The sequence below is a fragment of the Pseudomonas sp. NPDC088885 genome, assembly GCF_044750025.1.
GTDB classification, from domain to species: Bacteria; Pseudomonadota; Gammaproteobacteria; order Pseudomonadales; family Pseudomonadaceae; genus Aquipseudomonas; species Aquipseudomonas rustica.
Window position 1 is genome coordinate 511,441 of the sequence record NZ_JBIVJB010000001.1, and the last position, 44,824, is coordinate 556,264.

Below are 44,824 nucleotides of genomic sequence, written 5' to 3' on the forward strand. Positions count from 1 at the left end.
CGCGAAGCTGACATACAAGTGCCGACCGTTGCCCGCCTCAAACGCATCCGTCAGGTTCGATGCTTCTTCGTCAAAGGCTTGGTCAATCCAGTGATGACACAGGCGTTCGCGCCCGGAGCATTCGCCCAGCCATTGCTCGGACAAGCGGTTTTCCAGCACCACGGTGCCGTCGACACGGCGCAGTACGCAGAGCGCAACCGGCGCGGTCTGGATCACGGCACGGCAAAAAGCCTCGCTTTCGATCAATGCATCGATACGTTGTGTGGCAGGCGTAATGAGACGACGCTCGATGCGGTGCACCAGTTTATAAACCAGCAGCGCTGTGAGAAAAACCAGAACGAGAGAGATACAAAGAGGCCACCAGAGCACCTTCAACAACGAATACAGTTCGAGGGTGTAGGAAAGTTTCCAGTCCGAGTAACCGAGCTTTTTTTCCATCACCAACTGATCCGGCACAGCCCCGACACCGAATAAACCGAAGTCCTCGCCGATCTTCAACATCGGTGAACCGGGCGCGGATTGATCGCTGGGCGCACTGCTCATCATCACGTCGCCATGGGGGGTGAGCATCATGAATTGCCCGGCGCGGTCATCATGCAGGCTGCTGGAGACATCCGCAGCGTCCATTTCCAGACCGATCCAGCCTGATTCCGCCTGTGCCGAATCCACTCGGCCGAACAGGTACAAGCGCGGCGGAAATGCACTTTGATCACTGAGCCAGAGTTCGCGCGCAGCACCCGGCGCCTGATCATCGAGGGCGCGCAACTTCCTCAGCACATCCAGCGAAATCGGGGTAATAAACGGCAGGGCTTTACTCAGGTATTCACCGCCCTTGTCTTTCTCTTCAGGGACGTAAAGCAGGTTCAGGCGATTGTCTTTGAAATAGTCATTCATCGGCCCGGTCAGGCGCACGCCCCAACCGCTGGCGTGGTCAGCAGCTTCATGGCCTGCCGGGGCTTGCGGATCATTCACCGCAGACAGCACCAGCCATTTGAGCAGTGATTCACGCTGGGTAAAAAACACCCGTGCATTGGCAATAGCGTCGCTCATAAAACCCTGGCGACGGGAAATTTCGCTATTGAATATCGAGGTGATTGAAATGACCGCGCCGACGATTGTCCCCAGCACCAGCAGTTGCGCGAACAGTCGCAACAACCTTCTGGCGGCCTTGGGCGTCGAAAAGTAAGAGTCGGCGGGTTGCAGAAATTGCTTGAGTTTCATCGCGCCAGATTAGGCGCAGCAGGTGTTCGGCGAACATCAGCTAAACCTTAAAAATACCGGGACGATTCTCACTAAGCCTGCTGTTACTGGATCGAACCTTTATTAGCCCGCGCTTGCCGTAGTTTGCTCATGCCACCGTCGGGGCCGAGAAAGCGTTTCATCGAATGTTGATGCTCAACTTGCATGTAAGCGGTGAAATGCGCGATCAGATCCAGCACTTCCATGCCCACTTCGTCACCGCAATACAACATCGCGGCGAAACGCCCCATGATCTCCGCATTGACGTTTGCGCGCTCACGCATGACATAAGCGGGCGTGTCCTTATCGACGCCTTTGAAGATCACAGGAACAATCGCCAGGCCAATAGCGTCAATCAGCTCGACCATTTCCACTTCAGATATTTTCAAGGCTGCACCCACTGTCAAATCGATGCCGGTTTAAGTTGAAGAAAACGTTAATGCATCATCATCGTGGTGATACCGGCGCCGATCGCCGCGCCGGCAATGGCGGACAGACCGATGGCGATAGTGACTTTGACAATGACGCCGTGGAGCGCACTGCGCGTCTGTTTTTCAAGTTGCTGCATGGCTGAGCGCTGCTTGATTTCAGCCACACTCATGACACTGCAAAGCTGGCGGTACGCCTTGGAAAAGTCTTCATTGGCCGAGTAGACACTGACGCCAAAGTTGGCTGCCGCGTCGACAACCGATTCGCGAACGGCGGCAACCGAGGCGGTGGCCTGCCTGATTTCAGCGACGATGCTGTGCGCCCCCTCCACCAGCGCCGCGTCTACCGAGTTTTGTTTCAAGTGCACTTTTTCAGCAGCGGGAATGTCCATCGCTCTAACCCCAACAATACCGTCCGGTATTTAATTAAACATGCGACTGCGAATGCAGTAGCCAATCAATTCCTGATCACTGACGACACTCAGCTTTTTCATGGCTGACAACTTGTACGCACTGACCGTTTTAACGCTGAGTCGCTGATCCTTGCCAATGCTGCGAAAACTCAGGCCCGCCATATACAAACGCAGCACATCGAGTTCCCGCGCACTTAACCGTTGCTGTGCCACATCGGCAGCACTTGCAGCTGTCACCATCGACGGACAGTGATCCGCGCTTTGCTCACGAGATACAGGGCTCGCCAATCTGTCGAGTGTCGATTGCACGTTCATCAGCATGTGTTTCTTTTGTATAACGCTGGCACCCAGCTTGCGCAGTCGCGCGAACACTTCCAGGTTGGCAATCATGGTCATCACCACGATGTCGATGTGCGGAAAATGTCGGGCCAGATAACCGACAAGTTTCAGTCCATCGCCGTAAACCGAGGCTTCCGGCATGTGGTAATCAGTGATGACCACGTCCGGCGCGTGCTCGTTTATTGCCGCGACCAATTGCGTCGAGCTTGTGGCTTGTCCCACCACTGCAAATCGCGCATCTCGCGCAATCAGCTCGATGAGCCCCAACAGCACAACGGGATGGTCGTCGGCCAGAACGACTTTGATCTTTGTCTCAAGCATCTATTAACGACACTCCCGGCGTGATCATTTTTGAAATGGCCTCCGCGAGGAGGATCGTGCGGCTTCGGGGGGATTGTCTGGCAGAGGGGCGCGGCAAACCATCAGGAAAACCTGAAAAAACCGACTTTTAGTGGTGAAGGGATAGCGTTGTGAACAACGTGAGCGCGGCTGATTATTTCGCCAACAGCTCGCGTACCCGACCACCCAGCGCATCGACGGCAAACGGCTTGGTCAGCACGTGCATGCCGTCCTCAAGCTGACCGCCGCCAAACACTGCGCTCTCGGCATAACCGGTGATAAACAGGGTCTTCAGCTGCGGGCGCAATTGCAGCCCCGCTTCGGCCAGTTGCCGGCCGTTCATGCCGCCCGGCAGGCCGACGTCGGTGACCAGCAAATCGATGTGCACATCGGAGCGCAACAGCTTCAGCCCGGCGACGCTGTCGGCGGCTTCGATCACCGTGTAACCGAGTTCGCCCAGCACGTCCGCCAACAGCATGCGCACGGTCGGCTCGTCGTCGACCAGCAACACGGTCTCGCCCAGTTGCGAGGCCGCGACGGACTCATCGGTAGCGTCATGTTCGTCCTGGCTGGCCTCGACATGATGGCGCGGCAGGTAAATCGACACCTGCGTGCCCTCACCCACCGTCGATTGAATCTGCACCTGCCCGCCGGATTGCTGGGCAAACCCGTAGATCATCGACAGCCCGAGGCCTGTGCCCTGACCGATCGGTTTGGTGGTGAAAAACGGTTCGAACACATGCGCCATAACGTCCGGCGACATGCCGGTACCGGTGTCACGAACGCTGACACAGAGGTAATCGCCTTCGGGCAGATCGATGCCACGCGCGGCCTCGCGATTCATCCACTGATTGGTGGTTTCCAGGGTGATGCGACCACCATCGGGCATGGCATCGCGGGCGTTCAGGCAGAGGTTGAGCAGCGCGTTTTCCAGCTGACTCTTGTCGACAAACGCCGGCCACAGCTCCGAGCTGCCGAGCGTCTCGACGACAATGCCCGGCCCGGCGGTACGCTGGATCAGCTCGGCCATGCCGTACATCAGCGTGTTGACGTTGGTGGCGTGCGGTTCGAGGGTTTGCCGGCGCGAGAACGCCAGCAGGCGATGGGTCAGCGATGCCGCACGTTTCGCCGCGCTTTGGGCGGCGACCATGTACCTGTCGACTTCGCTCAGGCGCCCTTGGCCGATGCGCCGGCTCATCAGCTCAAGCGCACCGGAAATACTGGTCAGCAGGTTGTTGAAATCGTGGGCGAGGCCCCCGGTCAGTTGCCCCACCGCTTCCATTTTCTGCGACTGGCGCAGTTTCTCTTCGGCCTGCATCAATTCGGCGGTGCGCTCGGCGACACGCTGTTCGAGGGTCTCGTTGAGTTCGCGCAAACGCGCAGCGGTCTGCCGTTGCTGCTCTTCGACTTCGCGCAACGCCTCTTCGGCGATGGTGCGTTCGAGCAAATCAGCGGCCTGGCGCGCGAGAATGTCCAGCAGGCGCAAATCGCGCTCGGAGGGATGGTGCGGTTTGTTCCAGTGCGTCGAGATCATGCCGAGCAGATGGCCATCGCGCGACATCAACGGCGTGGTCTGCGCCGAGCGGATACCGGTGCGGCGGAACGCAAGCAGGTCTTCGGTGCCGGCAATGTCGGCCCATTGTTCGAAATCGGGAATGATCGCGCGCTGGCCGAGTTTCAGCGCCAAGGTGCAACTGCTATAGGCCGCCGGGCTGACGTAATGCCAAAAACCGACCGCCTCGGCCGGCAGGCCATGGGCGTACAACAATTGCAGCTCGCCACCATGGCCGGCGCCGTGTTCCGGCGTACAGAGCAATTGCATTGTGCCGAACTGTGAACCGGTGATGAACACCGCCGCATCGACGATTTTGCCGTAGAGCGCTTCGCGATCCTGCTCGCCGATCAGGCTGACGCTGATGCTGTGCAGCAGCTCGATGTCGGAGAGCGCGGTTTGCGCCGCCGAAACATTGCCAGGAGCCAGGTCTGGAGGAAAAGCGGCGTAAAGGCCAGTCATGAGAGGCTCCCGAGAGCTGCAGATAATCGGGCGGCAGGTTACCAGCTAACGTCGGATTAAGGGATGCGACGTGCTGGCGCGCCGCCATCATCCGACGAGCAGCGCTTCATGCACCTCAATCGACGGGATCGCCACCTCGGCGCGGCGACTGTCGAGCCAGCCTCGGGTTTTGCCGACATCGAAGATTTGCCCCTGCTCAATCAGGGTCAGCAAGAGTTCGTCGGCCACGCGATAGCGCCCGCAGTCCGGACAATCGCGTTCTTCCCATGGGCCTTGGCAATGAATGCGCTCAGCGCCCCCCGCACAAATCAGACAACTCATGACAGACACCTTTTTATAGTTTTCAACCGACCCGTCGTATGGCCGGTTTTGTGGTTGTCTGGTCGACTCGATGGAGGGGATGAAAGTTCTCGGGGCTGACGTTTTCAGAACAGACAGGTCGTATCTGCCAGTATCTGGCCAGCCAATACGCTCTCAAGAAGACTTGATCGGCCGGACTTTGCCGCTGAAGACTTTGAAGCCAAAGGTGTTGTAAACCAGGGTCACGGGGATCAGCACGGCGAAACCGATCAACATGAACAGTTGGCTTTTCGGGCTGGACGTGGCGGCTTTCAAGGTCAGATCCGGCGGTACAATCAGCGGAAACAACGCAACCAGCATCAGCGCGAATGCCAGCACAAACACGCCCAGCGCGGCGAACAGCGGAACGCCATCGAAGCGGCTGCGAAACCCCGACCAGAACACCGCTGAAAGAATGGCGAGCACCATCAGCGTCGGCGCCCAGACGCGAATATCGGTCAGACTTTGCATGTATTGGGGCTGCAACGTTGCCGTCCATATCACCAACACGATCAACAGCATCACAGTGATCAGCGCCAACACCCGCGCCTGGCGTGCGCAGCGCCGCTGCAAGTCGTCGACGGTTCGCCAATACAGCCAGCAAGCGCCGAGCCACGTGTAGCCGAGTACCAAGACCACGCCGCAGAACAGCGGAAACGCCCCCAGCCATTCCACACCGCTGCCGGTGTATTGGCTGCCCTGATGCGGCACGCCTTGCACCAGTGTTCCCAGCGCCACGCCCTGAATCGCGCCCGCCAGCAAAGAACCGCATAACAGCGCGCCATCGACCCAACGCTTGATCGCTTCGTTGGGCGAGTGGTCGCGAAATTCCAGCGCCACCGCGCGCAGAATCAGCGCGAGGAACATCAGGATAAAAGGCAGATAAAGCGCCGGCAGCAAAATCGCGTAGGCCAGCGGAAACAGCGCGAGCAGCCCGCCGCCGCCCAGCACCAGCCAGGTTTCATTGGCATCCCAGATCGGCAGAATGGTTACCGCCATGGCGCGGCGGTGCTGGCTGTTTTCGGTCAAGCCGAGCAGCACACCGACGCCCAGATCCGTGCCGTCGAGCAGCACGTAATTCATCACCGAGAAGGCCAGAGCGCCCGCGCACAGCAGCGTGATCCAGTCGGTGTCCATCAGGAATGCCCCGTTTCATCGGCCAGCGTCGGTTGCGGCCCGGACTCGTCCTGCTTTGGCGGCTCGCGCAATAAACGCAGCAACACCCACAGGCCGATGCCAAAAACCAGCAGATAAAACAGCAGAATCAGCCAGGTCGAAGCCAGCACTTGCGCGCGGGACACCGAGGACAGGCTGTCGGCCGTACGCATCAGGCCGTAGACGGTAAACGGCTGCCGGCCCACCTCGGTGACAACCCAGCCGCTGAGCATCGCGACAAAACCCGCCGGCGCCATGCACACGCTGGCCCATAACCAGCCGCGCGATGTGTACAGGCGCTGACGACGACGGAAAAACAGGCTGACCACGCCCTGCCCCAGCATCAAAACGCCCAGTCCGACCATCAGCCGAAATGCAAAGAACACCGGCGCCACGGGCGGAATGTCCTGCGCGGGAAATTCATCGAGGGCGGCGATGGTTCCGCTGAGATCATGGGTCAGGTACAACGAAGCCACTCGCGGAATCGCCACTTCCCAGTGATTGTGCCGTTGCGCCATGTCGGGCCACGCGAACAGCCGCAACGGTTCGCCCGCGCCCTCGGCTGGACGCGTCCACGAACCTTCAATGGCGGCGACTTTCTGCGGCTGCACTTTCAAGCTGTGCCGGCATGCAGATCGCCGACCACGGTCTGCACCGGCATCAGCACGACGAGCAGCCACAGCGCCATGGAAAACCCCAGCCGCGCCCGTGGATTGTCCGCGCGTTTGAGCAACTGCCAGGCACTGATGCCGGCCACCAGCGTCGCGGTGCCGAGCAACGCTGCCAGCGTCATATGCACCAGCCGATAGGGAAACGATGGATTGAAAATGATCGCCCACCAGTCTTCGGCGATAAAACGGCCGTCGGCGGCAATCGAATACCCCGCCGGCGTGTGCATCCAGGAATTCGCCGAGAGAATCCAGAACGCGCTGATCAGCGAGCCCACCGCCACCGCGCAGGTGGCGAAAAAATGCAGGCGCGGGCCGACCTTCTTCATGCCGAACAGCATGATGCCGAGGAAACCCGCTTCGAGAAAAAACGCCGCCAACACTTCGTAAAACATCAGCGGGCCGAGAATATCGCCCGCCTGAACCGCCAGTCGCGACCAATTGAGACCGAACTGATACTCCAGAATCAGCCCAGAAGCCGTGCCCACCGCGACATTCAGGGCAAATACTTTCAGCCAATAGCGGTAAACATCGAGATAAATCTGCCGTCCGCTCTTTAACCAAAGCGCCTCGAGCACCAGCAGAAAATTGGCCAGGCCGATGGTGAACGCGGCCAGCACGATGTGAAAACTGATAGTGATCGCAAACTGGCTGCGCGCCGCCATCAGCGCTGAGTCGAGCGAGTCCATGGCATCACTCAACCGTTGCCGGTTTTATCTGCGCGCTTGATCGGGATGCGTGAACACGCTGCCCGCATCGCGCACCAACTGACGCCATTCGGCGCTGGTTATCAGCCCTTGCTCCTCCATGTCATCGGCGGCTTTTAGTAGTTCGTCATATTGTTCTTCCGGATCCAGGCGCATTTGCGATTGCGTCGCCAGTTTGCGCCATGCCGCCAGTGATTCTTTCTTCCGCTGATCGAACATAGGGGACTTCTCATCGAGGGCTTGATCGATAGAGATAAGTCCTTCCTGCGTCGTTCAGCGCGGGCGACGGATGGAGAGTGTTTATGCCGGTTGCGGATTCTCCTGAAAGAATCGCTTGGGCAACACTGCCGGGCACAGATGGATGATCGACATGCGCACCACGTGATTGAGCATCACAAACGCCGGGTCGAGTTTGAGCAGCAACGCCGCTGCCGTCATCACCTCGACGCCGCCCGGTACCCACGACATGAACAATGCCAAAAACGGCTTGCCGGTGAACTGGCTGAACGGGAAGGCAATCGCCAGCGTCGAGCAGAACGTCAGCGCGGTGACCACCAGCCCGGCGCGAATGTAGCGGACGAAATCCTTGAGGGTGATGTCTTTGAGACGGATACCGATCAGGCCGCCGAGCAGGATCAGCGCGACAATCGCCAGTGGCTCGGGCACCTGCAAATCGGCGTGAAACCCGACGTTGGCCGCCGCTGTGCAGAGCAAACCGGTGAGCATGTAAGGCGCGGGGACGTCGAAGCGTTCCAGTAGATACCCGGCGATTACTGCCGCCAGCGCGGGCGGGATCACTCGCAGGTAATCGTCCAGCGCGCCCAGAGTCGGTGCCGTGTTGTCTGCATGACCGCCCGCGATGAGCGTCACCACCAGCAACAACGCGAGCAACCGCACGATGTGCACAAAGGCGATCCGCCCCGAGGCCGGGCCCTCCGCGCTGGTGACCGTCATCACCGCCGCCATCGCGCCTGGTATCGAACCGAGCAGACTTTCCACATGGCCCCAGCGTTCCATGCGCCGCAGCCAGTTGTAGCCGACGACGATTTGCGCGGTCATGCAGATCAGCAGGCCGAGCAGAATGCTGAAATCGCTCAGCTCGCCGAGCATTGAAGCGGTGACAATCGAGCCTACGCTGACGCCGAGCAATAACTGCACGGCGGCCACGAACGGGTAAGGCATACGCATGCGCACGCCGATTTTGCTTAACGCGGTGACCAGGCAGATCGCGCCGATCAGCTCTCCCAGCGGCAGGCCGGTGAGGTAACCAAGCCATGCGCCGAGCGCGGCTACGGGGATCGGGATGAGGCTTTCGAGCAGAGTCTTCATTGAATATCCATGTTGTTCTGAAGGCGATATTGAGAAGCCGCAGGAATTTTCGGAAATATTTTTAAACATTTTTATAAGATGAACGCTGCACGGATCCAATACCGATTTCCGACCGATTGATACCCAAGGATGAACATGCTCGATCTGCGCCGCCTGCGTTACTTCCTGATCGTCAGCGACGAATTGCACTTCGGCCGCGCCGCCGCACGTCTGCACATCGCCCAGCCACCGCTGACCCGGCAGATTTCGGCACTGGAAAAGGAACTGGGGTTTCAGCTGTTTGATCGCAGTAGCCGCAATGTCACGCTCACTGCAGAGGGGCGGCATTTTTTACCGCATGCGCGGGCGCTGCTGGAGCAGGTGGAAATGACGGAAGGCATTACGCGCAAGCTGGCGACGGGCTCTGCCGGGCATTTGGCGGTGGGGTATGCGAGCTCGATTGCGTTGTCGGATGTGTTTAGCGAGACGCTTAAGCGGTTTTGTTTGTTGTATCCGGATGTTCAGGTAACGGTGGATGAAGGGGCTTCGAATCATCAGTGTGCGCAGTTGATTGAGGGACGGCTGGATATTGGCTTGAGTCGTTTGTTGCCGGTTGGGGAGGATGCGCGGGTTCAGGCGATTTGTTTGGGCAATGAGCCGTTGGTGGCGGCGGTTGCCAGTGATAGCGCGCTGGCCTCGCGGGATCGGGTGACGTTGGCGGAGCTGAGCGCTTATCCGTTGATTGCGTTCCCGCAGGATTACGGTTCGGGGTTGAATGACATCGTTGAGGCGCTTTTTCGCCTGCATGGGCTGACGCCAATCGCTGGCCCGACGGGCAAACAGATCACCTCGATTATTGCGTTGGTCGCGGCTGGCCTAGGGGTTGCGGTGGTGCCTGAATGTGCGCGCGCACTGGTTAAGCGTGGCGTGGTTTATCGGCCGCTTGCCGAGCCAGGTGCCGTAGCGCCGCTGTTGCTGCTGACACGCAAGCACGAACGCAGTGCGCGGGTGCAGGCGTTTGTCGAAGTAATCAAACAGACAACACCAAATTGTAGGAGCTGAGCTTGCTCGCGAAGGCGGTGGATTTGTACCGGAGATGGTGACTGACCCACCGCCTTCGCGAGCAAGCTCAGCTCCTACAAAGATTTGTGGGGTGATCGGGGATCTGTGTACGGCCAAGAACCCTGTAGGAGTGAGCCTGCTCGCGAAAGCGGCGGATCTGTACCGGAGATGGTGACTGACCCACCGCTTTCGCGAGCAAGCTCAGCTCCTACAAAGATTTGTGGGGTGTTCGGGGATTTGTGTACGGCCAAGAACCCTGTAGGAGTGAGCCTGCTCGCGAAAGCGGAGTGTCTGTACCGAAGATGTTGCCTGACCCAAAGCAATCGCCAGCAGGCTAGCTCCCACAGGGATTTGTGGGGTGTTCGGGATCTTCGGTACGACCGAGCCCCCTGTAGGAACTGAGCTTGCTCGCGATGGCGGTGGATCTGTACCGGAGATGGTGACTGACCCAAAGCAATCGCCAGCAGGCTAGCTCCCACAGGGTTTTGTGGGGTGTTCGGGATCTTCGGTACGACCGAGAACCCTGTAGGAGCTGAGCTTGCTCGCGATGGCGGTGGGTCTGTGCCGACGATGTTGGCTGACCCAATGCCTTCGCGAGCAAGCTCAGCTCCTACAAAGATTTGTGGGGTGTTCGGGGATTTGTGTACGACCGAGACCCCTGTGGGAGCCGGGCTTGCCCGCGAAGGCGGCGGTGGGTTCAACATCGCACCCGGCTGCGTATCAGAATTTTTCGGCCACACGCCGATACGGATAATTCGGATCCTTGTACTTGCCCGCCTTCTGCCGCTTCGGCAGTTCGACCTTCTCGCGCTTCACATCCTCATAAGGAATGCGACTCAGCACATCAGTGATGATGTTCAGCCGAGCCCGACGCTTGTCATTCGAATCTGCCACCAGCCACGGCGCATGCTCGGTATCGGAATGTTTGAACATCTCATCCCGCGCCCGCGAGTAGTCGTACCAGCGGCTGTAGGATTTCAGATCCATCGGCGTCAGTTTCCAGATCTTGCGACCGTCATTGATCCGCGCTTCCAGCCGCCGCGTCTGCTCTTCCGGGCTCACTTCCAGCCAATACTTCAGCAAAATCACCCCGGACTGCACGATCGCATGCTCAACCCACGGGATCGACTTGAGAAACTTGTCCGCCTGCTCATCCGTGCAAAAACCCATCACCCGCTCGACACCGGCGCGGTTGTACCAACTGCGGTCGAAGATCACCACTTCCCCCGCCGCCGGCAGATAAGGCAAATAACGCTGCACATGCATCTGGCTCTTCTCGCGATCGGTCGGCGCCGGCAGCGCCACCACGCGGAAAACCCGCGGGCTCACACGCTCAGTCAGCGCCTTGATCGTACCGCCCTTCCCCGCGCCATCACGCCCTTCAAAAACAATACAAACCTTGACGCCCTCGGCGATCACCCATTCCTGCAACTTGACCAGCTCAACGTGCAGTTTGCGCAGTTGCTCCAGGTAATCCTTGTTTTTCAGCTTCGGACTATCAGGCGCCTTGGCGTCCTTCTTTTTGTCTTTTGCCATGACCCGGCCCTCTCGAATGAATGCAGAAACAGAATGTTTATTGACGACACACACCAGACACGTGAGGTTAGTTCATGACCTGCTGTTTGCCATCGCCGGGTAAAAAGCAAAATTGCCATGTGTTTCCTTCGTTCTTTCCTGCGTCGCACTGTTCATTCATTGCCCGCCCTTGCCTGTCTGGAGTTTTTCGATGCCGTCGCCAAAATCCCTGCCCACTGCCCTGCTGGGCCTGGCCCTTGCCTGCCCGGCGATGGCCGAGACTCAAGGTCTGGAACTGGGGCAAGTGCTGATTTCGGCCGATGAGCAGCGCGGTTCGGATGCGTCGGTTGAAGAAGCCAAAGAGCGCCTCGAGCAAGTGCCCGGCGGCACCAACGTGGTCGATATGCGCCAACCGTTGCAGGGCCGCGTCTCGAGTAATCAGGATGTGCTGGCCTATCAACCGGGCGTTTACGCGCAGTCGGCGGGCAACGAAGGCGTGAAGATTTCCGTGCGTGGTTCGGGCATCAATCGCGCGCCGGGCGCCCACGCCTCGGGCCTTTACACCATGCTCGACGGCCTGCCGCTGACCGGCCCCGGCGGTACGCCTTACGAATTGCTCGAACCGCTGTGGGTCGACCACGTTGAAGTGCTGCGCGGCGCCAACGGTTTCGACCGTGGCTCACTGGCCCTCGGCGGCGCCATCGATTACGTCAGCCACACCGGCTACAACGCGCCGAAACTGCAAGTGCGCTACGCCACCGGCAGCCACGGCTATCAGCAGCGTCAGGTCAGTTCCGGGCAAGTGCTCGGCGACTTCGACTACTACGTGTCGCTGACCGATTCCAACGCCGACGGCTATCAGGATCACACCGCCAGCGAAAGCAAAGGCGTGATCGCCAACTTCGGTTATCGCTTCAACCCGAACCTGGAAACGCGCTTCTACATCCGCTACCGCGAAACCGACAACGACCTCGCCGGCCGCGTGACCAAGCACTCCATCGAACACGATCCACGCGCGGCCAACCCGTCTTACGTGGCGCGCGATGACAGCCGCAAGCAACCGGGCAGCACCTTCATCGGCAACAAAACCACCTTCTACATCGACGACGATTCGAGCATCCAGACCGGCCTCGTCTACCACGATTACCCGATGGATCTGCGCGAAGGCCCGAACCGTCTGAAAGTCGCCTACACCGACGTCAGCGGCACCTTCGACTACAAACGTCGCGACACGATCTTCGGCATGGAAAGCCGCAGCAACGTCGGCCTGCGCGTGACCAAACACCTGCCCAATGATGGCGCCAGCGAATTCGTGCGCATCCCCACCGGCAACACCGCCGGTTATGCGCCGGGCACAAAAATGCGCGATTTCACCTATCAGGGTTCGGACACCGTACTGCACTTCGGCAACGACCTGGAAATCGCCAACGATCTTTGGCTGACCACCGGCCTCGCCGCCATCTACACCCGCCGCGAAAGCGACGTGACCTATCCGCAAAGCGGTGGCAAAACCAGCATGAACGACTGGGACTACGCGCCGCGCCTCGGTCTGCGCTACCAGATCAACCCGGATCTGCAAGTGTTCGGCAACCTCAGCCGCTCCGTCGAAGCGCCGCACCCGTGGTCGCTGATCTACAGCTCCAACGTGCGCTTCCCTGCCGGTAACGGCGCCGCGACGGGTACGCAAAAAGACCCGATCAAGCTGCAAAACCAGACCGCGACCACGCTGGAGCTCGGCGGGCGTGGCAACAGCGCCATCGGCGATTGGAGCCTGGCGTGGTACTACGCGCAGGTGCGGCATGAACTGCTTTCAGTGCTGCCGGATGCCAATGCCGTCACGCCGTATGAGTTGAACGCCAGCCCGACCGTGCATCAAGGCGTCGAAGCGAGCCTCAACAGCAAACTCTGGTCGGCTGCCGATGGCCGCCAGTTGAGCCTGCGTCAGGCATACACCTTCAGCGATTTCCACTATCGCGACGACGACCGCTTCGGCGACAACCGCTTGCCGGGCCTGCCGATGCATTACTACCAAGGCGAACTGCGCTACGACTGGCCGCAGGGGTTCTTCGCAGCGGTGAACACGCAACTGGTGTCGAAAGTTGCCGTGGATTACGCGGACAGTTACTACGCCGATCCGTACGCACTGTTCGGCGCAACGCTCGGCTACAACGCGCCGAAGGGTGACTGGCAGGGTTGGGTCGACATGCACAATCTGACCAACAAACACTACGCCGCGACGGTCACGCCGGGGTATGACGACAAAGGTCAGGATGCCGCGCGGTCGACGCCGGGGGAAGGTATGGGGGTTTACGTCGGGGTTTCGTGGAGTTTGCTCTAACCCCACACCTTTGTAGAAGCAGAGCTTGCTCGCGAAGACGGCGGCACATCCCACACCTTCTTGGCTGACCCACCGCTTTCGCGAGCAAGCCCGCTCCCACAGGGGATTTTCGTTCTGACTCAGATATTGCGTACGACAGAAAATCTGTAGGAGCTGAGCTTGCTCGCGAAAGCGGCGGCACATCCAACATCTTCTTGGCTGACACACCGCTTTCGCGAGCAAGCCCACTCCCACAGGGGATTTGCGTTCTGACTCAGATTTTGTGTACGACAGAAAATCTGTAGGAGCTGAGCCTGCTCGCGAAAGCGGCGGCACATCCAACATTTTCTTGGCTGACACACCGCTTTCGCGAGCAAGCCCGCTCCCACAGGGGATTTGTGTTCTGACTCAGATTTTGCGTACGACAGAAAATCTGTAGGAGCTGAGCTTGCTCGCGAAAGCGGCGGCACATCCAACATTTTCTTGGCTGACACACCGCTTTCGCGAGCAGGCTCACTCCTACAGGGGATTTGTGGTGTGTGGCGGATTTTGTGTATGGCCGAGAAACCTGTGGGAGCGGGCTTGCTCGCGAAGGCGGCGGCACATTCAGCATTTCTTTGACTGACCCACCGCTTTCGCGAGCAACCCCGCTCCCACACTGACTGGTGTCGATCAGCCTATCTGCGCCAAATCGGCGTGGTCAACCATCCGAATACTGGCAAACGTCGACTCATTCCGTGCCTGCTCCAGCACCGTCAGCGGTTGCGTCGACACCGCCTTCAGCGCCGGTTTTCGGCTCATCTCCGACCCACCGCGCTCGTCGCTCGGCGGTACGCCAAAGTGTTCGCGATAGCATTTGGAAAAATGCGGCGTCGAAACAAAGCCGCAAACATGCGTCAACTCAACGATCGACAACGACGTTTGCTTGAGCAGTTGCCGCGCGCGAATCAGGCGCAGTTTCAAGTAATAACGCGACGGCGAACAGTTGAGGTATTTCTGGAACAACCGCTCCAGCTGTCGACGCGACAAATCAACGTACGCCGCCAGGTGATCGAGCTCAATCGGTTCCTCAAGATTGGCCTCCATCAGCGCCACAATTTCTTGCAGCTTCGGCTGATGCGTGCCGAGCACGTGCTTGAGCGGTACGCGCTGATGATCCTGCTGGTTGCGGACGCGCTCGTAGACAAACATCTCAGAGATGGCAGCGGACAAATCGCGGCCATGATCGCGACTGATCAGGTGCAGCATCATGTCCAGCGGCGCGGTACCGCCGGAGCTGGTGACGCGATTGCGATCGAGGGAAAACAGACTGGTGCTGACGCTGACACGCGGAAACGCTTCCTGCATCGCCGCGAGAAATTCCCAATGCACGCTGCATTCATAACCGTCGAGCAGCCCGGCTTTCGCCAGCGCCCAACTGCCGGTGCACACGCCGCCCAAACGCTTCGATTGACGCGCCAAGGCCTGCAGCCAAGTGATGTGCTCCCGCGAAATCACGCTCTGAATGCCGACGCCGCCGCAGACAATCACCGTGTCCACGCAGGGATTGCTCCACGATCCATCCGGTGTAATCGGCACGCCGTCGCTGGCCCAGACCGGCGCGCCGCCAACGCTGAACGTCTGCCAGCGATACAGCTCACGCCCGGACAATTGATTGGCCATGCGCAACGGTTCGACGGCGGACGCCAGCGACATCAGGGTGAATTTGTCCAACAGCAGAAAGCCAACGGATTGAGTCGCACCGTCGGGTGCGGCAGCGTTCGATGACATCGGATTCGTGTCCTTACAAAAGCGTTTGTGGTTCGGCGTTAACCCGCTGACGTCACCCGGGCCGCCTGCGCAGGATCACGCGAGGTCACCAGGCCGAGGAAGGAAATCAGCAACGCGAGGCCAATGGTCGTGCTCACTTCGGTGCGGTGTTGCGGGGTGATCATCATCACCGTCAACGCCGCGCAAATGAACACGATCACCAGCCAGGTCAGCCACGGGAACAGCCACATGCGAAAGGTCAGCTCGACGTTGCGCTGGCGCAAGATCCGCCGCATGCGCAACTGCGACACAGCGATGGTCAGGTACACCAACAAGGCAATCGCACCAGAACTGGCGAGCAGGAATTCAAACAACCCGGCAGGCATGAAATAGCTCCACACGGTGATCGCCGCGCCCAACACGGTGCTGGCGAAAACAGCCGCCCGTGGCACGCCGGCGGCCGATGTCACCTTCAACGCCTTCGGCGCATCGCCACGGCGTCCCAGCGAAAACAACATGCGCGAGGCAATGTAGATCGACGAGTTCATGCAACTGGCGACGGCGATCAACACGACGACGTCGACCATGAACTTGGCGTGAGGAATATTCATGATTTCCAGCGCCCGCTGATACGAGCCGACCGAGGCCAACAGCGGATCATTCCAGGGCACCACGGAAATCACCACGAAGATCGACAGCAGGTAAAACACGCCGATGCGCCAGATCACTGAGCGCGTGGCTTTGGCGATGTTCTGCGCCGGGTTGTTGGATTCGGCGGCGGCGATGGTCACCGCTTCGGTGCCGATAAAACTGAACATGATAGTGATGAAGGCGCCAACCACTGCGGACATGCCGTTGGGCGCAAAACCGCCGTGCGTGGCCATCAAACCGCTCAGGCCACTGACTTCGCGATCCGGCACCCAGCCCATCAACACGGCAAAACCGACGCCGATAAACCCGATGATCGCCACGACCTTGGCCATGGCGAACCAGAACTCGAATTCACCGTATTTGGACACGCTGAACAGGTTGGTCACGGCCAGCGCAATGATCGACACCAACGCGAACAGCCAGGCATCGATCTGCGGAAACCATTGATGGAGCACATGGCCGGCCGCCAATGCCTCAATGGGAATCACCAGCACCCAGAACCACCAATAAAGCCAACCGATGGTAAACCCCGCCCAGCGCCCGATGGCCTGATCGGCGTAGGTGGAAAACGAGCCGGTGTCCGGATTGGCCACCGCCATTTCACCGAGCATGCGCATGACCAGCACAACGAGCAAACCCGAGAACAAATACGCCAACAACACCGCCGGCCCCGCCGCCGCAATGGCATGCCCCGAGCCCACGAACAAACCGGCGCCGATGATCCCGGCGATAGACAGCATTGTTACGTGACGAGGCTTGAAGCCCTGCACCAATTGGCCATTCGAATCCTTGGACGGGCTAATCATTGGTTTTTTTATTCTCTGCTGATCGACATTCAAGCGACTGGACAGGGGCAACGGATCACCGTTGTTGCCGTACAAGAAACCCCATCCAACCGCCGCAGTTCTTATCAAACCGATGTGGTTTTTTAATGAAAAGACACTTCACCTTATCTGGCTTGGTGGAGGGCTCAGTAGCCTGATGGCGTCATGGTTTGGTCTGAAATCGACACGGGGGAACCTTACAGTCTCGATCAAAACCCACCAGTCGAAAACCCAAAGCAAAACCCGTGGGAGCGAGCCTGCTCGCGAAGGCGGCGGCACATTCAACACCAATGTGCCTGACACACCGCTTTCGCGAGCAGGCTCGCTCCTACAGGGGATTTGTGGTGTGTACCGGATTTTGTGTACACCAATGAAACCTGTGGGAGCGAGCCTGCTCGCGAAGACGTCGGCACGTTCAACACCAATGTGCCTGACCCACCGCTTTCGCGAGCAGGCTCGCTCCCACAGGGGATTGGTGTTCGAACTCAAATTTTGTGTACGGCAGGGAAACCTGTAGGAGCGAGCCTGCTCGCGATGGCGGCGGCACATTCAACACCAATGTGGCTGACCCACCGCTTTCGCGAGCAAGCCCGCTCCCACAGGGGATTTGTGTTCTGACTCAGATTTTGTGTACGACAGAAAATCTGTAGGAGCTGAGCTTGCTCGCGAAGACGGCGGCAGATCCGGCATCACTGTGGCTGACAAACCGCTTTCGCGAGCAAGCTCGGCTCCTACAGGGGATTTGTGGTGTGTACCGGGTTTTGTGTACGACAGGGAAACCTGTAGGAGTGAGCCTGCTCGCGAAGACGGCAGCCCGATCAACACTAACCCCCCTAAATCACCACCCCTTCACCCCACTCATATCCGGCAACTTATGCGCGATGCCCTTGTGGCAATCAATGCATGTCGCCTCGCCATTCGCCAGTGCTGTCGAATGCATCGCCGCCGCGCGTTTGCCCTGGCGGGTAAAGTCCATGAACTCGAAGTTATGGCAGTTCCGGCACTCCCGTGAATCATTGGCCTTAAGCCTCGCCCACTCATGCTCCGCCAGTTCACGACGCAGTGTGAGGAACTTGTCGCGGGTATCAATGGTGCCAAACAACTTGCCCCACACTTCTTTCGACGCCTGCATCTTGCGCGCGATTTTGTGTGTCCACTCATGCGGCACGTGGCAATCCGGGCAACTGGCGCGCACGCCGGAACGGTTGGTGTAGTGGATGGTGTCCTGCAACTCGACGTACACGTTGTCGCGCATCTCGTGGCACGAAATGCAGAACTTCTCGGTGTTGGTCATCTCCAGCGCCGTATTGAAACCGCCCCAGAAAATGATCCCGGCAACAAATCCGCCCAACGTCAAAAAACCCAGGCTGTAATAAACGCTCGGCCGACAGAGGATGCCCCAGTAATCCTTAAGCAGGGCGAACAGTGCTTTCATGGCGCCTCCTCAAGGTTTCTGCGCAGCATTGGCGTCGTCTTGCAGGATCTTGTCGATGGTTTCAAAGCTGTTGCCCACCAACGGCTGCACCTCTTTTTGCGGCACGTGGCACTGGTTGCAGAAGTAGCGACGCGGTGACACCGCCGCCAATGCCTGGCCATCGCGATCCATGTAATGCGTGATGCTGATCGCGGTCGCCTGACTGCGCGCACTGTTTGCACGGCTGTGACACGACAGGCATTTGTTGCCGTTCTTGTCGATCTGATAACCGCGAATGCTGTGCGGAATCGTCGGTGGTTGATCCGGGTAATTGCGCTCGCGCTTGAGATCCTTGTTCTCGTCGTTGGCAATCGGCGGCGCGGGCGAGTTCTGGGTGATGGTGCCGCCCAGACGTCGGCCGTCGGGGGCCGGCGCATCCAGCGGGTAATCGACTTCAGCGGCAATCGTCACGCCGATCACGGCGAGCAATACCCACGGCAGGATTCGAAAAGGCATCACGGTTCTCCTCAAGCCGCGCTGATCAACTCGATGCGGATGGCGCATTTCTTGTAGTCGGTCTGCTTGGAGATCGGGTCGGTGGCGTCGAGCGTGACTTTGTTGATCAACTTGTTGGCGTCGAAAAACGGCACGAAGACCAATCCGCGCGGCGGTTTATTGCGTCCGCGCGTTTCAATGCGCGCACGTATTTCCCCGCGTCGGCTGATCAGCTTCACCTCGCTGCCACGCCGTGCCTTCAAGGCTTTCGCGTCCTCGGGGTGCATGTAAACCAGCGCATCCGGCACCGCTTTATAGAGCTCCTCGACCCGTTGCGTCATGGTGCCCGTGTGCCAATGTTCAAGCACCCGACCGGTGCTCAACCAGAACGGGAAATCTGCGTCCGGGGCTTCCGCCGGCGGCTCGTAAGGCAAGGCGAAGATGATCGCCTTCTTGTCCGGATACCCGTAAAACTGCACCTCGCTGCCGGCCTCGACATACGGATCAAGTCCCTCGCGATAGCGCCAACGGGTTTCCTTGCCATCGACCACCGGCCAGCGCAGCCCACGTTCGTCGTGATAACGATCGAAGGCCGCGAGGTCATGACCGTGGCCGCGACCGAATTGCGCGTACTCCTCGAACAGACCTTTCTGCACGTAAAAACCGAAGGCCTTGGCCTCGTCATTTTTGAAGCCGGCCACAATCTGCTCGACCGGGAACTGATCGACCTGACCGTTCTTGAACAGCACCTCGAACAGGCTTTTGCCCTTGTACTCCGGTGCACTCGCCAGCAACTCGGCAGGCCAGACTTCATCGGTGGTGAAGCGCTTGGAAAACTCCATCAACTGCCACAGATCCGACTTCGCATCACCCGGCGCGCTGACCAACTGATGCCAGAATTGCGTACGCCGCTCCGCGTTGCCAAACGCGCCCTCCTTCTCCACCCACATTGCGCTGGGCAGAATCAGATCAGCAGCCTGGGCCGACACCGTCGGGTAAACATCCGACACGATCACGAAGTTGTCGGGCTTGCGCCAACCGGGCAACACCTCCTGCATGATGTTCGGCCCGGCGTGCATGTTATTGCTGGCCTGCGTCCAGTAAACATTGAGCACGCCGTCCTTGAGCATGCGGCTCTGCTGCACCGCGTGGAAGCCGACTTTCTCCTGAATCGTGCCGGCCGGCAGCTTCCAGATCTTCTCCGCCGTGGCCCGATGTTTGGGATTGGTCACCACCAGATCAGCCGGCAAACGATGGGTAAACGTACCCACTTCACGCGCAGTGCCGCACGCCGAAGGCTGGCCCGTCAGCGAGAATGGACTGTTGCCCGGCTCGCTGATCTTGCCGGTGAGCAAATGAATGTTGTAGATCAGGTTGTTCGCCCAAACCCCGCGCGTGTGCTGGTTGAACCCCATCGTCCAGAACGACACGACCTTGCGTTTAGGGTCGGCATACAACTCGGCAAGGCTCTTGAGCCGCTCAGCGGAAACACCGGTTTCTTTCGCCGTGCGCTCCAGCGTGTAGGGTTTGACGAACGCGGCGTATTGCTCGAACGACATGTCCGTCCACGTGTTGGCCTTGTCGGCATTTTTCGCCTGTTTCTCCCGTGGATCGTCCGGGCGCAAGCCGTAACCGATGTCATCGGCACCTTTAGCGAAGCGCGTGTGTTTGCTGATGAAATCCTGATTCACCGCGCCGGTTTCGATGATGTGATTGGCGATGTAATTGAGGATCAGCAGATCGGTTTGCGGCTTGAACACCATCGGGATATCGGCCAGTTCGAAACTGCGATGCTCGAAGGTCGACAGCACCGCGACCTTCACATTCGGCTGGCTCAAGCGCCGATCGGTCACGCGACTCCAGAGAATCGGGTGCATCTCGGCCATGTTCGAACCCCAGAGCACAAAGGCGTCCGTGACTTCGATGTCGTCGTAACAGCCCATCGGTTCATCCGCGCCAAACGTGCGCATAAAACCCATCACCGCCGAGGCCATGCAGTGGCGCGCATTGGGGTCGATGTTGTTGCTGCGAAAACCGGCCTTCATCAATTTGTTGGCGGCGTAACCCTCCCAGACCGTCCACTGTCCGGAACCGAACATGCCCACGGACTCGGGGCCTTTGGCTTTCAGGGCCTGCTTGAATTTCTCCTCCATGATGTCGAAAGCCTTGTCCCAACTGATCGCCTGAAACTCGCCCTGCTTGTCGAACTTGCCGTCCTTCATGCGCAACATCGGCTGGGTCAGACGGTCGACGCCGTACATGATTTTCGACAGAAAATAGCCTTTCACGCAGTTCAAGCCACGGTTGACCTCAGCCTTGACGTCGCCATGGGTGGCCACGACTTTGTTGTCGCGCGTCGCCACCATCACGCTGCAGCCCGTGCCGCAGAACCGGCACGGCGCCTTGTTCCAGTCCAGCGTGACCATGTCGGCTTCGGTGATCAGATTGCTCGCCGACGTGACAATCGGCAGCCCGGCGGCCGCTGCCGCAATCGCAGCGGCCTGGGCTTTGACGAATTCGCGGCGCGACATGCTCATTGGGAGTCTCCTGCGGGTTCGAGGAGTTCGTGATAGATCAACGCGGCGTTGAGCACACCGGGCAAGTTATTGATCTGTTCAATACGTTGCAGGATCTGGTTTTCGTGCGTGGCCTCAAGTACCACCACGAGTTTTCCGGCAGCACTTTCATGATGCAACTCCAGACCGTCCAACAAACGCAAGTTGGCTTTAACCGCATCAAACAGTTCTGGCCGGGCAAGTACCACAAGGCTGGCGATATGCAGCGCTTCTTCCATGTGCTGACTCCAACAGAGTGCTGAGGACGATCAGTTAGGCGGCCCGGGCGGGCCATAGAGCATTTGGAAAAACCAGATCATGAAACCGTAACCACCGACGATGGCGATGGAAAGCAATGGAAACAGGCACACGACCAGGAAAAGGAATAGACGCGTTTCCTTGCGGCGCTGAGTTTTTGGCTCATTTGGCTCGTTGAATGTTGGCACTGTGATGCCTCCGGCCTGATGGGGAATCAGACTAGAACAGTTGGCAAAAACACAACGGCGAGAGAGGGGTTTTAGCGATCAATGGCAACTTTATTAGTTGGGTTAGTGCGATTGGGTTTAGCCGGTGAAGTTGTTAAAGCTTTTAGCAACTAAACACCGCGCACCGCGTTTCATTCGCAACTAATAAAATTTCTTATTAAAAGAAAATGAGCTTCGCCCTACCCCAAATTCCGAGTACAACCCCAACCCCTGTAGGAGTGAGCCTGCTCGCGAAAGCGCCAGTACATTCAACATTCCCTTGCCTGACACACCGCCTTCGCGAGCAGGCTCGCTCCCACAGTAAATTTGTGGTGTGCCCCGAATTCCATGTACGACAGAAAACCCCTGTGGGAGCGAGCTTGCTCGCGAAGACGGCGGCACTCCCACCATCACCTAACCTGACCCACCGCTTTCGCGAGCAAGCTCGCTCCCACAGTAAATTTGTGGTGTACCCCGAATTCCATGTACGACAGAAACCCCCTGTGGGAGCGAGTTTGCTCGCGAAGGCGGCGGCACATTCAACATCACCTAACCTGACCCACCGCTTTCGCGAGCAAGCCCGCTCCCACACTGGACTTGTGGTGTGCCCCGAATTTCATGTACGACAGAAACCCCCTGTGGGAGCGGGCTTGCTCGCGAAGACGCCAGCACATTCAACACCTAAACAACGGACCCACCCTGCCCAGTCGCAACAATGGCAAACCACCCCCACCCTGCTAACCTCACCCCAACCCCGCTAAGCATCCCCCACCACTGGATACCTCGATGAACTTCCGATGTCCTGACTGCAACCATCTCGTCAGCCACATCCCGCCCACCCACAAATGCCCCGATTGCGGCCACTTCTCCCACGACTGGCTCATCGACGACTGGGAAAGCTTTGCCGCCATCAAACGCAGGCACATCCACTACAACCTCATCATCATGGGCCTCGTCCTGATCAACATCCTGGCCGCCATCCTTTACCAATCAACCAACCCCTTCCAGTGGCTGATCAACCTGATCTTCCTCCCCGCCTTCATCAGCTGGATCCTCTGCCGCAAGCAGCTCAGCCAAAAAGCCCACTACAAAGGGCATAAAGGCAACATCGTGTTCCCATGGTTCGCAGGCTTCGGCGGGCTATAACTAATCGCCAACCCCTGTAGGAGTGAGCCTGCTCGCGATAACGTCTATCCAGCCAACATCAACATTGAATGCCCCCCCGCCATCGCGAGCAGGCTCACTCCTACAAGGATTTTGCATGCTTACCCAGACCCCAAACCCGCCACCAACACTGTGGGAGCGGGCTTGCTCGCGAAGGCGTCAGCCCATCCAACCCAAATCCAACAGCCATCAATCCCGCCGCGCCACGGTAAACCCCTGCCAGGAAAAATAGGCAAGTCTCAATAAAACCTTCTGTGGCGAGGGAGCTTGCTCCCGCTGGACTGCGCAGCAAGCCCTCTTTTTGATTTCAAAAAAATGGGGCAGCGCTGAACGGATCAGACTACAACCGAATGCGTATTTGCCTACGAAATCTTCGGGAAGTGGCTGGCTTGGACTGTGCTCCCCGCCACTCTATCGTCAACCTATTTCGCCCAAGGCAGTACGCCGTTCTACCCATCCAGAACAGGCCAAACCCTTGGGCGTTTTTTATCGAAGAACGTGCGGGCCTAAAGCAGATGAACTGTGCCCCGCTCACTCATAAAACTTCCCAGCCAACAAAATAGCCGCACACCGCCGCCAGACATTCGACACTGCCGCATCCGCCTGAGCATTCCTCGAAGTAGCAACCGCCCAAGCAGCTGCCGCATCAAGAAACGTATCAACCGATCCATTTTCCCAGCCCGATGCGTCCGCCTCATAAGGAGACGATGCAGTCGCCTCCTCCAACGCCCGCTCACGGGAGAAATCTGCACCCAGCGCAGCGACGAACTCGGTGAACGATTGCTCATCGGTCACACGTTCCAGCAACTCATCAAGATCTACAGACATAATCATCCTTGCGTCGAAAGGTTAGCGCCGAAAAACACGTGATAATCACGAGGAGCCCAAGCGCTACGCATCAACCTCAACATAACTCGACTCCCCACCCCCACTCGCCCCCGACAGCCAGCCCCAGACAAAACTCAACGTCGTCCGCCCCACCTCATCAACCCCAACCGTCCCCCGCGACCAACCGGAAAGCATCTCGCCCTCCGTCGTCAAACAATGGAAAAGCAGCTCAATCGTATCGGCCCCAGTAACCCGGCCAACCTGATGCCCCGCACGAATCCGCCCGCCCTGATAAGAACTCAAAATGCCTGAGCCCTCCACACGGTAATGAAACACCGTGTCAGCCCCCGACAACCCTTGCGCGTTGTTCGCTACGGCAAATCGACGGTCGTGCAAACGCTCGGTGACTTGTGAAAAAGCAGATTCCATAAAGGCTGCGTCCTTGTGTTCAGGGTTTCCGTTCCGGTTGCCGATCATCCTAACCCAACGTCCGACCATCATTGGGAGGTGCCCGCCACTCAAGCGCAAAAACTACAACATCGCAGGCAATCGCCTACAACCACCTCGGATCTCACCGACTTGTTTGTCCTCAGGTCAAACCCTATCGTTGAGCGCTTGCCGCAACCCAAGCAACTCGCTTTAACCCCATCTAGAACGGATTCATATGAACTGGGTCAGCCATTACCTGAAAAGCTTCAAAATAATCTCGAACAACTATCGATGGTTTACCGCCAGCTTCATCGCGGTATCCACACTGTTCACACTCTGCAGCGCCCTTAATTCCTTGCTTCCAGTACTACTGAGAAATGCCGCAAACACCTTTGACGGCGCTCCGAACGCAAGCACTCAATTCCTCTTATTCGCAGGTTGCTACGCCTTACTCTGGACAGTCTCACAAGTGCTTTCCAGCGTTCGCGGAGTCTTTTCAGCGTGGATACTCGCCAAGTGCGACGCGACTCTTTACGAAACCATCCTCACCCGAATTTTTCAGTACGCTCACAGCAAACAGCGAACGCTCGACCCTGGCTATGTAGCGGCTGACATCAATCGATCGGCCAGCAGTTTCAGCCTGGTCACCGTGGGCGTTTTCTGGACAATCGTTCCTATCGCGGTTGAAATCATCGTCGCCATCAGCGTGCTTTACACCATTATGGGTGCGGCTTACGCGATGCTGTTTCTCGTCGCCTGCGTCGCACTGACATCCCTGGCCATCTACGTCGCCAAGTCCAGTTCAAGCATTCATCGCGCCTTGTTTGAAGCCGACAACAACCTTTCAAGCTATACCGTCGAAAGGCTTGGCAGGGTTTACGACATCAAGATCAACAACAGCCTGCCCAAGGAACTCGCCCTTGGCCGAACCTTCTTCGACAACTACGTCAAAACCATCAGAGACGCCAACCTTCGCATGGGCATTCGGATTGCCTGCCAAGGCTTGGCCATTGGCGCCGTACTGACATTTTTCATACTGTTATCCGGCCTGTACTACCGCACGAATTTTACGGCTGGCGATTTCATCATGATCGTTGGATACATCACCCTGTTCACCCTGCAACTCCATCTATTGGCGGGCACTCTGTTCAACCTTCAAGCCCACCTCATTTCTTTGAACGACGGCATCAAATACATCGAGGAAGACATTAAAGAGCAGTACCACCCGAAGCATCACGCAGACGTCGAAGGCTTTACGCTCACAGGCGTAACACTGACAAAGGACAACAGAACCATCCTGAATAACATCAACGGTCAGTTGATGTCTGGCGTAAATATCATTTCAGGAAAATCCGGCGCGGGAAAAACAACGCTGGTGAACATTCTTTTGGGTCTCGAAGAATCCCATACAGGAACGGCCCTCTACAGAGGACACCGGATCAGTGAGGCACTCACCGAACACATACTGTCAGAGATTTCCGTCGCGCCGCAAAAACCGGTTCTGGTGTCCGGTACGTTCGAAGATAACCTGCTGTATGGCGCTGGTGATGTATGCCAAAACAGGCTGAAGGAAATTGTCGAACTGCTCGGATTCACACGGCAAGGCACTGACGCTGACGCTTTGCTGGCAACAGTAATAGACGTCGCCGGCAGCGGATTGAGTGGTGGTGAGAGACAGCGAATCGCCATCGGCCGGGCGATATTAAGAGACAAGCCCACGCTGATACTGGACGAACCCACTGCCGCGCTTGATGAACGAACCGCGCACAAAATCGTTGAATGGCTCGCCCTGCATACACGCAACTTGATCATCGTCACCCATGACGAAAAGCTGAAAAAGAAGTACGGCATAAAAATAGAATTGAATGAGATCACCGCTGACTCTGTTCAGGTGTGACCCCGCGGAGTTCAAAAATCATGATCGCCGGGTGAGAAGGCAACTTGCCCAAACGCTGTTCCACGCTAAGTTTAAGGTTAGTGACAACAATGACCCCGCCCTCGCCCAGTACGAATCCACGGGAGGCTTGATGAACAACTTCCCGATCGTCGCCACCGTTCTCTCGATGATCCTCGGGCTCTCCGTCACTCGCCTCCTGCTCGGCGCTCTCACGGTATTCCGCATCCGCCGCGTGGCAGCGCCGGATTGGGTGCCGCTGGTCTGGGCGGTGATGCTCTTCACCACGCAACTGGAATTCTGGTGGGCCGTCAACGCACTGTCGACGGTCAAACAGACCTTCTCGTTTCTCGAATTTCTATTGCTGGTGATGCTGACACTGTCGCTGTTTGTCACGGCAGCGTTGTTGCTGCCGAGCCGTAGCGAGGATGAGCAGAGCGGATTGCGTGTCTACTTCGAACAGGATGGGCGATACGCATTGCTGTCGCTGTCCACGTACCTGTGCCTGGGGATGGTCGTCAACGTCATGTTGTTCGGCGCCTCGCCATTAGCACTGTGGGGCCTGCTGGACGCGATCATGATTGTGCTGCCAATCTGCGCGTTCTTCGCACGATCGCGTAAAGGCTATACGACCATCACCCTGATCTACGTGCCTCTGAGCGTGATCGACTTCATCATTTCGCTGGCGACCTGAAGCACCCTTCTTGCCTGAAGCCCGCTAAACCTACAGGGTGATCCCCTCCACTATTTTCTTTCATACGCGCATTTTTATCGGCTCTGGAACAAGGCCTAGGTGGTTGTGTTTTCACCGCGAATAACAAGACGTTTCCTACAGATTGGCCTATGACCTGACTGTTAGCCTCCGGCTTCCCTTACATGGAAAGTACAGAGAGGCCAGGATTGAGCGAGACATCCGATTGGGTAACGGCTTGCGATCACATCATGCCGAACGTTTGCCGGCCCGCCCCCGTTAACGCCCTGCGAACGCGCGCAACATCCAGGCCCGCCGTGCCGCCACAGCGCCAAACACTCATCGACAGTGGCCCGCGTACCGCCAGCGCAACAACCAGGATTGCCCTGCGCATCGGGGTGTTTTTTGATGGCACCGGAAACAATGCGGCGAACACCGCATTGGGTTTGGCGTGTGGCGCCCAACATCCCATCAAGCCTGAGGATCGGGACGCCAGTTGCAAGCCCTATATGAGTGATCCTGATAGTAGCTATGGGTGTGATGTCACTAACATCAAAAAGCTCAGCGCTGTTTATCCTGTTTCCGACCGCTCAGAGGGCGGAGGCTCCACCAAATCGATCTCTCGAATGATCTATTTGGATGGCATTGGCACGGCTGCCGGCGAAAAGGACAGCGTCATCGGCTCTGGAATGGGTCGAGGGATCACAGGGGTTGTTGGACGTGTCGAGTTGGCGTTCCAATTTATTGCCGACTACATCGGCAAAGTCATTCTGGAAAACCCGAGTTGTGAAATCACCGACCTAACCTTCGATACCTTTGGCTTCAGCCGAGGCGCTGCGGCTGCAAGGCACTTCGCCAATGAGGTAGCGCGCGGTAAAACAGGGCTGCTCAAGCAAGCCTTGGAAGCGAATGAAGAAGGCTTCAGCAAAAGCTTTCTCGACTTTTATAAAAGCGATATCAACATGGGCTTCATTGGCCTGTTCGACACCGTCGCGTCCATTGCCGGCTTGAGTAACTTCGGCAGGGTTCAAAGTGCTGCGGCCCCTGGACTCCATTTGTATCTACCACGTTCATTGTTCTCAAACGTGGTGCATTTGGTAGCGCGCGATGAACATCGGGCGAATTTCCCATTAAGTCGTGTCAAGCCAGATCACCTGGAAATAAGCTTGCCCGGAGTGCATTCGGATATCGGCGGAGGCTACTTTGCTGAAGCGGAAGAATGTGTTCTGGTGGGGCCGATGCAAGGGCTGACCGTGACAAAGGGAACGGCTATTGCTACGACCTCAATCTATCGTGATGCCGAGATACAGAAGGCTCGGATGGTTGCTCAGGGCTGGCCGGCCTCCATGCTAGACATCGTCACTCCAGATCCGAAGCTGTTGGACATCGACTCTCAGGATCGAATGGCCGACCGAGAAGAACGCGCTTATGCCGGGCTGCAAATCGCGCGTCCTGTACGGGGTGATTTGTCTCGAGTGTATTTAAAGCTAATGCACGAGCTAGCCAAGCAAAAAGGCGTACCTTTCCAAGATATCCCGGAGTCGCCTGAGTTTCAGGTTTGCGCAGAGCTTCAACCACTTTGTGATAGGTTCCTCTCGGGTGACTACGGCATTTCTCCCTCTGAAGAAACAATGCTGAAGCTGCGATACATTCACTCTTCAGCTCATTGGAATAATCCGCTCGATGAGGGAGGACAACGCGAGTTGAAACTGCTTTATATCAACGCCCCCACCGCTGATGGCGTGCGCGTGCAACATCCCCACGTGCCAGATTGAGGTCAAGGATGAACAGGTTTTTTATTGCCCTCGTGGGCATGCTGCTAATAAGTGGTTGCCAAGCCACCGATCCCCTCTCGAGCAAAGGTGATCCGCATTCACCATGGTGGAATCTCGATTTTCAAGGGCCGTCCTACATGCTTGGCTGGGTCGAGAACAGCACCGTCGAGGATGTTGATGGCCGAATAGTCAATAATCACTTCGGTGGAACGCTGGGTACTGATACTCCAGAGGATGGCACGGAGGCAGCCAAAGGCTGGCACAGAAAAGGTGGAGACAGCATCAAGCTGGTAACCGGAGCGGCATTACCCAAACGAATTTTCGTTCGCTGGCAATCCATTGTTGAACCTAAAACCTACAAAGTCTGGGTGGATATATCAGAGGAAGCCCGACAAGCCTTGAAAGCTTCAATCGCTCGGCGATGCCCGGAAACGCCAAACAAACGCGCCCCTTATGCCGCCTCAATGACGTTGGGATTAGCGCCAGGTGGTGTCGTCCAAGTCTGGGTGAAGGACAGCTGCTTCAAACCCATTAATGTCGGTCGCGCCCAAGCTGAAGTGGAACCTCTAGGCCCGAGCCAGGGAAAGACCGAAGGCCGTTATGCCTACAAGCTCAACGATAAAACCCAGCGTTACATCGAACGCTTCGGCATCCCTTATGGAAGCTGGTAATGCCGCGACTGGCGCTACTCGGGGCGTTCAAACTATGGCAGCAAGAAAATGCCAGATCTTTCTCAGCAGTCACGTACACGTTTGGGATACTTGTTATGCCTGTTTCCACTGATCAAAACACCGCTTTCGTTTTATGCGCAGCTTCCGATAACGATCTTGAACATCTGGTAACCATCAGAATTGAGGCCATGCGCGAGAGCCTTGAGCGGCTTGGTCGATTCAACCCGCATCGTGCGCGCGAACGATTTCTTGATGGCTTCGACGCCCGCAACACACGCCGCATAGAAGTATCAGGTCATGTGGTTGGTTTTGTCGTTGTTAAAGACTACCAAGGCGAGCTGCTGCTTGATCACTTGTATGTGATCCCCAGTGCTCAAGGAGCAAGGATCGGCTCTGGCGTTCTCACTCAAATTTTCAGAGAAGCCGATGAGGTCGGGCGCGCCATCAGGGTTGGCGCGCTCAAGGAAAGCGCTTCAAATCGTTTTTACACTCGCCATGGCTTTGTATTCGTCGAAAGCGGTGAATTCGATAATTATTATGTTCGGGTCAGCGGGAATGCTGATAATTCCGCAGACGCAGATCGGTTGATCTAACCCGGTCGCGCTGCGGAAGATCAAGGTGGCGAACGATGTATTGCTCCGAACCTAATCGTCCGCCACAGGTTACCTGCAGCCCTAAGCCGAAGCCTTCAGCTCAACATTATCCAGCGCCTTATTCACCGCCAACTCTCCCAACATCACCACCTGCGCAATCCCCAACAACGTATTGCGATTCGGCCCCTCCAGCATCCCGGCAAAATCCCCAAGCATCACCGTCGCCGAGGCCAAAGACTCACACGCATTGACCAGCAACGTCTCAGTATCAGATTGCGGATTAACCATGAACAAAGTGCTGGGGCTATACGGCGTGGCCATGATCTTCTCAGGCGCAAGATAATGATCGAGCGCCCGCTCCGCCGCATCGTGAAGCTTCCTCGAATCGAACGATTCATAAGGCGACACCGGATCCGTCACCGGCGCCTTCGGTGGTGTAGTGCTCATCAACTAAAACTCCAAACAGCAAACATCAAATAAACCCCTGTAGGAGCTGCCGAAGGCTGCGATCTTTTGATCTTCTTCTTACAACCAAACGCAAAATCAAAGAATCGCAGCCTGCGGCAGTTCCTACAGGGCGATCGCGGCGGAATCGCTAGTGCGGCAAGCGACGGCCATCCAGCACTCGATTGACCATAAGCTCACTCAGCATGATCACCTGATGCAGCATCAACAGCGCCCGGCGTTGCGAGTTGTCAACGTCATTGCCGATATCACGCGCCATGTCACTCGCGGCGGCTAACGATTCGCAGGCTTCGACGAGCAGGGTTTCTTCGTCCACGGCGGGATCGACCAGGAAGATCTGGCTGGTTTTGCGGGAAGGGATTGAGAGTTTCAGTGCGTCGGGGTTGAGGTAGAAATTGATGGCGCGTTCGGTCGCCTCTTTTATCTTTTGAGGTTCGAGCGCTGGGTCGTACGGGATCGGATCGGCGTCCGGTGGGTTTGGGGTAACTTTGAACATAACAGCACCTCTTTCTTGAAAGAATGAAGAGCCGTCACTTTCGCTACCAAACGAAGGGTGGCGGCCATACGTGGGTTGGTAGACCGGTCAAGACAGAGAAAACCCGGCGCTCCCGGAGGAGCCCCACGCATGGCCACCATAAAGGCAGAGCCTCAAAAAAGAGACTGCATAAGGTGAAGCCGAACGTTCGTCAAGATACGGGCTACCAAACCCGATCACTGTTTTTTGCAGTGACAGGTACACGATATAGCCCGCTCCGTAATCGCGTATGCCAGCGGATTCTGAGGTGCGCGTAGGCAACGGCGCAAGGCGATGTAGCCTTTATGGCGTAACGGTTTGTGTAATTTAAACGCGCCTGCGGCGTTGTGTTTAAGCAGAGCAAAAACCCATTTTTACCGTGGAGTTTCGAACATGCTAGGGCTAGAAGTGCTACACGGTGCAGATCACGTTTAGTCAGACGTGCCTCCTACCCAATGACGAACAACCACCTTCGGCCAGAAACTGACATCGGTATCTATAGATTACCGGCGATTTGGTTAAGGTAGGAAAAGGTGGACGGTTCAGCATCCACACGAGCGAACGTCTATTCAAGCAAGAATCCGAACACTGTTAGGGAGTTCGGATTTGATTCGCAGGCAACTGCCATATTCGTTCCCAAATCCATCGGCGCGACAGCCCGGTATGTGTAGGTCATCTTCGCTAGACTGTCTGCTAGCTCCTTTGGCGCATGCCAAGTTTTAATGGCCGCATCCCGAAGGTGGTCGATTCCCGCGCCCGAGTCGCGGGCTTCCGCCATCTGGATCACAATAGTAGCTGCGCCGTTACACATATAGCGTTTGCGCACATTCGGATCGGAGCTAGTGCGCTGCATCTCTTGCCTCTGCTCCTGCTCCAAGAGCTGCGAGCGGGTATTCCTTTCATCTAGGCCACCAGCCCAATTTGACCACGCTTCGCGCTGCCCGACTACGTTGGCCGCGCTGGCCGCGAGCGGTACGACCGCAAGTAGTAGAGCGGTTCCGAGAATTCTGAAGCTCATTCCGTACCCTCACTCAGGGATGCCTTCATCAAGTAAGGAAGCCAAATCCTTGCAAACCTATGCAATTTATTACTCTTTGAAACCGTGGCATGCCGCAGGCTTGCCGGGCTGTGACGTATTTTCTTGGCTAGGCAAAAATTATTCTCTGTCTCAAGGCGCACTAGGTAATGCGTCCGGGCATTGGGAACTAACACTTAAGGCTTGTCGAGCGGATCGTGAAAAGGAGTCTATGGACGGTGGGGCGGTCCACTTTTCTTTTGCCGATAGCCTCTTATCATTTCAGGACAAATCATGCTCCTTGATCTGGATTGCACATGACGTTGCTTGATTCGTTTTTGCGTGGTTGCCATACCCCTTTCCAGGCGTGCCGATTTGTCGCTAGTAGTATGCGAATTTTCGGCTGGGGTTTTAGAGAGTGAAATCCTGAGGTTCAGCTATTGGTCGTTTTCTGCCCATCGCGAGAGGCAGAAAACGGCCAAAATCGGCCTTCAGTGAGCGGCTGCTTTCGGCCAGCAGCAGACGTTCGATCTAATCTGGTAATGTGCACCGCAGTTCTTCGAAAGTAGCTAATAGATAGAGCAGCCAAGTCAAACAAACTTTGGCAATAAAAACGCACTCGGCAATCGGGATAGCGCTTTTCCAAGCAGTTGTTTATTGTTTATTAAAATTTTGTAGTCAATAATGTTTGGGTTTTCCCGAACACTTTCCAATTGCTGACTGATCAGCTTGCACACCTCTCTATCAGCGAATCCTTGTCCATGTAACCAGATTTTGAATTCGTCTGACAGGCCAAGTTTTAGCTGGTTTTGAAGTAACCTAATATGATTGAGCAATGTTTCATTAAGGGCCTTGCCTTCGACAATGTCGCCGACAGCTCCAACTATTAACATTCCGTCGTAGGAGAGTGCGGAACAGAAATCTACAATATGCTCTTGAGTAATCGAGTAATAAGTGCTTTTTGCTTTGACGAAAAGGTTGTTTTGTTTGGCATAAGTCAGAATTTCCGCATAACTTATTTCATTGCACCAGTGAGTTGCAATATTTACTGCTTGATCCTGCGGGGAAAAATTAGAGATGATCTTCTTGCTGGAAAACAAGACGATTAGAGGCCAGCACACTCCGAGTAGATCTTGAGGAGAGTCACACAACTCAAGTTCAAATAATTGGGATTCTATCCAGCCTTCAATATAAACAAGCTGATCAAGTCCGAGCAGAGTTCGACCATAATATGAGAACTTCTCTTCAGGTATTACGCTTAATCTTGAATGGATGGCAGTAAATATAGCAACTAGCTGGTCTTTAACATCTTCGCTCGCGAGATGATATGCAAGAGTTTCACAAGCTAGATCTAGAAAATATTCTGTTGACAATAAAGAACTATCATCCCTCAAGGTCGACATGAAATAGCTTTCAATGGAATGAAGGATTTGCTCCTTTTTATCCAAAGCCTGCATAAGCTCAGTAAAGCTTTCTTCAGAGACTTTGGATTCCTCGCAATGTTCGCGCCACAGTGCTCTTTCCCTGAGCGGGCTAGAAACGAAATTGATAACGTCATCTTCACCTTTTGTGATAGGGAATGGTTGAACTATCTCCATCAAGCTACTCATGCACTCTTCGGCATTATTAAAATTTAGAAGTTTTATAGTTCTATCCCATTTGTCACGTCCACTCCAGTGAAATCGGTTGTCGTATATTTTTGGGTCAGTGAAAATGATCCCACCTTCGGTATGATATCCTGCCCGTCCAGCGCGACCAATTAGGTTTTGGAACTCCCTAGTGGAAATCCTTTTACCACCCTGCAATACGTTTGAGATTAGAAGGTATTTGATTGGTAAATTGACACCCTGCGCGAGGGTCGAGGTGCATATAACGAGGTGACCAGCGCCCTTGTCCATAGCCCATTCAACCGCAATTCTGAGACCATTTGGAATGGCTGAACTGTGGGGCAGAACTCCGAGGGGAATAGATTCAGAAAATATGTGTTGATCGGAAAAGTGTAGATGTGACAGAAATGCAATTTTCTGAAGCTCGACGCTATCTGAGACTGAGCTAGGCGCAGGAATTGATAATCCTCGTTTGTATACATCTACAACAGTTGAACATAGACTAATGACTGTTCTCTTATCCCCGCAAAATATAGCTGTCGGCCCCTGCTGGCATAGTCTAAGTCCCAAATAGCAGGAAATTGATTGAACCTTAGTCTTCGTTGGAAAAAAACGAGCCTTGCGTTCTTTTCCTCGCAGCTCAAGCCTTGACTGTTGGATGATCTTTGGGACATATAGGCCGCTGTCGCGTTTATTGTCAGGACGGAGGTAACTCAGTTGACCCATTTCATGAAACCAACTTAAAAAAGCTACGCTTTTAATAGATGGCAGCCAATTACTGCCCTGGATGCTGAGGCTAGACTCTCCATTCAGCCAGTCGCCAATTGTTTCTGCGTTAGACATGACCGCTGAAATCAGCACCTTTTGTGCTTTTTCAGGTACGGTCTTCTTCAGCGAAGCAATCAAAAGCTCGTAGGTAACCCCCCTTTTACCGCTATCAAATTGATGGCCTTCGTCAAATATCAGTAAGTCAATTTGTTTGGCCAGAGAAGGTTCATGCCTGAGAAGATAAACTAACTTTTCCGGGGTGGTAATTATGATCGTGTGATCATATTTACCTTTAAAATCGTCACCAAGCAAAAATTTTAGAAACTCCTGCTCATCCTCATCCACACTTGTAACATCTCTAAGCTCGTTGATGTTGACGGAGTCATACTCAAACGATGCATTGAATCCCTGAGTAATTTCCCGGCATAAAGCACGGAAAGGGGCGACAATAACGGCTAGTTCTGCACGACCGGAGAGAAATCCGCTCCGAATAATCAGCTCGATAGATTTGGTTTTACCCGCACTAGTTGGCATTTGCATAACTGCTGATTTACCCTTCAGCACGCCCAAGCTTCCTACTAAGCGCTGCGCAGGCCAGAATTCCTTAATGAATTTTTCATTTGCAAGCGCTTTGTGCCAACGATTCTGATCTAGGCCAGAATATTTAGGCAGGCAAATCAATGACGAATTATTTATTTTTCTTTTAATTAAAGCAGTAATGGTATCGATCAGCAGTAACTCTCGATCTGAGCCGGTTGCATATACGGTGGTTCTGAATTCATGTAGCTCGTCTTCCACATCTGACAAATCCGCCTCCATATTCATAAAAGCGCGATAAGTCGTTGCAGTTCTTTGAATCTGCTCGTTATAGCATCCAGAGGAAGAAATAACGAAATTTTCATTCAGCTCAGATTTTAGCAACCATATTAAAAAACTTTCGAGCCTACTGCTTGTCAGCTCAGCAGTATTTTTTGAAACTGCTCTGGCAAGTACCAATGCGCTCCCTGGCATGTCGGCAAGATAATATGAAGCCGAGCTCAAAATTTTTAGATACTCATCTATTTCGGTTGTTAAGCGAGAGACTTAAAGATTCAAAAAATTGTCCAGCTACTAACAATTGTTTCCTCAGTTCTTGCTTATGCTCTTCGCGCTCGTCTGAGGGGCGGGACTCAAGTGCAGCTAACTCTCCGAGCACTCCAATCGTGAACACTAGCAATCGCTTAGGATCCTGAGGGAGCTCAACGTGATATTCCTCCTCGATCCCAAACTCGTACTGTTTAGCTTTAACACGTGTCACATCAAGTATTTCAAGACCTTTATTTTCAAGCTTCATCTGCGGCTCTCCGATAAAGCTCGTGAATCAATGACATCAGTTCAATCCCACTCACCAGAAGTAATTCGAGGGTATCGGCATTAGGATGATTGCCAGCATGTGAAGTGCATACCACGCTCTCGTGTAGCGATGAGGATGTGTAAACCGCGGCGGCGCCGTACTTGCGTTTGCAGGGATAATCCGGTTCGCGCTGGAAGCGTTCAATCAAGTCGACTCCATCATAATCTTGTCGATCAAATAACCTCTGACGCATAGCGTTCAAAGACTCTGCAATCCTAACCTCATCTTTGACAGAGTCATCTATTGCGTTCTGAAGGACATTGATATTTGTCTTTTCAGTTGCTTTTGCTTTTACTTCAAATATCAGTAATTCATCTTTTTCACTGATTACATTCGGATTTTTTTTGAAAGCGATTACGTCTGATCCCTTGGAGGATTCATTCGCTATGATCTTCCGATCATAGCGTGTGCGAGGGACCGCATAGTTTCTAATGTATTGAAGGTAGTCAGCTATTAGAATCTCTGCGAAATCCCCGGCCCGAATGCTCGGGCCCGGGGCAATCGATTCGCTGGGAAATTTTTCCGTGATCAGATATTCAGAATTAGTTTTTGAAGGATTTTTTAGGTAGCGTAATTCTTGGTCACTACAGTAGTGATTTCTAAAATGTCTCGCCCAACTGGACATTATGGAAATGTCTAATGCGTTGTGGTTGAATCGATAAACTGGGATCGAACGGCCACAAGCCGAGGTGTAGGTGCCATCGGGCTCAAGCCAAGTGAGATGGGCTGCCAGTGATGTCATTTCACGTCCTATGTGTACGCCAGCATGAGGCATTTCTCAACGATGCGTAGATTCATATTGCCATAACTCTTTCCCCTGTACAGAGCTCGCTATCGCTTCTTCGACCGGTTATCAATCAGTGTCCATAAGCGATCTGTTTCCCTAATATCACGGGATTGGTTAAACCGAACCGCGGTCTCATCTGTGTTAACGATTTTTGGAGCATGAGTGGCAGCCGTTGGCCTAACGCTGCGGGTCACGAATGACCGCTTTTGGCCGGTTGCTGTCGGATACAACTGGCAGCTATTGGCCGAAAGCAGACCTAGCGAGAGGCATTCAGCAAGCAACACATAAGCATTGCCGCGCTCAACCTTTCTTTTTAAACACCTTCTCGACGTAATACTTCAAACTCCACCGATCCTTCGGCCGCGGTTTATAGTGCGTTTTATTCCTCTGCCCCGGCTCCCCACCCACCCCACTCGCCGTGTAGTAATAAAGCGCAATCGACCGTCGAGTGATGTGCTCCGGCGTAGTCAACGGCTCCGGATGCCCGTGATTACTGTCCTTATCCGTATTAAAAATCACACACCGGTTATAAACCGGCAGCACCTTCTTCAAGCATTTCTTCATCCCCACATCCCAAAGCTCCAGGTTGCCGCCGTACGCCTCCTGCCAGTCCTCGGTCAGGTAGATGATCACGTTCAACCGCCGCTCAACGTTGAGCTTTTTGTTCAGGCGAAAATCCGAGTGCACGCCCAAGAAGCCGCCGGTTTTGGTTTCGTGTAAACCGCCGCCCGCGAAGTAAGGATCTGGAATCAACCCTTGTATGCCGGTGAGTTTTTCGAGGAATTCCAGCATCGGTGCGGAGTTGAAGGTGTTGAAGACGTTCTTCAGGTAGGGGCTGCAGGCGTTGGGGCTGATCTGGCGTTTGAGTTGGCCTTTGTAGCCGCGCTCGTAGATTTGTTCGTTGTTGGTCGGTTCGACCGGGAAGTGTTGGCGGATGCTGGCGATGACGTCTGCTTGCAGGAAGTTGTCGATGACGATGTGCGGGAATGGTGTGGCTTGGGTGTATTCGCTGGTCAGCGATTCGCCGAAAGCGCTGGCGGCGTTTTGGTCGAAGTCGAGTTCCGGGGTCAGGGTGATGGGGAGTGTTTGCGTGTTGGCTTGCATTGCCGCTCCAATGTTCTTCAAGTCTTTCAGGTCACGTCAAACAGGGCCAGGCGCTCGGCGCGGTGCCGCTGTTTGTTCGCTGGGTACAGTGGCGAGCAGGTTGCCATGTCGGCAATGGCCTGCCGAGTGTACTTTTCCGAAACGTGCTGTGGCGCTGTAACGACATGTTTCCGGCTGTCACAAACTGGTCATATTTCCTCTGCTAATCTCCTCGGCGCCCTACCCCTACACCCCTGTCCTAGAGCCCCCACACGAAGGTGCCGCCACGGTGTTTCCGACTCCCGTTCGCCAGCAAATTATCCTGCGCTCCGACAACCTCCGTTCGGACGATTTCGGTGCACTTTTTTCGAAGTTGTTTGGTAATCGCTATGCCGATAATCCGCCGCTACCGTCGAACATCATTATTGGTGGGGTTTACGGGCGGCACGATGGCGTGAGTTTTCGGCGGATGCATTATCACGGCGATTTCACGGTGTCTTTTCCGGATCAGCAGGATGAGATTACGTTCGTCATTCCTACGGCGGGCAAGATTGTTTTTAATCATGCGACGGAGTCTGTCGGCGTGACGCAGGTGGGGCTGGCGATTGATAAGGCTGAGATTCGCTCGATGCGGTTTTTTGATGATCATGCGCATCATGGGATTTCGGTGAATCGGCATCAGTTGACGGAGCGGTTGTCGGCGCTGTTGGGCAAACCGATTCTGGAAAGGATTGTGTTTGAGCCGAGTGTGAATCTGGACTCGGCGGCGTTTCAGGGGATCAAGGCGTTGATTGATCTGGCGACGGGCGCGGAGTTTGATGCGCTGATCAACAGCGGCACGTTGATGCCGTCGCGGTTGCGCGAGATGTTGATTGATGCGGTGCTGGAGGCGTGGCCGCACAATTTCACCGAGGCGCTGCGGCGGCCGGCGCCGATGGTCGCGCCACGGCATGTGAAGTTGGCGGTGGAGTTTATTCAGGCGCATCCGGAGCAGTTGGTGAGTGGTGTGGATCTGGCGCGGTTGAGTAATGTGAGTCAGCGGGCGTTGCAGGAAGGGTTTCGGCGGTTTGTCGGGACGTCGATTGTGGCGTATCAGCGGCAGGTGCGGCTGGAGCGGGCTTATGAGGTGCTGGCGCGGCGGGATTCGGGGTCGGTGACGGAGGTGGCGTTGAGGTTTGGGTTTAGTAATGTGGGGCGGTTTTGTCAGTATTTTCAGGGGGCTTATGGGGTGAGTCCGGCGGAGTTTCGGGCTCGGGGGTGATTGGGTAGCAGGTTTGCAAGGTGACTTGTGGTGGGGGGATTTATCACCTTGGGCTGCGTTGCAGGTCTGGTTTTTTGGGGCCGCTGCGCGACCCAACGGGGATAAATCCCCTCACCACAGGGATGGTGTGATTCTTTAGGTAGTTGGTTGAATTTCAAGGCTGCAGGGTCAGGCTGTTGGATTTGGGGTGACTCATTAGTAGCTTGGAACACCATTGTGGTGAGGGGATTTAGCTAAACGTCGCCCGGTTGGACTGCGTAGCTGGCCTGATTTTTTGGGGCCGCTGCGCGACCCAACGGGGATAAATCCCCTCGCCACAGGGGTTTTGGGGTGGTTTGAAGATTTGTGGTTGGAACGCAATTTGTGGGAGCGGGCTTGCTCGCGAAGGCGGTGGGTCAGTCGATTTGATGTTGACTGATCTGGCGCTTTCGCGAGCAAGCCCGCTCCCACATTGGGTTTTGCGGTGTTTTTTGGAGTGGGGTCGTCGTTGACCTCGCTTCTATCAGAAGGCGTAGCTCGCTTTTAGGCCGCCGTTGAAGCCGTGGCTGTCGCCGCCGCCGTTGGCGCCGATTTCTGCGCCCAGGCTCAGGGCGCCGAGGTTGGCCATCACGTTTACCCCGCCGCTGAACTGATCGCGGTTGTCGAAGGCGGCGCGTTGTTCGATATCCAGCCCTAGCAGGTGGCTTTGGCTGTCGACTTCGTTATCCCCCAGTGTGCGTTCGTAACCCACTTGTACGCCCGGCACCAGTTGCCATGCGCCCATCGCCACCGGGGCGAAGCCGACGTTGAGGTTGGCGACGGCGCTGCGGCGGGTGGCGGTGTTGTCGTCGACGTCGAGGGCCAGTTCGCTGCCCTTCTCTGTGAAGCCGTTGAGGTCGAGGTGGCTGACGCGGAAGCCCAGGCTTGGCTCGAAAACCATGCCGTTGACCGGGGCGCGGTAGCCGAGGGCCAGCGTGGCGCCGGTGAGGTTGCCGTGGGTGTCGCCCTTCGCTGAGCCGAGGCCGCCGCCGAGGTCGCGCTTGCTGTCGTAGTCGACGTAGCCGGCACTGCCGTTGGCGTCGAGGAACAGGCCTTGTTCCAGGCTGGTGAAGCCGTAGCGGGCGCCGACGTTGAGGAAAGTGAAGTCGGTGTCGGCTTCGCCACCCGCACCGCCGACGGTGCCTTTGCTGTAGCCGAAGCCGCCGCGTGCGCTGAGTTGTTCGCTGAAGCGCTGGGTGATGCCGACCATCAGGCCTTGGCTGTGTTCGTTGCTGCTTTCGGCGTGGGACGAGCCGTCGGTGCCGAGGTAGCCGGCCAGCGCGGTCGTCCACAAGCGGTATTGGCCGACTTTGAGGTCGGTGCCGCTGGCAAATGGTGCGGCGGCTTGTTCGATCATCGCGTTTTGGCGCAGCAGGTAGCTGGCGGCGTCGGCGTGTACCTGGCCGCCGACCTGGGATTCGACACCGCCGAGGGTGCCGGCGTCGATGGCCGATTGCAGGTAATAGTTGTAGGCGCTGTAGGTGCCGGACAGATTGGTGTTCTGCAATTCGCGGAGCAACTCGGCGCCGGCAGCGGCGTTGCCGATCAGTCCGGCCTGACCCGGCAGGCTGTTGTATTCGACGAGTTTGCCGCGCAGGACGTAGATGGTTTCCTGCGACAGGCCGAGGCCTTGTTTGAGGTAGTTGTCCATGGTGCCGTATTGCGCGGTGACTTCGTCGAGACCGGCCTGCAAGTAGCTGGCCTGCACGCCGAGCAGCGGCCCGTAGACGGCGGCCATGCTTGGCGGCATCGCTTTCAGCGTGGCGGCGACGCGGGCGGCGGTGTAGTCGTTGGTCGCGAGGTAGTTGGCCATGATTGTTGCGTTGTCGACACCGGCGATGCTTTGCAACACGGCGGCGGTCCAGCCGGTGCGGTCTTTACCGGCGGTGCAGTGGAACAGTTGCGCGGCGTCGACGCTGGCCAGCGCGTTGAACAGCGTGCCGAACTGGCTGCGCATGCCGGCATCGTTGACGAAGGCACGGTTGGTCTGTTCCATCATGGCCACGGCGTCGGCGGCGCTGTTGAAACTGATGTTGGTGATGTTCGAGCCGGAGGTGGTGGCGCCGATGATGTCGATGTTTTGGTAGTTCGCGCCGTTGAGCATGGTGTCGGGCGTGCCGGCGATTTCGCTCGGGGTGCGCAGGTCGTAGACGGCTTTGATGCCGAGGCTGTTGAGCGTCGCCAAGTCTGCCGCCGACGGCGTGATCGCGTTGGAGCGGTAGAACACGCCCGCGCGCATGGTGCCGTCGTGGGCGGTGGAATAAGCAGTGGTGATGCCGGCGACATCGCGGAAGTTGTCGATGCTTTTCAAGCGCGGCGTGTCGAGGGGCACGGACTCGGCAGCGTGAGCAGCGGCGATGGACAGGCTCAGTACGGACAGCGAACACACAAGACGTTGAAACACGGTGCAGCCTCATTGTTTAAGCGTTGGGCTGCTGACTATGCGGAGCGAAGTGATACTGAATATGACAGTTTCGGTTTGTCGTGAAATGGCTGCGCGATTGGGCCGTCTGGTGCGTGATTGGGCTGTGGGGGTATAAGTTTTGGGGTGTCAGTTAGGTTGGTTGTTGGCTGGGATAACGCTTTCGCGAGCAAGCCCGCTCCCACAATTGAACTGCGTTCCCCCAGAGGTTGCGCGGTTTGCAGGTGGTTTGTGTAGGAGTGAGCCTGCTCGCGATCGCGGTGGTTCAGATATTCAAGGGGTGACTGATCGAATGCGATCGCGAGCAGGCTCACTCCTACATGAACAGTATGTATCTGCCGGTTTATGAACACCGCTGAAACCTGTGGGAGCGGGCTTGCTCGCGAAGGCGGTGGGTCTGCAAAAGTGATATGGCTGACACACCACCATCGCTGGCAAGCCACCTCCCACAGGGATTTGAGGTGTGTTCAGGATGGTGGGCATCACACAAAACCTGTGGGAGCGGGCTTGCTCGCGAAGGCGGTGGGTCAGTGACGGTGATGCTGGCTGACACACCGCTTTCGCGAGCAAGCTCGGCTCCCACAAAGTCCGCGGTGGTTTGGGGTTATTGGGTGAACCGCACGCCCGGTTTGGCGCGTTCGTCGACGCTGAGTTCGAAGATGTCCGGGCGGGCGTAGTGGCCGACGACGTCGTAGTCGTAACGCGCGCGGATCAAATCATCCGTGTCGATTTCTGCGCTGATCAGGCCGGCTTCATTGCGCAGCGGCCCAGCCAGAACGTCGCCCATCGGCCCGATGATCACACTGCCGCCGGCGATCAATGGGCGCTCGGCGGGCCAGTTGGCAACGTCCACACCCAACTCGCGCGGCGACGCCTGCACCTGGCACGCACTGACCACAAAACAGCGCCCTTCATGAGCAATGTGGCGCATGCTGACCTGCCACATCTCACGCTCATCAACCGTCGGCGCGCACCACACTTCTACGCCCTTGGCGTACATCGCGGTGCGCAGCAGCGGCATCATGTTTTCCCAGCAGACCACCGCGCCGAGCTTGCCCACCTGCGTGTCGAGCACTGGCAGCGTCGAGCCATCGCCCTTGCCCCAGATCAGCCGTTCCGTACCGGTCGGCATCAGCTTTCGGTGCTTGCCGACCAAACCCTCCTGCGGATCGACGTACAGCACCGTGCAATACAACGTGCTGCCCGCGCGCTCAATCACGCCGATCACCAGATTGGCCCCGGTGCGCGCCGACAAACCGGCCAGCGCCTCAGTCTCGACACCCGGCACATCGATGGCGTTGGCAAAATACCGCGCATACGCCTCGCGCCCTTCCGGCAAGCGATAGCCCAATTGCGTACCAAAACCTTCGCCTTTCGGATAACCACCGAGCAGCGCTTCCGGCATCACCACCAACGCCGCGCCGGACTCAACGATGGCCGCTTCATAACTGAGTATCTGTTCGAGGGTTTCGCCTTTACCACCCGGCAAGGAGCCGATTTGCAGCGCAGCAACAATTGATTTGGCCATCTCGGTTCACTCCATAAGATCAGGTGTTGCTGATTCTCCGGCCGCACGGGATCATGAATAAAGCCCGATTCACTGCTGAATGATATGAGCCTTATGAATATCGCCACCGTCGACCTCAATCTGCTTAAAGTCTTCGAAGCCCTGCATGAAGAGTCCAGCGCCAGCCGCGCCGCGCTGCGTCTGGGCGTGACGCAATCGGCGGTCAGTGCAGCGTTACGGCGTTTGCGCGATGTGTATGGCGACCAATTGTTCGTGCGTACCGGGCGCGGTCTGGCGCCAACACTAAAAGCCAATCAGCTGAAACCGGTGGTCAGCGAGGCGCTGAACAAGTGTCGGCAGAGTCTGGCGATGGTCGACCCGACGACGCAGCAGTATGAGGGTCGCTCGGTAACCGTCGGCCTATCGGATGATTTCGAGATCGCCTACGGCCGGCGCCTGATCGAGGAAATTGCCCGCAGCGCGCCGAAGTTGCGCCTGATCTTCCGCCAGACCCACAGCCAGATCGTCGCCCGCGATCTGATGGAGCGCAGCATCGATCTGGCGATCACCGCCGGCGGTTTTGCCGAGCGCCTGCTCAGTCGTCAGGTGTTGGGCGAAGGCGGTTACGCGTGTCTGGTCGATCCGGCGAGCCTGGCGCCCGGTCAGCAGGAGATCGATCTGCAGGAATTCGTCGCCCGCGAGCACTTGCTGGTGTCGTCCGGGGGATTTATCGGGATTACCGATGAGGGGTTGGCGGCGCTGGGTTTGAGTCGTCGGGTCTGCGCCTCGACCACGCATTTTGCCGCGCTGCCTTATCTGCTCAAGGGCAGCCAGGCAGTGGCGACCATCCCGACGCACGCCGCCGAGAGTATCGCGGCGATCAGCGGGCTGACGTTGCTGCCCTGCCCGCTGCCGTTGCCGCGTTATCCGATCGAACTCGGCTGGCGCACCAGCACACAGATAGATCCAGTGGTGGTGAAGGTTCGCGAGGCGATTGCCGCCACGTTCACACCGGGCTGAGGCGTTACTTGTTCGCTGCCATCAGGCGATTGACTTCACTGCGCACCATGTTGGCGAATTCCGGCGGCGACATGGTGTCCAGTTCCGAACGTACCCATTCCGCCCATTTGCCTTTGCGCTTGCCGCGCTCGCCGAACAAACGCGCGGCTTCGCCTTTGGCTTTGCCCAGATTGTTCTGCCAGAGTTCGAACAGACGGGATTTCTCGTCCTCGAGCGCCGCGCGCTCAGCGAGGGATTTGTCGGCCAGATTGAAACTCATGGGGATTTATCCTGCTGCGTAAAATGGCGACATCTTACACGCTCGGCGGAAATCTCCTGCGCAGGTTTTGCCTGTTGATCTACATTCAGTGCAACTTTTCGCGCACCGTCGCACTCCATTGATCACGTCCATTCAACTGCAAGGAGTCACCCAATGGCCCGGAAATCCGCCGTGCAAGCCGCCCAGGATCAAATCAAGGATCAAGCCTTCAGTGAGCTTCAGGCGTTGATCGAAGAATCCGACAAACTGCTGAAGAACAGCGCTTCACTGGTTGGCGAGGAAGCGGAAACCCTGCGCGGGCAAATCGCCCAAAAATTGCAGCAGGCACTGGAATCGGTGTCCAGCGTGCGCGACCGTACCAAGCCAGCGGTAGACGCCACCGAAAGCTACATCGGCGGCCATCCATGGCAGACCGTGGCCATCTCGGCCGGTTTTGGTCTGGTGGTAGGGTTGCTGCTCGGTCGTCGTTGATTTTTCTGCGCGATTGAAGCGAATGCCAGTCAGTTTTTGCTGACTGGCATTTTTGTTTGTGGATGCTGCTCTAGGTGCAAGGCTTTGAACCGGGGTGATGCCTTCGCGAGCAAGCCCGCTTGTGTCTTGCGTAGGAGTTAGAATCGGGATGAGAGGGATGGTTGGCAAGCTGAATGCCCGGGGTGCTTAAAGCA

At 56.5% G+C, this 44,824-nt stretch carries 40 protein-coding genes and 1 pseudogene (1 of these 41 cut by a window edge); 11 read left to right on the forward strand and 30 right to left on the reverse strand.

All coding sequences use genetic code 11. The annotated features are described in order from the left end of the window. The 10 genes and pseudogenes from ACIP1X_RS02195 to ACIP1X_RS02240 all read right to left on the reverse strand — a co-directional run. Window positions 1–1,221, reverse strand: the start of a protein-coding gene (locus ACIP1X_RS02195; protein ID WP_400748879.1) for a response regulator. 1,551 nt of this gene lie to the left of the window's left edge; 1,221 of the gene's 2,772 nt are visible here — the first part of the coding sequence; its start codon is at window positions 1,219–1,221; the stop codon falls past the left edge of the window. Window positions 1,222–1,304: 83 nt separating this feature from the next. Then, window positions 1,305–1,628: a hypothetical protein gene (locus ACIP1X_RS02200; RefSeq protein WP_400748882.1), complete on the reverse strand. Its 324-nt coding sequence runs from the start codon at window positions 1,626–1,628 to the stop codon at window positions 1,305–1,307. Between the two features lie 47 nt (window positions 1,629–1,675). After that, window positions 1,676–2,059, reverse strand: coding sequence for a hypothetical protein (locus tag ACIP1X_RS02205; protein ID WP_400748884.1), 384 nt, complete (start codon window positions 2,057–2,059; stop codon window positions 1,676–1,678). Window positions 2,060–2,089: 30 nt separating this feature from the next. Further along, window positions 2,090–2,740 (reverse strand): response regulator transcription factor, encoded by a 651-nt coding sequence (locus ACIP1X_RS02210; protein ID WP_159812124.1) that lies wholly within the window; start codon window positions 2,738–2,740, stop codon window positions 2,090–2,092. 172 nt (window positions 2,741–2,912) lie between these two features. Then, window positions 2,913–4,772, reverse strand: coding sequence for an ATP-binding protein (locus tag ACIP1X_RS02215; RefSeq protein WP_400748887.1), 1,860 nt, complete (start codon window positions 4,770–4,772; stop codon window positions 2,913–2,915). Window positions 4,773–4,859: 87 nt separating this feature from the next. Further along, the gene (locus ACIP1X_RS02220; RefSeq protein WP_212544476.1) at window positions 4,860–5,093 is read right to left on the reverse strand and encodes a hypothetical protein; all 234 of its coding nucleotides are present in this window, start codon (window positions 5,091–5,093) and stop codon (window positions 4,860–4,862) included. 153 nt (window positions 5,094–5,246) lie between these two features. Beyond that, entirely contained in the window at window positions 5,247–6,248 is a 1,002-nt protein-coding gene (gene cydB, locus ACIP1X_RS02225) for a cytochrome d ubiquinol oxidase subunit II (protein ID WP_400748890.1), read from the reverse strand. Continuing rightward, window positions 6,248–7,623: pseudogene (locus ACIP1X_RS02230) on the reverse strand (cytochrome ubiquinol oxidase subunit I). Before ACIP1X_RS02230 ends, cydB begins: the two are co-directional and overlap by 1 nt. Before the next feature lie 24 nt (window positions 7,624–7,647). Continuing rightward, window positions 7,648–7,860, reverse strand: coding sequence for a hypothetical protein (locus ACIP1X_RS02235; protein WP_159812128.1), 213 nt, complete (start codon window positions 7,858–7,860; stop codon window positions 7,648–7,650). An 81-nt stretch (window positions 7,861–7,941) separates the two neighbouring features. Continuing rightward, the gene (locus ACIP1X_RS02240; protein ID WP_400748892.1) at window positions 7,942–8,970 is read right to left on the reverse strand and encodes an AbrB family transcriptional regulator; all 1,029 of its coding nucleotides are present in this window, start codon (window positions 8,968–8,970) and stop codon (window positions 7,942–7,944) included. A 135-nt stretch (window positions 8,971–9,105) separates the two neighbouring features. On the opposite strand from ACIP1X_RS02240, the gene ACIP1X_RS02245 reads away from it, so the two are divergent. Next, complete coding sequence (locus ACIP1X_RS02245; protein ID WP_400748895.1) at window positions 9,106–10,011, forward strand: LysR family transcriptional regulator; 906 nt, start codon at window positions 9,106–9,108, stop codon at window positions 10,009–10,011. Window positions 10,012–10,731: 720 nt separating this feature from the next. Here ACIP1X_RS02245 and ppk2 read toward each other — a convergent pair. Next, window positions 10,732–11,547: a polyphosphate kinase 2 gene (gene ppk2 / locus ACIP1X_RS02250; RefSeq protein WP_400748898.1), complete on the reverse strand. Its 816-nt coding sequence runs from the start codon at window positions 11,545–11,547 to the stop codon at window positions 10,732–10,734. Window positions 11,548–11,737: 190 nt separating this feature from the next. On the opposite strand from ppk2, the gene ACIP1X_RS02255 reads away from it, so the two are divergent. Beyond that, complete coding sequence (locus ACIP1X_RS02255; protein WP_400748900.1) at window positions 11,738–13,864, forward strand: TonB-dependent receptor family protein; 2,127 nt, start codon at window positions 11,738–11,740, stop codon at window positions 13,862–13,864. Window positions 13,865–14,515: 651 nt separating this feature from the next. On the opposite strand, the gene ACIP1X_RS02260 is transcribed toward ACIP1X_RS02255, so the two are convergent. The 7 genes from ACIP1X_RS02260 to napE form a co-directional block, all read right to left on the reverse strand. Next, window positions 14,516–15,613, reverse strand: a complete 1,098-nt coding sequence (locus ACIP1X_RS02260; RefSeq protein WP_400748903.1) for a GlxA family transcriptional regulator — start codon at window positions 15,611–15,613, stop codon at window positions 14,516–14,518. A gap of 38 nt (window positions 15,614–15,651) precedes the next feature. Continuing rightward, window positions 15,652–17,049 (reverse strand): GABA permease, encoded by a 1,398-nt coding sequence (gene gabP, locus ACIP1X_RS02265; RefSeq protein ID WP_400748906.1) that lies wholly within the window; start codon window positions 17,047–17,049, stop codon window positions 15,652–15,654. A gap of 856 nt (window positions 17,050–17,905) precedes the next feature. Beyond that, window positions 17,906–18,502: a cytochrome c3 family protein gene (locus tag ACIP1X_RS02270; RefSeq protein WP_159814502.1), complete on the reverse strand. Its 597-nt coding sequence runs from the start codon at window positions 18,500–18,502 to the stop codon at window positions 17,906–17,908. 9 nt (window positions 18,503–18,511) lie between these two features. Further along, a complete protein-coding gene (locus ACIP1X_RS02275) occupies window positions 18,512–18,997 on the reverse strand; it encodes a nitrate reductase cytochrome c-type subunit (protein ID WP_159814501.1) in 486 nt (161 codons plus the stop codon). A gap of 11 nt (window positions 18,998–19,008) precedes the next feature. After that, the gene (napA, locus tag ACIP1X_RS02280) at window positions 19,009–21,513 is read right to left on the reverse strand and encodes a nitrate reductase catalytic subunit NapA (RefSeq protein WP_400748909.1); all 2,505 of its coding nucleotides are present in this window, start codon (window positions 21,511–21,513) and stop codon (window positions 19,009–19,011) included. Continuing rightward, window positions 21,510–21,770 (reverse strand): chaperone NapD, encoded by a 261-nt coding sequence (locus ACIP1X_RS02285; RefSeq protein WP_159814496.1) that lies wholly within the window; start codon window positions 21,768–21,770, stop codon window positions 21,510–21,512. Before ACIP1X_RS02285 ends, napA begins: the two co-directional genes overlap by 4 nt. A gap of 30 nt (window positions 21,771–21,800) precedes the next feature. After that, the gene (gene napE / locus ACIP1X_RS02290; RefSeq protein WP_400748912.1) at window positions 21,801–21,977 is read right to left on the reverse strand and encodes a periplasmic nitrate reductase, NapE protein; all 177 of its coding nucleotides are present in this window, start codon (window positions 21,975–21,977) and stop codon (window positions 21,801–21,803) included. A gap of 804 nt (window positions 21,978–22,781) precedes the next feature. On the opposite strand from napE, the gene ACIP1X_RS02295 reads away from it, so the two are divergent. Beyond that, window positions 22,782–23,141: a hypothetical protein gene (locus ACIP1X_RS02295; protein WP_212544489.1), complete on the forward strand. Its 360-nt coding sequence runs from the start codon at window positions 22,782–22,784 to the stop codon at window positions 23,139–23,141. A 549-nt stretch (window positions 23,142–23,690) separates the two neighbouring features. Here ACIP1X_RS02295 and ACIP1X_RS02300 read toward each other — a convergent pair. Both ACIP1X_RS02300 and ACIP1X_RS02305 read right to left on the reverse strand, forming a co-directional pair. Then, the gene (locus ACIP1X_RS02300) at window positions 23,691–23,987 is read right to left on the reverse strand and encodes a hypothetical protein (RefSeq protein ID WP_282357794.1); all 297 of its coding nucleotides are present in this window, start codon (window positions 23,985–23,987) and stop codon (window positions 23,691–23,693) included. Between the two features lie 63 nt (window positions 23,988–24,050). Beyond that, a complete protein-coding gene (locus tag ACIP1X_RS02305) occupies window positions 24,051–24,416 on the reverse strand; it encodes a hypothetical protein (protein ID WP_400748915.1) in 366 nt (121 codons plus the stop codon). Window positions 24,417–24,651: 235 nt separating this feature from the next. Between ACIP1X_RS02305 and ACIP1X_RS02310 the strand changes: the two genes are divergently transcribed. The 5 genes from ACIP1X_RS02310 (at window position 24,652) to ACIP1X_RS02330 (ending at window position 30,040) form a co-directional block, all read left to right on the forward strand. Further along, window positions 24,652–26,313 (forward strand): ATP-binding cassette domain-containing protein, encoded by a 1,662-nt coding sequence (locus ACIP1X_RS02310; RefSeq protein ID WP_400748918.1) that lies wholly within the window; start codon window positions 24,652–24,654, stop codon window positions 26,311–26,313. A 130-nt stretch (window positions 26,314–26,443) separates the two neighbouring features. After that, a complete protein-coding gene (locus ACIP1X_RS02315; protein WP_400748921.1) occupies window positions 26,444–27,004 on the forward strand; it encodes a hypothetical protein in 561 nt (186 codons plus the stop codon). Window positions 27,005–27,252: 248 nt separating this feature from the next. After that, window positions 27,253–28,776, forward strand: a complete 1,524-nt coding sequence (locus ACIP1X_RS02320) for a T6SS phospholipase effector Tle1-like catalytic domain-containing protein (protein ID WP_400748984.1) — start codon at window positions 27,253–27,255, stop codon at window positions 28,774–28,776. Window positions 28,777–28,784: 8 nt separating this feature from the next. Next, window positions 28,785–29,447: a DUF2931 family protein gene (locus tag ACIP1X_RS02325; RefSeq protein WP_400748924.1), complete on the forward strand. Its 663-nt coding sequence runs from the start codon at window positions 28,785–28,787 to the stop codon at window positions 29,445–29,447. Between the two features lie 95 nt (window positions 29,448–29,542). Continuing rightward, window positions 29,543–30,040: a GNAT family N-acetyltransferase gene (locus tag ACIP1X_RS02330; protein WP_400748986.1), complete on the forward strand. Its 498-nt coding sequence runs from the start codon at window positions 29,543–29,545 to the stop codon at window positions 30,038–30,040. Window positions 30,041–30,121: 81 nt separating this feature from the next. Here the strand turns inward: ACIP1X_RS02330 and ACIP1X_RS02335 are convergent, their stop codons facing one another. The 7 genes from ACIP1X_RS02335 to ACIP1X_RS02365 all read right to left on the reverse strand — a co-directional run bounded on the left by ACIP1X_RS02335 (window position 30,122) and on the right by ACIP1X_RS02365 (window position 37,693). After that, on the reverse strand, window positions 30,122–30,487 hold the full coding sequence (locus ACIP1X_RS02335; RefSeq protein ID WP_400748927.1) for a DUF6124 family protein: 366 nt from the start codon (window positions 30,485–30,487) through the stop codon (window positions 30,122–30,124). 148 nt (window positions 30,488–30,635) lie between these two features. Then, window positions 30,636–31,001, reverse strand: coding sequence for a DUF6124 family protein (locus ACIP1X_RS02340; RefSeq protein WP_400748929.1), 366 nt, complete (start codon window positions 30,999–31,001; stop codon window positions 30,636–30,638). 583 nt (window positions 31,002–31,584) lie between these two features. After that, window positions 31,585–32,037, reverse strand: a complete 453-nt coding sequence (locus ACIP1X_RS02345; protein ID WP_400748932.1) for a hypothetical protein — start codon at window positions 32,035–32,037, stop codon at window positions 31,585–31,587. Between the two features lie 587 nt (window positions 32,038–32,624). Further along, the gene (locus tag ACIP1X_RS02350) at window positions 32,625–35,450 is read right to left on the reverse strand and encodes a DEAD/DEAH box helicase (protein WP_400748935.1); all 2,826 of its coding nucleotides are present in this window, start codon (window positions 35,448–35,450) and stop codon (window positions 32,625–32,627) included. Window positions 35,451–35,463: 13 nt separating this feature from the next. After that, complete coding sequence (locus ACIP1X_RS02355) at window positions 35,464–35,742, reverse strand: hypothetical protein (RefSeq protein WP_400748938.1); 279 nt, start codon at window positions 35,740–35,742, stop codon at window positions 35,464–35,466. Then, the gene (locus tag ACIP1X_RS02360) at window positions 35,732–36,544 is read right to left on the reverse strand and encodes a Hachiman antiphage defense system protein HamA (RefSeq protein ID WP_400748941.1); all 813 of its coding nucleotides are present in this window, start codon (window positions 36,542–36,544) and stop codon (window positions 35,732–35,734) included. Before ACIP1X_RS02360 ends, ACIP1X_RS02355 begins: the two co-directional genes overlap by 11 nt. A gap of 345 nt (window positions 36,545–36,889) precedes the next feature. Further along, a complete protein-coding gene (locus ACIP1X_RS02365) occupies window positions 36,890–37,693 on the reverse strand; it encodes a 2OG-Fe(II) oxygenase (protein ID WP_400748944.1) in 804 nt (267 codons plus the stop codon). Between the two features lie 268 nt (window positions 37,694–37,961). Here ACIP1X_RS02365 and ACIP1X_RS02370 point away from each other — a divergent pair, with 268 nt between their 5' ends. Next, window positions 37,962–38,933, forward strand: a complete 972-nt coding sequence (locus ACIP1X_RS02370) for an AraC family transcriptional regulator (protein WP_212551528.1) — start codon at window positions 37,962–37,964, stop codon at window positions 38,931–38,933. 502 nt (window positions 38,934–39,435) lie between these two features. On the opposite strand, the gene ACIP1X_RS02375 is transcribed toward ACIP1X_RS02370, so the two are convergent. Then, complete coding sequence (locus ACIP1X_RS02375) at window positions 39,436–41,355, reverse strand: tyrosine-protein phosphatase (RefSeq protein ID WP_400748946.1); 1,920 nt, start codon at window positions 41,353–41,355, stop codon at window positions 39,436–39,438. A gap of 622 nt (window positions 41,356–41,977) precedes the next feature. Further along, complete coding sequence (locus ACIP1X_RS02380; RefSeq protein ID WP_400748948.1) at window positions 41,978–42,901, reverse strand: carbon-nitrogen hydrolase family protein; 924 nt, start codon at window positions 42,899–42,901, stop codon at window positions 41,978–41,980. An 84-nt stretch (window positions 42,902–42,985) separates the two neighbouring features. Between ACIP1X_RS02380 and ACIP1X_RS02385 the strand changes: the two genes are divergently transcribed. Further along, window positions 42,986–43,900, forward strand: a complete 915-nt coding sequence (locus ACIP1X_RS02385; protein ID WP_400748950.1) for a LysR substrate-binding domain-containing protein — start codon at window positions 42,986–42,988, stop codon at window positions 43,898–43,900. Between the two features lie 4 nt (window positions 43,901–43,904). Here ACIP1X_RS02385 and ACIP1X_RS02390 read toward each other — a convergent pair whose 3' ends face one another. Then, window positions 43,905–44,159: a hypothetical protein gene (locus ACIP1X_RS02390; protein WP_053120827.1), complete on the reverse strand. Its 255-nt coding sequence runs from the start codon at window positions 44,157–44,159 to the stop codon at window positions 43,905–43,907. 153 nt (window positions 44,160–44,312) lie between these two features. On the opposite strand from ACIP1X_RS02390, the gene ACIP1X_RS02395 reads away from it, so the two are divergent. Beyond that, window positions 44,313–44,630 carry a YqjD family protein gene (locus ACIP1X_RS02395; protein ID WP_008088645.1) on the forward strand — a complete coding sequence of 106 codons (318 nt, stop codon included), beginning with the start codon at window positions 44,313–44,315 and terminating at the stop codon, window positions 44,628–44,630. Window positions 44,631–44,824: the final 194 nt, after the last annotated feature.

Bases quoted from the DNA above. Each gene is read 5' to 3' on its own strand.
- ACIP1X_RS02205 (WP_400748884.1), bottom strand. From the start codon at position 2,059: ATGGACATTCCCGCTGCTGAAAAAGTGCACTTGAAACAAAACTCGGTA.
- ACIP1X_RS02210 (WP_159812124.1), bottom strand. From the start codon at position 2,740: ATGCTTGAGACAAAGATCAAAGTCGTTCTGGCCGACGACCATCCCGTT.
- ACIP1X_RS02215 (WP_400748887.1), bottom strand. From the start codon at position 4,772: ATGACTGGCCTTTACGCCGCTTTTCCTCCAGACCTGGCTCCTGGCAAT.
- ACIP1X_RS02220 (WP_212544476.1), bottom strand. From the start codon at position 5,093: ATGAGTTGTCTGATTTGTGCGGGGGGCGCTGAGCGCATTCATTGCCAA.
- cydB (WP_400748890.1), bottom strand. From the start codon at position 6,248: ATGGACACCGACTGGATCACGCTGCTGTGCGCGGGCGCTCTGGCCTTC.
- ACIP1X_RS02235 (WP_159812128.1), bottom strand. From the start codon at position 7,860: ATGTTCGATCAGCGGAAGAAAGAATCACTGGCGGCATGGCGCAAACTG.
- ACIP1X_RS02240 (WP_400748892.1), bottom strand. From the start codon at position 8,970: ATGAAGACTCTGCTCGAAAGCCTCATCCCGATCCCCGTAGCCGCGCTC.
- ACIP1X_RS02245 (WP_400748895.1), top strand. From the start codon at position 9,106: ATGCTCGATCTGCGCCGCCTGCGTTACTTCCTGATCGTCAGCGACGAA.
- ppk2 (WP_400748898.1), bottom strand. From the start codon at position 11,547: ATGGCAAAAGACAAAAAGAAGGACGCCAAGGCGCCTGATAGTCCGAAG.
- ACIP1X_RS02255 (WP_400748900.1), top strand. From the start codon at position 11,738: ATGCCGTCGCCAAAATCCCTGCCCACTGCCCTGCTGGGCCTGGCCCTT.
- ACIP1X_RS02260 (WP_400748903.1), bottom strand. From the start codon at position 15,613: ATGTCATCGAACGCTGCCGCACCCGACGGTGCGACTCAATCCGTTGGC.
- gabP (WP_400748906.1), bottom strand. From the start codon at position 17,049: ATGATTAGCCCGTCCAAGGATTCGAATGGCCAATTGGTGCAGGGCTTC.
- ACIP1X_RS02270 (WP_159814502.1), bottom strand. From the start codon at position 18,502: ATGAAAGCACTGTTCGCCCTGCTTAAGGATTACTGGGGCATCCTCTGT.
- ACIP1X_RS02275 (WP_159814501.1), bottom strand. From the start codon at position 18,997: ATGCCTTTTCGAATCCTGCCGTGGGTATTGCTCGCCGTGATCGGCGTG.
- napA (WP_400748909.1), bottom strand. From the start codon at position 21,513: ATGAGCATGTCGCGCCGCGAATTCGTCAAAGCCCAGGCCGCTGCGATT.
- ACIP1X_RS02285 (WP_159814496.1), bottom strand. From the start codon at position 21,770: ATGGAAGAAGCGCTGCATATCGCCAGCCTTGTGGTACTTGCCCGGCCA.
- ACIP1X_RS02295 (WP_212544489.1), top strand. From the start codon at position 22,782: ATGAACTTCCGATGTCCTGACTGCAACCATCTCGTCAGCCACATCCCG.
- ACIP1X_RS02300 (WP_282357794.1), bottom strand. From the start codon at position 23,987: ATGTCTGTAGATCTTGATGAGTTGCTGGAACGTGTGACCGATGAGCAA.
- ACIP1X_RS02305 (WP_400748915.1), bottom strand. From the start codon at position 24,416: ATGGAATCTGCTTTTTCACAAGTCACCGAGCGTTTGCACGACCGTCGA.
- ACIP1X_RS02310 (WP_400748918.1), top strand. From the start codon at position 24,652: ATGAACTGGGTCAGCCATTACCTGAAAAGCTTCAAAATAATCTCGAAC.
- ACIP1X_RS02315 (WP_400748921.1), top strand. From the start codon at position 26,444: ATGAACAACTTCCCGATCGTCGCCACCGTTCTCTCGATGATCCTCGGG.
- ACIP1X_RS02320 (WP_400748984.1), top strand. From the start codon at position 27,253: ATGCCGAACGTTTGCCGGCCCGCCCCCGTTAACGCCCTGCGAACGCGC.
- ACIP1X_RS02325 (WP_400748924.1), top strand. From the start codon at position 28,785: ATGAACAGGTTTTTTATTGCCCTCGTGGGCATGCTGCTAATAAGTGGT.
- ACIP1X_RS02330 (WP_400748986.1), top strand. From the start codon at position 29,543: ATGCCTGTTTCCACTGATCAAAACACCGCTTTCGTTTTATGCGCAGCT.
- ACIP1X_RS02335 (WP_400748927.1), bottom strand. From the start codon at position 30,487: ATGAGCACTACACCACCGAAGGCGCCGGTGACGGATCCGGTGTCGCCT.
- ACIP1X_RS02340 (WP_400748929.1), bottom strand. From the start codon at position 31,001: ATGTTCAAAGTTACCCCAAACCCACCGGACGCCGATCCGATCCCGTAC.
- ACIP1X_RS02345 (WP_400748932.1), bottom strand. From the start codon at position 32,037: ATGAGCTTCAGAATTCTCGGAACCGCTCTACTACTTGCGGTCGTACCG.
- ACIP1X_RS02355 (WP_400748938.1), bottom strand. From the start codon at position 35,742: ATGAAGCTTGAAAATAAAGGTCTTGAAATACTTGATGTGACACGTGTT.
- ACIP1X_RS02360 (WP_400748941.1), bottom strand. From the start codon at position 36,544: ATGACATCACTGGCAGCCCATCTCACTTGGCTTGAGCCCGATGGCACC.
- ACIP1X_RS02365 (WP_400748944.1), bottom strand. From the start codon at position 37,693: ATGCAAGCCAACACGCAAACACTCCCCATCACCCTGACCCCGGAACTC.
- ACIP1X_RS02380 (WP_400748948.1), bottom strand. From the start codon at position 42,901: ATGGCCAAATCAATTGTTGCTGCGCTGCAAATCGGCTCCTTGCCGGGT.
- ACIP1X_RS02385 (WP_400748950.1), top strand. From the start codon at position 42,986: ATGAGCCTTATGAATATCGCCACCGTCGACCTCAATCTGCTTAAAGTC.
- ACIP1X_RS02390 (WP_053120827.1), bottom strand. From the start codon at position 44,159: ATGAGTTTCAATCTGGCCGACAAATCCCTCGCTGAGCGCGCGGCGCTC.
- ACIP1X_RS02395 (WP_008088645.1), top strand. From the start codon at position 44,313: ATGGCCCGGAAATCCGCCGTGCAAGCCGCCCAGGATCAAATCAAGGAT.